Here is a 57,109-nt window from a genome sequence, read left to right on the forward strand (position 1 = left end):
CCGGCGGAGCGGCGGCAGGCCGTCGATGGCGGTCATTCCTGAGGTGCGGCAGGGGGCGCTGCCCCCCGGCCTGCGGCCGCCCCCCGGGATATTTTCAGAAAGATGAAGGGGCAGGGGGCGCCCGTCCGATCGGTCGCGGGGCGGTGGCGGGCCGCGGGGCGCAACGGCCGCGGGGCGGTGGCGGGCCGCGTCACGGGGCGGGTACGGCCGCGCGGGCGGCCGCCATGCGCGCCGCCAGCCGCAGCGCCGCGATGGTGGAGGCCGGATCGGCCCGGCCGGTCCCGGCGATGTCGAAAGCGGTGCCGTGATCGGGGGAGGTGCGCACAAAGGGAAGCCCCAGGGTGACGTTCACCCCGCCGGCGAAATCCACCGTCTTGATCGGGATCAGCGCCTGGTCGTGGTACATGGCCACGGCGGCGTCGTAGCGGGCGCGGGCCTCGGGGTGGAAGAGCGTGTCGGCGGAGGCGGGGCCGCGCAGATCCATCCCCTCGGCCCTGAGGGTGTCGATCACCGGAACGATGGTGTCGATCTCTTCCCGGCCCATGGCGCCGCCCTCGCCCGCATGGGGGTTCAGCCCGGCCACGGCGATCCGGGGGACGGGCAGGCCAAAGTCGCGGATCAGCGCCGCATGGGTGATGCGCAGGGTCCGTTCCAGCGATGCGCGGGTGAGGGCGCGCGGCACCTCTGCGAGGGGGATATGGACCGTGGCCGGCACGACGCGGAGCGTGTCGCAGGCCAGCATCATCACCACGTCCGCCCCCCCCGCCAGGGCCGAAAGATATTCCGTATGGCCGGGATAGGCAAAGTTCGCGCCGTCGATCAGGGCCTTCTTGTGGATCGGCAGCGTGCAGAGCGCCCGGGCCGCCCCGGCCCCGACCATCTCTACCGCGCGGGCGATGATCTCCACCACCAGGGGGGCGTGGGCGGGGTGCGGCGTGCCGGGCGTGGCGGGCGCGCCCATGTCCACGGCAAGGACGGGCAGTCCGGAGCGGGCCGCCGCGGCCGCCTCCCCGGGGGTCGCGATCAGCGCCACGGGCGCGTCCCGCGGCAGGTGCGCCGGATCGCCCAGGTAGAAGAACGGCACGGCGTCGCCAAGCGCGCGCCATGCCTTTGCGGCGATCTCCGGCCCGACCCCGGCAGGCTCGCCGCAGGTCAGCACGATGGGTGCCGTCATTGCCGGACGATGGTGGCGTTGGCGCGAAGCTCGGCCAGCAGGTTGTCGGCCCGGCGCCCGACGCGGCGCTGGACCAGCGCGTTGCGGACCTGGCCCAGATTGGGCGCTTCGGCATCCGCGGCCCGGTAGGACCGGCCGCAGAGCATCAGGAGCACCAGCGTCTGCCCGTCGGCGCGTGTGAGGCCGGTGGAGACCTCCCCGGGGTCCAGCCGGGCCAGTTCCAGCGCCACGTCCGACGGGATTTCCGCGACGGGACGGCTGTCGCGCCGGAGCCGGGCCGGGTCGGCCCCCTGGGCCACGGCGTAGAGATCGTCGCAGGTATCCACGCGCGCGTCGATGCGCGCGGCTTCGGCCAGGGCCTGCGGGGACCGGCCGCCGGGGATGTCATAGGCGGCGTAGTCGATGGATGTGGGCACGCCCTGGGGCACGATCTCATCGACCTGGCGGAGCTGGAAGAAGGCCAGCGCATTGGGCAGCGGGATCGGCGCGGTGACCTGTCCGGGTTCCAGGGCCAGGATCGCCTGGCCGAGCTGCGGCGGAAGGTTGGCCAGTTCCAGCCAGTCGATCCGGCCGCCGCGGGTGCGCGAGGGGGTGGCGGAATACTCCCGCGCGGCGGCGGCGAAGGCATCGAAGGAGGTGATCGAAGAAATCTGCGGCGCCAGGGACTGCGCCCGGGCGGCGCGGTCGGGGGTGTTCGCCGGAATGATCAGCTCATTGAGCAGCACCCGCAGTCGCGGCGCGGGGGGCGCGTCGGCCGCGCGCTCGACCTCGTCCTCCTCGATCCGGGTGGTGTCACCGAAGCGGGCGCGCACCACCTGGCGCCAGGCGACACCGGCGCGGACGAAATCCTCGAACGTGGTCACGTCGACGCCGCCGCGGGCGATCTGGGCCACGAACGCTTCACGGGTGAGGTTGGCGCGGCCGGCGAATTCGGTCATCCCGTCGAGCACCTCCTGGCGGGTGACCTCGATTCCCGCGCGCCGCGCTTCGGCAAGTTGCAGGCGTTCGTCGATCAGGTCGCTCAGCGCCTTGTCGCGCGTGGCGTCGGGGGCGTTGAAGAGCTGGAGCAGCTTCTGGCGCTGGTCGACCTCGAAGGCGGTGACCACGGTCTCGTCCACGGTGGCGGCCGGGGCGAACATGTTCTGCGCGGCCCCGGGCAGCGGAGCGCCCGCCGCGAGGACGGCCGCCAGCACGGCGCCGAGGGCGAGGGATCTGGGAAAGAGGGTCATCATGCGGCTCGTTGTTCGGGCGTGACTGACTGGGGGCATATCATCCCTTGCAGATCTTTCGATAGCTTTCGTCGTTCCGCCCGCTGCCGAACCCGGCAAGGGAAACCTGGACGCCCAGGGATGTGGTCGGTTCGATCAGGGCGGTCTCCGTGAAACGGCGGTTGACGCTGAACTCGACCTCTATGCATTCGGTCCGGTAGACAAGGCCCACGCCAGCCTCTGCCGCCTGGTCGCGGTTGAAGTCGTAGCGGGATTCGAAGCTGCCGATCCAGTGCCGCGAAAGGCGCAGATCACCGTCCAGGATCAGCTCATGGGTGTCGCGGGGGCGGTTCTCGCGCCGTTCGCCGTCGAGCCAGACATAGGCGCCTTCCAGCCCGAAGCGGTCGGTGCGCAGCGCCAGGCGGGTTTCCGTCTTCTTGGTGTCGAAGCCGGCGTTGAAGACCGATCGCGCGGTCAGGTCCAGCATGGCGCCAAAGCTGAGCCGCCCGGCCAGCAGCCAGTCCGACCGGTCGCCAGCAAGTCCGGTGCCGGGAAAGAACGCCTTGACCGCTTCGGTGCGCAGAATCCGGCCGAAGGTCAGTCCGATGCCGGTGCCGTCGGTGTTGTAGCCCGTGTAGCTGATACCGACATTGGCGCGCAGCCCGGTTTCGATGGCGTCGTCACCGGGAAAGCGGCTGAGCGCGTAGAGATTGCCCTCATCGAACTCGACCAGCTGGCTGTCCTCGTTCGGAACGGTATCGCCGCTCTGGCGCGTATAGGCCAGCTGGACCACCGGCTCGATCAGGTGATGGGTGCCGGCAGCCCCCGTGCGCTGGAGCGGCAGGCGCAGTTCCGTCGCCAGCGTTCCGGCCAGACGCATGGGCGTGGCGTCGAAGCGGCTGTCCTGCTCCACCGCGTAGAAAGTGCCGGCCAGGCGGGCGCGGTTCTGCCAGACCAGACCCGGCCCAAGGATGTCGCGGTTGAACCAGTCGGCGTTCAGGCCGATTTCGGCCGTGTCGCGGCCCAGCTGGTCGATGTCTGAGGCGCGGTAGATCGACGCGGCGTCGAGTCCCAGGCGCAGCTCTCCCGGGCCGATCCGGTACCGGCGTTCGAGCACCAGATCGGTGACGAGAGACGGCAGCCGGTCCTCGATCGCGACCTCGCCCTCGCGCAGGGTCGTGTAGTCGGTCAGGCTGGCGCGGAAGAGCTTGTCGCGGCTGACCTTCAGGATCCGGCCTTCCGTCCTGAGGCGGTCCTTGTCGGAATAGTCGTAATCGACCAGGTAGGCCTCGTCCGACACCGCCTCGACGTCGAATTCCAGCCGGTAGTCGCGCGGCAGCGCGAAGGCCGCGTCGCCGATCACGTACCAGCGGGTCGCATCGCGGCGGATGTCGTCGCGCGACACCGCCCCCGCCACATTGATGGCGCCGAAGGACAGCGTCTGGCGGTACCGCGTCTCCAGCGTGGTCGTCCGGTTCGACAGGTAGGGCGTCAGGGTCAGGTCGGCATTGTCCCCCGCCGTCACGAACAGCGGCACCTTGGCGCCCAGCCCCAGTTGGCTGTTCGAGCGCAGGCGCGGGATCAGCACCCCGGTGACGCGGCTGCGGGTCGGGTCGGCCAGCCGCAGGCGCGGGAAATAGGCCACCGGCACACCGAAGAGCCGGAATGTCGCGCGGTCGAAATAGAGCAGCCGTTCCTGACGGTCGTGGATCACCTTGGCCGCCCGGATTTCCCAGACCGGGGTGGGGTTTGCGGCGCATACCTCACATGAGGAGGCGACCGTGTTGGACAGCTGCACGTAGCGTTCTCCGACCCGCGCGATCTGTGTCGCGGCCAGTTGCAGCTGCCGGTCGAGCACCAGGCGCGCCGAGCGCAGGATGCCGTTGCTGAGGTCGGGGTCGAGCGCGGCGCTGTCGGCCAGCAGCACCGAGTTCTGCCCGTCGTCCAGGGTGATCGGGCCGTCGATCAGCAGCCGGTCCGCCGACCGGTCATAGACGATCCGCGAGGCGGTCAGCAGCGCGCCCTGGTAGGCGACCTGGACGTTGCCTTCGGCGATGAGGCGGTTGTCGTTGGCGATCCGCACCGAGTCCGCCAGAAGCGTGGCGGTCTGGGCCAGGGCGCCGGCGGGCGCCAGGCACAAGAGCAGCCACAGGGCCAGCGCGCGCATCAGCCGTCCTCCCAGTGGAGCAGAAGTCCCAGCGGCAGCAGGATCGCCGCGACCGGGGGGCCCCAGGCGGCCAGTCCGGGGGGGATCTGACCGCTCTCGCCCAGGATCTGCGCGAAATTGCGGATGAAGAAAAGGACGAAGCCCAGACTCAGCGCCGAAAGCACCATCGTGCCGGCCCGCGCGACGCGGGTGTGGCGCATGGTGAACACCGCGCCGGTCAGCACCATGGCCACCAGCAGGACCGGCAGAGCCAGTTCCACCTGAAGATAGACGGCGTGGCGGCGCGCGGAGAAACCCGCGGCGCGCATCTCCGCGATGAAGCCCGGCAGGGCCCAGATCGGAACCGTCGCAGGGTCTCCGAAACTGTCGAGGATCTGGCTGGCGGTCAGCGTCGACGGCAGGCGCAGGGTTTCATGGCTCTGGGCCGATTGCTCCGGGTTCGGCGCGTCGAAGCGCCATTCCTTGGCGTCGGCGATGGTCCAGCCGCCATCCTCAAGCCGGGCGCGCGCCGCCTCGATCCGGTAGGCCGGTCCGCCGGAGGGCGTGAACCCGATGAAGCTGACGCCGGTCAGGTCGGTGCCGTCCGCATTGGCCCCGTCGGCATGGATCACCGTCTGGCCCGTGGCGCCACCCTGCCGCAGCCAGACCCCCTCATCGGACAGAGCCAGGGTAGACCGGGTGCGCCCCTCCAGCCGGTCCTGCAGCATGTCGTACTGCCGGGTGGTGGCGGCCACGATCGGGTTGACCACGGTCACGGCGCCGAGGCCGATCAGCAGCGTGACCACCACCGGCCCGAAGAGCGACAGATAGGCCGACCGGCCAGAGGCGCGGCTGACCACCAGTTCCGACGTGCGCGCCAGCGACAGGAAGAGCGTCAGCGTGGTGATGATGACCAGCAGCGGCAGGATCGCATAGAGCGTTTCCGGCACCGACAGCAGGGTCATGGCGGCAAGGGCCGGAAAGGAAACGCCTTCGCCTTCGAACCGGCGGACCTGCTCGACCAGATTGATGAGCACCAGGATGCCGAAGAAGACCGACATGACGAACAGGAAGGTCGTCAGGAACCGGCGGGCGAAGTAGACGTGCAGGATCATGCCGGCGCCGCCGTGGCTTTGCGGCGCGTCGGCTGTCCGGCATAGATCAGCAGGCCCACCGCGACCGCCAGCGCCGCGAGGGTCGGCAGATAGAGCAGGGGCCAGGCTGCGGCGTTAGCACCCACCGCGTCGAGCGACAGGTTGTCGCCCAGATCGTAGACCACCAGCGCGACCAGCGCCGCGGCCACCTGCCGCCAGGCGGCAAAGCGCGAGAACCCGCCCAGCAGCATCACCGCAAATCCGAGCACCGGCGCGACGAGCGCCTGCGCGCCCTGCGTAGTGCGCTTGTGCAAGGTAAGTGCGATGGCGCCCGGGCCGGCGCCGGTCTCCGCACGCACGGCGTCGGGGGCGGTCAGCAACTCTGCCGAGCCGATCTGGTCCAGGTCACGGGGTCCGGCTTGAACAATGTCCACCAGGTCGCTGACGTCGAAGGAGAAGTCGTCGAACCTGGTGGTGCCGAGGCGTCCCTCGGCGGGGTCGTACCGCTGCGACATGCCGTCGAACATCACCAGGCGGGGGCCGTCGTCCCGGCGCAGCAGAAGCGCGCGCTCGGCGGTATAGACGGTCTCTGTGCCGGGCGCGCGCCGGTCCGCCAGAAAGACCGAGCGCAGCTCTCCCGCGGGCGTGATCTCACCGATGAACAGGGTGACGCCGTTGCCGGGGTTGAGGAACTGTCCTTCCGTCAGCAGGCCGGCGGTCACGTCCTCGGCGATCTCGGCGCTGCGCTGGTCCAGGCGGCCCGATGCCATGGGCGCCAGCACATGGGTCAGGATCATCGTCACCGCGCCCGCCATGACCCCGAACCCGGCCACCGCCCGGGCGCCGCGGAGCGGAGAGATGCCCGAGGCCTGGATCACCACCAGCTCTGAGTCGCCGCGCATCCGGTTGGTGGCGTAGACCGCCGCGGCGAAGGCCGCGATCGGCAGCACCACGCGAATCACGTTGGGCAAAGCCAGCGCCGAGAACTCCAGGAAGACGGCCGCGGAATGGCCGTTCTGGATCAGCCGGTCGAACAGGAGGAGCGCGCGGTTGATCCAGTAGACCGCCACCAGCACGAGGCTGAAGAACCCGAACAGGGTCAGAAGCTGCGACAGCAGGTATCTGTCGAATGTCCGCACGCCGGTCTTGCCCCGTTCCACGTCTGCGCCGGACCCTAGACCATGGGCGCGGTCGCGGGAACTGCCTTCTGGCCAAGCCCGCGGCACTGTCCTACCTGTGGGGCGCACATCGACAGGAGCCCCCCATGACCCGACCCGCCGCGATCCGCGTCCTTGCATCAGACCCCGCCGACCTGGCCGAGCGGGACGGGGTGATCGCCGTCTTCGTCGATCCGGAGGGCGGGCTGGACGCGCTGGCCCGGCGGGTGAACAAGCTGACCCGCGGCGGTGTGGAGAAGGCGCGCGCCTCCAAGGCCTGGGAAAAGGCCGAGCCCGGCGATGCCCTAGCCCTGTCCTATCCCGCGGGCCTCGCGGCGGATGCCGTCGCGGTGGTCAAGCTGCCGATGCGCGCGGGGCCGGTCAGCGCGCGCAAGGCGGGCGTGTCGGTGGCGCGGATCGCGTCGGACAAGCCGATGACCCTGGCGCTGGGCGCGCGCAAGCGGGCCGCAGAGGTGATCCTGGGCGCGGTGCTGCGCAGCTACGACTACGCCGACCAGCGGTCGCGCCCGGCCGGAGACGGGTCCGCGGGCGCCGGGGGCGATCCGGCCGAGGTCGTGGCCATGGTCTCCAAGCCCGAGACCGTCGACGGCGCCACCCTTTCCGCCGTGGCGGAGGGCGTGTTCTTTGCCCGCGACCTGGTGAACGATCCCGCCAACGTGCTGACCACCACCAGCTACGGCAAGCGGCTGGAGGCGCTGTCCGAACACGGGCTGGAGGTCGAGGTCCTGGAAGAGGACCGGCTGGCAGAGCTTGGCATGGGCGCGCTTTTGTCGGTGGGGCAGGGATCCGACAGCCCGTCGAAGGTCGTGGTGATGAAATGGATGGGCGGCGGCGAAGAGGCGCCCCTGGCCCTGGTCGGCAAGGGCGTCGTGTTCGACACCGGCGGAATTTCCCTCAAGCCCGCGGCGGGCATGGAGGACATGACCATGGACATGGGCGGGTCCGCCGTGGTGGCGGGGGTGATGAAGACGCTGGCGCTGCGCAAGGCAAAGGCCAACGTGGTCGGGCTGGTCGGGCTGGTCGAGAACATGCCCTCGGGCGGGGCAACGCGGCCGGGCGACGTGGTCCGTTCGATGAAGGGCGACACCATAGAGGTCATCAACACCGATGCGGAGGGCCGGCTGGTCCTGGCGGACGTGCTCTGGTACGCGCAAGAGACGTTCTCGCCCGCCGCCATCGTGGACCTTGCGACCCTGACCGGAGCGGTCATCATCGGGCTGGGTCATCACAACGCCGGCGTGCTGTCCAACGACGACGCCTTCTGCGACCGCCTGCTGGGCGCCGCCCGTGCGGAAGGAGAGGGCGCATGGCGCCTGCCGCTGGGCAAGGAATATGCCGAGCAGCTGAAATCGCGCATCGCCGACGTCAAGAACGTGGGCGGTCGGCCGGCGGGGACCATCACCGCGGCCGAGTTCCTGCACCGCTTCATCAAGGACGGTCAGGCCTGGGCGCATATCGACATCGCCGGGGTCGCGTCGACCTCCTTCGACAGCCCGCTGGCGCCCAAGGGGGCCACGGGCTGGGGCGTGCGCGCGCTCGACCGGCTCGTGCGCGACCATTACGAGGGCTGAGATTGGGCGAGGCCTATTTCTACCACCTGACCCGCCGCAGCCTGGAGGACGTGCTGCCGCCGCTTCTGGAACGCGCGCTGGGCAACGGCTGGCGGGTGCTGGTGCGCGGGCGCAACCCGCGGCGGATGGAACATCTGGACGAGCGGCTCTGGACCCACCCGGAGGACGGGTTTCTGCCCCACGGGATGGCGGGCGGCGAGGATGACGCCCTACAGCCCGTCCTGCTGGACTGCGGCACCGGCCCCGCCGACCGCCCCTGCGTGATGAGCGTGGAGGGCGCGGAGGTCACCGTCCAGGAGGTCGCGGCGGCCGAACGGGTTTGCGTTATCTTCGACGGCGCCGACCCGGCCGCGCTGGAGCGCGCCCGGGCACAGTGGCGCGACCTGACCCGCGCCGGTGCCGCTGCGCAATACTGGTCCGAGGAGAGCGGAAGCTGGCAGAAGAAGGCCGATAGCCGGGCGTGACACGCCTCGATGTGCCGCTGTCGCTCTGGCGGGGCAGGAGGTCTGTCCGATCCGGTCCATCGCCCTGTGAGCGCCGTACCCTACGACTCGCGGCAGTGCCGCCGGAACGCGGACGCGCCGCCTCTTCGGACGTCGCGGATCCGCCGCTCCCGCGTGTCAGCCGCCGCGACCGGCGCGGCTGCCAGGGGGTGCGGCCTCCCCGTGTCCCCGGATCGGGTCGCACCGGGGTGTGAAAGGCGGGACAGGCAGAGGCGGCGCTTCGGGCGCCGCTACGGCGTCAGGGTCAGCACGCCGTTCTCGATGGAGATCTTTCCGAAGCGCGACAGATAGCTCATCCCCAGCAATGAGCCGAACATGTCGCCGCCGTTGACGCTGGCGCCCACGTCGCGCTCGACCGCCGGACCGAATGCCACGCTGTCCAGCACGACGCGGGCCATGGGAACGGTGCCGTTGGCGGTATAGGCGGTCCCCAGATAGGCCAGCGTGTCCGGGTCGATCCCGACCGCGCGCGCGTCCTGCTGGCTCAGCACCATGTCGGACGCGCCGGTATCGACCACGAAGCGGACGGGCTGCCCGTTCACGTCCAGCGTGACGCGGTAATGGCCGTCGCCGCTCTGCGGAACCTGCAGGCTGCCGGTCGCGGTCATGCTCTGACGGGGCGCGACCGTGCCGCGGATCTGCGGCCACAGTCCGGCCACGGCGATGGCCCCCAGAAAGATCAGCCCCCAGAGCGCCAGTTGCCGCAGCGCCGTGCCCATGTTCTGCCGGTTCGCGGCGATGAAATATCCAAAGATCGCAAGCCCGAGGAGCGAGAGATAGAGGATCGAGGCTACGGAATCACCGGTCATGCCCTGCATATGGGGGCACCGGGGCCGCTTGCAAAGTCAGGCCAGAAGGCCGGTGTTGGCCAGCCCGTCCAGCACGAACTGCACCGACAGAGCCGCCAGCAGCATCCCCAGAAGGCGCGTCACCACAAGGATGCCGGTGGGTCCGAGCGCGCGCTCGATGACCTCCGACACCAGAAACAGCATCAGGACGATGGCGAAGATGACGGTCGTCACGCCGAAGATGCCGGCCATCGCCCAGGGCGCGCCGCTGGTCTGGTCGGTCAGCAGGATGATCGACGCGATCCCGCCCGGCCCCGACAGCAGCGGGATCGACAGCGGAAAGATCGACGGATCGTCCTCCGGTCCGCTGTCGTCGACCTCTGACTGGTCCTGCCGGCGCCGGGTGCGGCGGCCGAACAGCATCTCCAGCGCGGTCAGGAACAGCAGCAGCCCCCCGGCGATGCGGAAGGCCGGCATGGAGATCCCGATGAATCCCAGCAGCGCCTCTCCGAACAGTCCGAAGAGGAACAGGATGGCGATGGCGGTCACGCAGGCGCGGACCGCGATCGCCCGGCGCCGGCCGCGGGTCATCCCCTGGGTCAGCGCGACGAAGATCGGCGTTGTGCCGATCGGGTCGATGACCACGAAGAGGGTCACGAAGGCGGTGACGTAGAATTCCGGGGTCAACGGCGCGCGTCGCCGGCGCAGGGGCGGTGCGCGCTCACGCCTCGGCCCTCTCCAGCTTTTCCAGAGCCGACATCCACAGGGATTCGGCGCGTTCCATCGCGGTCATGACCTCGGCGTATTTGCGGTTCCAGGTCTCCAGTTCCCCCACGCGGCCGTCGTCGTAGAGCGCCGGATCGGCCAGTTTGCGCGCCAGCCTGTCGCGCATCTCGGCCAGTTTCTCGACCCGCGCCTCGGACTTGCGGACCTCGGACTTCAGGGCCAGCACCTGATCGCGCGACGGTTTCGGCGCGGCGGGGGCCACGGCGCGCGGCTTGGCGGCGCTCTCCCGGTCGTCGCCCTGCAGCAGCATCCGGCGATAGGCCTGCAGATCGTCGTCATAGGGCGTGACCCGGCCATCCTTGACCAGCCACAGCCGGTCGGCCACCAGGCTGAGCAGATGCATGTCGTGGCTGACCAGGATCACCGCGCCCGAATAGGCGGTCAGCGCCTCGACCAGCGCCTCGCGGCTCTCGATGTCCAGGTGGTTGGTCGGCTCGTCCAGGATCAGCATGTGCGGCGCGTCGATGGTGGCGATCAGCAGCGACAGCCGCGCCTTCTGGCCGCCCGACAGCCTTGCCACAAGCGTGTCGGCCTGGTCGGCGGTCAGGCCGAACCCGGCCAGGCGCGCGCGCAGCCGGGCCGGCGTCTCCGTCGGGCGGAGACGCCGGATGTGGTCGAGCGGGGTCTCATCGACATGCAACTCATCGACCTGGTGCTGCGCGAAATAGCCCACGCGCAGCTTCGACGCCTTGGTAACGCGCCCGCCCATGGGTTGAAGCCTGTCCGACAACAGCTTGGAAAGCGTGGACTTCCCCTCACCGTTGCGACCCAGAAGAGCGATCCGGTCGTCCTGGTCGATCCTGAGGGTCAGCTTGCCCAGCACCACCTTGTCGCCATAGCCGACCGACGCGCTCTCGGTGTTGACGATGGGCGGCGACAGCTCCTCCGGCTCCGGGAAGGTGAAGGCGCGCAGGGCGGCCTCCTGCGGGGTCTGGATGGTCTCCATCTTCTCGATCATCTTCAGGCGGGACTGCGCCTGCTTGGCCTTGGTCGCCTTGGCCCGGAACCGGTCGACGAAGCTTTGCAGATGCGCGCGGCGGTCGTCCTGCTTCTTGATCTGCGCCTCCTTCGCGGCCAGCCGGGCGGCGCGGGTGCGCGCGAACGTGTCGTAGCTGCCCTGATAGAGCGTCAGCTTGCGGTCTTCGAGGTGCAGGATCGACCCGACGGAGCGGTTCAGCAGCCCCCGGTCGTGGGAGATCACGATCACGGTGTGGGGATAGCGCGCAAGATAGCTTTCCAGCCAGAGCGCGCCTTCCAGGTCCAGATAGTTCGTCGGCTCGTCCAGCAGCAGGATGTCGGGCGCGGAGAAGAGCACGCCGGCCAGGGCCACGCGCATCCGCCAGCCCCCCGAGAAGGCCGAGCAGGGTTGCAGCGTCTCCCCTTGGGTGAACCCCAGACCGCGCAGGAGCTGGGTGGCGCGGGCCTCCCCGGACCAGGCGTCGATGTCCGCCAGACGGGTCTGGACCTCAGCGATGCGGGCGGGGTCGGTGGCGGTTTCGGCCTCCGCCATTAGGGCGTTGCGCTCCTGATCCGCGGACAGCACCGTGTCGAGCAGCGAGGTGTCGGAACTTGGCACCTCCTGCCGCACGCCGCCGATCCGGGCCTGTTTCGGCAGGTCGATGGCGCCGCCTTCCAACGCGATCTCTCCGCGGATCAGGCGGAAGAGCGTCGTCTTGCCGGTGCCGTTGCGCCCGACCACGCCGACCTTGTGGCCGTCGGGGATGTCGGCTGAGGCGGATTCGAACAACGGGCGGCCGGCGACCGAATAGGTGATGTCACGGATGCGGAGCATGGCGCGCACCTAGCAGAGCGCCGGGCCGGGGAAAAGCCGTGTCGGGGGGGCAGGGCGGTCGCCGCCACCCGCGGGGCTGGCGCAGACCGGCGCGGAGGGCTGGCCGGACCGCATGCGGCCGCGGGCGCCCGGCGCGACGCGGCGGTGCGGCCTGCGCGGTGGTCGCGGGAAAGGCGCAGCCCTTGCCGGGTTTTACTTGCGCGGTGCGCGTGGTAGCAGGACGCCGAATAAAGCGGTCCGCATGGGGCGGGCCGGTCAAGAATGAGGCATCCCATGGCCACCGAGCGCACCCTTTCGATCATCAAGCCCGACGCGACGCGCCGCAACCTTACCGGCAAGATCAACGCCAAGTTCGAGGACGCGGGCCTCAGGATCGTTGCGCAGAAGCGGATCCACCTGACCGAAGCCCAGGCGCGCACGTTCTACAAGGTCCATGCCGACCGGCCGTTCTACGAAGAGCTCTGCACCTTCATGGCGTCCGAACCGGTGGTCGTGCAGGTCCTGGAGGGCGACAACGCCATCGCCAAGAACCGTGAGGTCATGGGCGCGACGAATCCCGCCGATGCGGATGCGGGCACGATCCGCGCCGAATTCGCCGAAAGCGTGGGCGAGAATTCGGTCCATGGCTCCGACGCGCCCGAAACGGCGCGGGACGAGATCTCTTACTTCTTCTCGGGGCTCGAGCTCGTCGGCTGACCGGACCGCCGGGGACGCAGCACGGCCCGCATCGGCTAAGCCGGTGCGGGCTTTTTCGTGGCCATCAGCCTTTTGCGGAACGATCGACCGTACCGGCGATCGTGGGGTGGTGAGAGGCCAGCGCGCCGTCGCCGGCGGATGCGCCGGCGCGAAGCTGCGCATCGACATGGCCGCGCAGCAGGTTCACGTTGCGCATGTTGGCCTTGTAGCCCACGTCGAAGATGTCGCCGATTAGCGGCACCGCGCCGAATCCGACGTCGATGAGGATGTTGCCCACCTGTCTGGCCAGAATGCTCCGCGGCGCGCCCATCCGGTGGCTTTCCATCACGATCCAGGCCGCCGGGGCCGCCGCCGCCACGTCGCCCACGCCGGGTATCAGCCCCAGCAGCGAATCGTAGCCTATTCGGATGCCGGTTCCGGGGATGCGAAAGGCGCGGTCCATGCGCCGGGCAAGTCGGTCGAGCCGTTCGAGGCGTGCGTGGTGGGGGTGCTGATCCATGGCAGCGAAACATCCGTGTCATGGGCCGGGTTCCCGACCGAACCGGCACGGATGCCGGTCCGCGGGCCACCGGCCGAAGCGTACCGCGGGACGCGGACCCGCTGTCGGCGCGCCGGCGGGCCGCTGGCGGACCTCCGTCGTGCGGCGGATCTGTGGCGGGCCGGTGCCGCTGCGGTCCCATGGACGCCGCTCAGAGAGCCGGGATCGCGTCGCGCCATCCTTCGACAGCGCGCTGCGGGATCGTCGGACCCCTCAGATCGCGGCCCAGTCGGCAAAGCGGACCGGGGACTGCTTGACCGGACCCTGGGCGGGAGGCTGCTGTGCGGTGGGCCCGGACGGTGCGGGCTTTTTGTTGTTCTGACGTTCCATGGCGCGTCTCCTACGTGGCGTGATGTCACCATCAAGCGCAAAACGGGCGCGCTGAGGGCGTTCGGGATCACATCGTCGGGAGGTTAGCGACCGCGGCTATTCTGCCACAAGGCGCGCTCAGCAGGCATCCGGGCTAGACCCATCCAGAAGCTCTATGATTTTTCGCCGGTCGAGGGGCTTGGGGACCAGAGTCACCCCCGCCGCCCGGCAGGCATCGGCGATGTCCTGGCGCCGGCTTGCCGAAATCACACGTGCCGGGACCGCCCCGTGACGGGACCGCAGGCGGTCCAGCACTTCCGTTCCGGTCATGCCACCGCCAAGCTGGTAGTCCAGCAGCGCGCGGTCCGGGGTAATGTCGATCTCATCCAGCAGCGCCAGGGCGCCTTCTCCGGTTTCGGCGTGGATGACGTGGCTGCCCCAGCTTTCGATCATCAGCGTGAGCGCGCCGGCCATTTCCGGGTCGTTCTCGACCAGCAGGACCACCAGGTTGCGGGTCCGGGGGCGAAGATCGTCCACGGGGTGGGCGGGGGCGGGCTCGTTTCCGACCTGTCCCAGCCGCGGCGCGGAGACGGCGAAGCAGGATCCCCGGCCGCGCGTGGAGTCGAGCGACAGCGGATGACCCAGCATCGCGCAGGCGCGTTCCACGATGGTCAGCCCCAGCCCCAGCCCCTTGGAGCCGGAGGCGGACTTGCCCAGCTGCCGGAACTCCTGGAAGACGGTGCGCTGGTCCTGGGGCGCGATGCCGGGACCGGTGTCGCGCACCTCGATCCGCGTATCGGAACCGCTGCGGCGGACCCCGACCAGCACCTTGCCGGTGTCGGTGTAGCGGATCGCATTGGTCACCAGGTTCTGCAGGATCCGGCGCAGGAACACCGGGTCCGAACGCACGACGTGCGAGCTGTCCACCATCCTCAGCGTCAGCCCCTTGGCGTCGGCCAGCGGCGTCAGCTCCGAACGAAGAGAGGTCAGGATGCGGCTGAGCGGCACCTCCTGGAGGCTCATCGCGGCCTGCCCGGAGTCGAGCTTGGAGATGTCCAGAAGCGCCTCGATGATCTCTTCGACGGAGGCCAGGGCCGACACCGCCTTGGCCGCCGTCACCCGCGCGGTGTCGTCCTGGGCGCGGTCCTCCAGGTAGGAGACGAAGAGCTTGGCGGCAGACAGCGGCTGCAGCAGGTCGTGGGACGCGGCGGCGACGAAGCGGGTCTTCGACGCGTTCGCCCGGCGCGCCTGGTCCAGCGCGTCGCCCAGCTCGTTGGTGCGCTCCTCCACCCGGCGCTCCAGAGTCTCGTTCACGTCGCGCAGGGCGCGCTCTGCCTCCCGCTCCGACGTCACGTCCGAAAAAGAGATCACGAAGCCGCGGTCGGGCATCTCCTGGGCGAAGACGGACAGGGTCTGCTGGCCCTGGCGAACCTCGAACGTGATCGGGCTGCGGGGCCGGGTCCGCTCGGCCCAGGCGGTCAGATCCGCCCGCGTGAACTGGCGCGAGAACGTGATCTGGTCGTCCAGGCGGACGAGCAGCGCGTCGAAGGAAATGCCCAGGACCTGCCCGTCTACGGGACGGGCCAGCAGCTTTTCCATGCGGTGGTTCCAGCCCACCAGCCGCCGTCCGGCGTCGAAGATGCACACCCCCTGGTTCAGATGGTCGAGGGTGGCGCGCAGGATCTGCGCCTGCTGGTCCATCATCCGGTCGCGCTTGGCCCGTTCGGCCCGCATGATGTCGGAGACGTCGGTCTGCAGGATCACGGTGCCGCCGTTGGCGGTCCGGTGCTCGCCCACCTGCAGCCAGCGGTCGCGGGTCAGGCGGACGTTGAAAATCACACTGTCGTCGGCATGGCGGCTCATGCGGCCGTGGCGCCAGCTGGCGGGCGTTTCGCCCTCGGACAGGTCGAGATAGACCGAGGTGGAGACCAGGCGCACGTAGTCGCCGAACCCGAGCCCCGGCTCGATCCGCACGGCGATATCGGCCAGGTCGCGGCAGAAGCGCGAATTCGACATCACCAGCCGGTCCTCCGCGTCGAAGAGCGCAAAACCCTCCCGCACCGATTCGACCGCCTCTGCCAGGTTGGCGCGGGCCGATTCCGCCGCTGCGTTGGCGACGCCCAGCCGGGCGTTGGCCTCATGCAGAAGGTCCAGCGTGCGCTCCAGATCCAGCGTGCGCTGGCGGACCTGCGCCTCCAGCAGAGTGGCGCGCTCGAACTGGGCATAGGCCAGGCCCGGATGGTCGCCGGCCTGCTCGACCTTGCGCATCAGCACGTCCGCGATGCGGACCAGCCGGGCGTGCTGGCGTTCCAGCGGTTCCGACGGATCGACCAGCCCCGGCAGCGTCATGGGCGGCGTCCCCCCGCGGCGGGCGGATAGAGAGCCACGCCGGTCATGGTGTGGTTGATATGGATCGGGCCGATCTGCTCGCCGTAGGTGGAAAAGCCCACCACCCGGTGGCGCGCCAGAACGTCGGACACGGCGCGGCTCTGCTGTCCCTCCTCGGCCTCGATCCGGCGCAGGATGCAGTCGCAACCCAGGATGTCCGACGGGGCGGTGTGGACCGACAGGGCGGAGAGCTCCCGCTCCAGGTGTTCGGCCATGTCCTCGGACCGGGCGACGGACAGCACCATCCCCTCATCTATGGCGGAGAAAAAGACCAGATCGCCCTCAGGGGTGACGCGCTGGATGGCGCGGACGTGATGCGCGTCGCCCAGCCGCACCACGACGGGGTGCGCCGCGAAGGCGAAGGTGTCGAGCTGGTCGGGATCGCGGCCCACCACGCGGGCGTATTCGCGGGCGGCGGGGGCGGCGTTGATCTCCTTGACGGTACGGGTCTCGGGATCTGCCGCCGTGACGACCATGCGGGTTTCGGTGGGGGTGAGATGGTCCAGGCTGAACACCTGCGCGCGGCAATCCGTGGCCACCAGCGTGACCACGGCGGCGCCGTCCAGCACATCGCCGTTCACGGCCATGCGCGTCCGGCCGAAGGCCCGCCCGTCGCCGGTGGACCCGCCGAAGAGCGACATGTGCCCCAGGGCGGGGGCAAGGGCCGCGACCAGCGCATCCTCGCGCCGCGACAGCCCATCGATCAGCGCGAAGGCGAAGAGCGTGGGAAAGGCCTGCGCGCGCGCGGCCAGGTCGATGCGGGTGCGCACCATCCGGTCGGCCAGCGCGGCCCCGTCGAACGCCGCAAGGTCCGGGACGACCAGAAGCTCGGTCGCGAAATGGGCGGCGGGCAGGCCGACGGCGATGATCGCGTCCTCGGCATAGCCGTCCGGGCCGATTTCGCCCGCGGTCGAACAGGCGACCGTATGGCAGCCGGGAAAGGCGCGGGCGGCGTCCCGGGCCACCCGGTCGAAATCGGCGCGGGGGCTGACGAAGAGAAACAGCTGCGACAGGTCGGTGCCGGCGAACCGCCGGGCCAGCGCGGCCATGGAGGCGTCATGGGCCACCGCGGCGCGCAGCAGCAGGCCCGTGTCGCGGGCTGCCGTTCCGGGCCGTGTCTCGGTAATCCGCGCGATGGCCGGTGTCCTCCCCGCCGCGCAGGATGGGTCAGCCGTCGCGGGTTGGCAAGATCGACGCGAACTTGGCCTGTTGCGCCACCAGCACCGCCTGGGTGCGGGACTGCACGGCCAGCTTGCGCATGATGGCGGTGACATGCGCCTTGACCGTGGTTTCGGCGATCGACAGGTCGTAGGCGATCTGCTTGTTCAGCTTGCCGTCGCAGATCAGCTCCAGGATGCGGGCCTGCTGCGCGGTCAGCGACGACAGCCGCGTGACCGCGTTCGCCCGGTCCGACGGCTGCGGGCAGTCCACGAAGTTCTCCGGCAGGTAGGTGCGGCCCGCGAGGATCGCCTCCAGCGCGGCGCGGAACTCCGCATGGGGGCTGTGTTTGGGCACGAAACCGGAGGCCCCGGCTTCCATCGCTGCGGCGATCATCGCGTTGTCGGCCATGGAGGAGACCACGATAACGGGCGTGTCGGGGGCCTGCGTCTTAAGACGGATCAGCCCGTCCAACCCGGTGACGTCCGGCAGGTTCAGGTCCAGCACGATGACATCGCGGCGTCCGTCGCGGGACAGGATCTCAAGCCCGCCGGACAGGGTGTCGGCGGTGGCGATATCCTGGCACTGGGCGGCGTTCTTCAACGTCAGCTCCAGCGCGTCGCAGAACAGCGGGTGGTCGTCGATGACGAGCGCCGAGCGGGTCTGTGTCGCGGTGGGACTCTGGTGTGCCTGCATTGTGGCACGATAGCCCGGCGCGCGGGGCGCGTCATGGGGGAAAAAGGTCGGGTGCGGGGACGGCGCCGGGGTGCGTCCGGCGGCGCGCGGAGCCCGCATCTCGTCCTGCTGTCTGCCACCCGGGGGAAGCCGGTGCCGTTCCGGCGGCCTGCATCTTGACGGCGGCGCCGGCGCAGACCCTGCCGAAGCTGTCCGCTGCGGCCTTGGAATTCGGCACCCTGAACCGGGAGCCCGGCGCGGGCTTGTCTTCGATCCGGCCGCCTTGGACAGTCCGCGGTTTTCTGCGCTGTATCGCCGGACTCGACCGCGGGTATCCCGGCCGGATCGACGCGCCCGAGGCGGTGGCGACGATCTTTCAGGAACCCGCGCGCCCGCCGTGGCGGACGCTGGCCGATGAGATAATGGCGCTTTTCGTGCGCCTGCGCGACGAGACCGAAGCCACGACGGTATTGGTCACCCGTGCGGCGGAGGCGCAGCGCCTCGCCACCCGGGCGGTGGGTCCGGACGGCCCGCCGGCCCGGGTCATGTCCGACCGGGTGAACCGTCCGATGGCGCCCGCGCGCCGACAGGCGCCGCGGCGCGGGCGGCCATCAGCCCTTGCGGCGAACAAGGCCGCGGGCCGGGTCGTATCCCCACAGGGCGAGCGCGGCGAAGGCCAGCGTGGCCAGCAGCGTCCAGAGCAGCGCCGCCGCGTTGAGTTCCGTGTAAAGAGCGAAGCGGATCAGCTCGACCGCGTGGGAGAACGGGTTGGCCGCGCTGACATCGCGCAGGAGCGGAGAGGATTCCGCCATCTTCCAAAGGGGGTACAGGGCGGAGCTGAGAAAGAACATCGGGAAGATGACGAAGTTCATGACGCCCGCGAAATTCTCAAGCTGCTTGACGAGGGACGACAGCGCCAGCCCGAGCGCGCCCAGCATCAGCCCCGCAAGAACCAGGGCCGGCAAGACGGTGAGATAGCCCCAAGGCGGCATCTCGATCCCGAAGGCCAGGGCGATGGCGAGGAACGCGTAGACCTGCAGGACCGAAATGGCGGTCGAGGCGATCAGCTTGGACAGCAGCAGCCACCAGCGCGGCAGAGGGGCCGTGAGCAGGAGGCGCATGGATCCCATCTCGCGGTCGTAGACGAGAGAGAGCGACGACTGCATCCCGTTGAAAAGCAGGATCATGCCGCAGAGCCCCGGCACGATGTAGGTCTCATATGTGATGTAGGTCTGGTAGGGCGGCAGGATCGACAGGCCCAGCGCGGCCCGGAACCCGGCGGCGAAGACCAGCAGCCAGACCAGCGGACGGACGAGGGCGGCGAGGAAGCGTTCGCGCTGATGCAGGAACCGCAGACCTTCGCGGGCGACGATGGCCCGCAGGGCGATCAGCCAGGTCACCGGACGGATCCGGCAATCGCGCCCCCGGCGCACGGCGCGGCCTGTGCGGCGCGGTGCGCAGGTTGCCCAGGTCCGCGACCGCGGCGGGTCCGCGCGGACGCCGATCCCTCCCGTCTCATGGACCGACCCGGTCCGCAGCGTCGGGCGCGCCGGTCAGCGCCAGGAACCTGTCGGACAGGTCCACGCCTTCGGCGATCCGCGAAGCTGTGCCGTCGCGCAGGATGCGGCCCTGGTGCAGGACCAGGAGGTGGTCGTCGGGGCGAATCTCATCGGTCAGGTGGGTGGCCCAGAGCACCGTCAGCCCGTCGCGCGCCAGGTCGTGCACATGGGCCGTGATCGCGTGCCGGGAGGCCGCGTCCAGCCCCACCGTGGGCTCATCGCACAGCAGCACGGACGGCGCGTGGATCAGGGCGCGGGCCAGTTCCGTCCGCCGGCGGTGGCCGCCGTTGAGGTCGCGGACCCGCTCGCCCGCGCGCTCGGCCATGGAAAGGCGGTCGAGGCTCCGGTCGATCCTGACGCGGGCATCGCGCCCGGACAGGCCGTGGAGCGCCGCGAAATAGTGCAGGTTCTGATGCACGGTCAGATCCAGGTCCAGCGTCGGCTGCTGGAACACGATTCCCATGCGGCCCAGCGCGCGGCGCGGATGGCGCGACAGGTCGTGACCGGCGATCGTCACCGTGCCGGACGGGGTGGTGAACAGCCGGGTGAGCAACGCGAACAAGGTGGATTTGCCGGCCCCGTTCGGCCCCAGAAGAGCCGTGAACCTGCCCGGCGCACAGGCAAAGGATACCCCGTCCAGCGCCCGCCGGGCGCCATAGGAGAACGACAGATCTGCGACGGTGAGGCCTTGGGTCATGGCGCGATGAAAGGCGATTCCGGCGGCCAGCGGAAGGGCCGCGGAACGCGACCAAGGTGCCGGGTCGGGGCGCGGCGGATCCGCCGTAGGGCAAGGTTTTGCGCGGGGAAGCGGCGGCGGCACGGTCCGCGAGGTGGGGGCAGCCCCCCGGCGTGCGGCCCCACCCGAGTGCGCACCCTATCCATAGGTCTAATATCGCTTGCCGCATGGACCGCCCTAGCCTCCGGCAAAAGGGGAGAACGTCGTATGGAGCTGAGCGGACACCGTATCGTCGACGCCCCGCGCGCAGAGGTCTGGGCGGCACTCCTGAATCCGGACGTGCTGAAGGACTGCGTGCCCGGCTGCCAGGAGATGACGGGAAACCCCGAGGACGGGTTCGCCGCGACCGTGGTGCAGAAGGTCGGCCCGGTAAAGGCGACGTTCAAGGGCGTCGTGACCCTGGAAGACATGAACGAGCCGGAAAGCCTGACGCTGAACGGCGAGGGCAAGGGCGGTGCGGCCGGCTTCGCCAAGGGCGGCGCGAAATGCGTGCTGTCGGAGGAAGGCGCGGGCCAGACCCGGCTGGAATACGATGTGGAAGCCAAGGTGGGGGGCAAGCTCGCGCAGCTGGGCAGCCGCATCATCGACGGCTTCGCCAAGAAGATGGCCGACCAGTTCTTCGAGGACTTCAAGGCCCGGGTCGAGGGCGGCGGTACCTCGGCGGCGCCCGCGGCGGCGGATGCGGCATCCGCAGAGCCGGCGCAGAAGAAATCGTGGTTCGGCCGCCGGTCGGCCGAGTGATGACAGGACCCGTAGGGAGGATTTGATGAACAGGATCGAATTGAAGGTGAACGGCAAGACGGTGTCCGGCGAGGTCGAGGGGCGAACCCTGCTCGTGGACTTTCTCCGCCAGACCCTGCGACTGACCGGCACCCATGTGGGCTGCGACACCTCCCAGTGCGGCGCGTGCACGATCCACATGAACGGCATGCCGGTGAAATCCTGCTCGGTCCTCGCAGCCGAGGCCGACGGGGCGGAGGTGACCACGATCGAGGGGATGGCCAATGCCGATGGCTCTCTCAACACCATGCAGCAGGCGTTCCAGGACTTCCACGGGCTGCAATGCGGCTTCTGCACCCCCGGCATGGTGATGGCGGCCACGGCACTGCTTCGGGAAAACCCCAAGCCCAGCGAGGGCGAAATCCGCCACTACCTCGAAGGCAACATCTGCCGCTGCACCGGCTACCACAACATCGTCAAGGCGATCCAGGCGGCGTCCGGACAGGACGTGACGCCCGTCGCGGCGGAGTGAAGATTATCGTATAAGAGAACGATTTTTCTGCGAAAATCGTTCCACAGGGAGGCTACCACATGCCCAAAGACGGCGGTATCGGCGCCAGCACGAAACGGCGCGAGGACGTTCGGTTCCTGAGCGGGACGGGACAGTACACGGATGACATCAACCTGCACGGACAAGCCCACGCCTATTTCCTGCGCTCCGATGTCGCCCACGGGACGATCAACGGTATCGACACGGAGGCGGCCGAGGCGATGCCCGGCGTGCTGAAGGTCTTTACCGCCAAGGATTTCGAGGGGGTGGGCGGCGTGCCCTGCGGCTGGCAGGTCACCGACCGGTTCGGAGAGGTGATGCAGGAGCCCAAGCACCCGGTCCTGGCCGAAGGCCGGGTCCGCCACGTGGGCGATCCGATCGCCGTGGTCGTGGCCGAGACGCTGGCCCAGGCCCGCGACGCGGCCGAGGCCATCGTGCCCGACATATCCGATCTGCCGGCCGTCGTGGACCTCAAGGCGGCGCTGGAGGACGGTGCGCAGAAGGTGCACGAAGAGCTTAAATCGAACCTCTGTTACGACTGGGGCTTCGTCGAGGACAACCGCGACGCGGTGGACGAGGCGATCCGGAACGCCCATCACGTCACCACGCTGGAGCTCAGGAACAACCGGCTGATCGCCAACCCGATGGAGCCGCGCGTGGCCGTGGGCGACTACAACCGCGCCAATGATGAGCATACGCTCTACACCACCTCGCAGAATCCCCATGTGATCCGCCTGTTGATGGGTGCGTTCGTTCTGGGCATCCCCGAGCACAAGCTGCGCGTGGTGGCGCCCGATGTGGGCGGCGGTTTCGGCGCCAAGATCTATCACTACGCGGAAGAGGCGTTCTGCACCTTTGCCGCGAAGGCCCTCGGGCGTCCCGTGAAATGGACCTCATCGCGGTCGGAAGCCTTCATGTCCGACGCGCACGGCCGCGACCACGTGACCAAGATCGAACTGGCGCTGGACAAGGACAACAACTTCACGGCGCTCAGGACGGAAACCTACGCCAACATGGGCGCGTATCTGTCGACCTTCGCGCCGTCGATCCCCACCTGGCTGCACGGCACGCTCATGGCGGGCAACTACAAGACGCCGCTGATCTACGTGAACGTGAAGGCGGTGTTCACCAACACCGTGCCGGTGGACGCCTATCGCGGTGCCGGACGGCCGGAGGCCACCTATCAGCTGGAGCGCGTCGTGGACCAGGCGGCGCGGGAGCTGGGCGTCAGCCCGATCGAGCTGCGCCGCCAGAACTTCATCACGGAGTTTCCCTACGCCACCCCGGTGGCGGTCGAATACGACACCGGCGACTATCACGCGACGATGGACAAGCTGTTGGAGATGACCGACCACGCCGGGTTCGAGGCCCGTGCGGCGGAGTCCAAGAAGAACGGCAAGCTGCGCGGTTTCGGCCTGGCCCACTACATCGAGGCTTGCGGCATCGCGCCGTCGAACCTGGTGGGACAGCTGGGCGCCCGGGCGGGTCTTTACGAAAGCGCCACCGTGCGGGTGAACGCCACCGGCTCGATCAGCGTGATGACCGGCTCTCATTCACACGGGCAGGGGCATGAGACGACCTTCGCGCAGGTGATCTCGGAGATGATCGGGATCGACGCGAACCAGGTCGACATCATTCACGGCGACACGGGCCGCGGGCCCATGGGCATGGGCACCTATGGCTCCCGCTCGATCGCGGTGGGCGGGTCGGCCATGGTCCGCGCGGCGGAGAAGGTCATCAACAAGGCCAAGAAGATCGCCGCCCATCTGATGGAAGCCTCGGAGGGCGACATCGAGCTGAAGGACGGCAAGTTCTCTGTCGCCGGGACCGATAAGGAGGTCGCCTGGGGCGATGTCACACTGGCCGCCTACGTGCCCCACAACTACCCGCTGGAAGACATCGAGCCGGGCCTGGAAGAGACGGCCTTCTACGATCCGGCCAACTTCACCTATCCCTCCGGCGCCTATGGCTGCGAGGTCGAGGTCGATCCCGAGACCGGCAAGGTCGAGATCGTGGGCTTTGCCGCGGCGGACGATTTCGGCAATGTCATCAATCCGATGATCGTCGAGGGTCAGGTCCACGGCGGGCTGGCGCAGGGCATCGGACAGGCGCTGATGGAGAATTGCGCCTATGACGCGGACGGTCAGCTGATCTCGGCCAGCTACATGGACTATGCCATGCCGCGCTCTTCGGATCTGCCGATGTTCAAGGTGGACCATTCCTGCGTGACGCCCTGCACCCACAATCCTCTGGGCGTGAAGGGCTGCGGCGAGGCAGGGGCCATCGGTTCGCCGCCCGCGGTCGTCAACGCCGTGCTCGACGCGCTGAATCGCGGCGGGCACAAGGTCGCCCATATCGACATGCCGACCAGCCCGGCGCGGGTCTGGGCGGCGATGAACAAGACCCCGATGGCCGCGGAATAGGGAGAAGCGGAGATGTACGATTTCGAATTCGAGCGGCCCAGATCCATCGCCGATGCGGTGAAGGCCCTGAAGACCGAAGAGGCCATTGCCTTTTCCGGCGGGCAGACCCTGATGCCGACCATGAAGCAGCGTCTGGCGATGCCGTCCAAGGTCGTGTCGCTGACGGCGATCGAGGAGATGCGGGGGGTCCGGCAGGACGGCTCCGGCATCTGGATCGGCGGTGCGACCACCCACGCCACCGTGGCGCGGGAGACCAAAGACAGCTACCCGGCGCTGTCGTCGCTGGCTGCGCGGATCGGCGATCCGGCGGTGCGCGCGCGCGGCACCATCGGCGGATCGGTGGCCAACAACGACCCCTCCGCCTGCTATCCGGCGGGGGTTCTGGCCTCCCGTGGGGTGATCGTGACCGACCGGCGGGAGATCCCGGCGGACGATTTCTTCGAGGGCATGTTCATGACCGCCCTGGAAGAGGGAGAGATCGTCACCGCGGTCAAGGTCGAGGTTCCGGAGACGGCCCATTATGCCAAGTTCATCCAGCCGGCGTCCCGTTTCCCGCTGACGGCGGTGTTCGTGGCGAAATACGGCGATGGCGTCCGGGTCGCGGTCACCGGCGCCTCGGAAAGCGGCGTCTTCCGCTGGACAGAGGCAGAGGACGCGCTGTCGGGCGACTGGTCCGCAGATGCCGTCGACGGTCTGTCTGCACCGGACGGGTCCGACATGATCTCGGACCTGCACGGAACGGGCGACTACCGTGCGCATCTGGTCAAGGTGATGACGAAACGCGCGGTCGCGGCCTGCTGAACGGCACTGAAAGGCTCGACATCGGTCAGGTGGCGCGGTCCGGCGGAGGGGGCGCTGTCGGTGCCCGCGGATGCGTCCTGGTGGGCGGTGCCGCATTTGGGGAGCACACGGGGACCGGACGCCCGCCGGGATCGCCGGAGGCGGGTCCAACCCGAAAGGTCGGGGGGCCGCACGATGGGACGAGAATCGCGCTGTCGGTCGCGAACCTCCAGCGACCCGTAGCGCCCCGGTACGCCCCAAAGCCGGACGGCCTGACCATCGCCCTGTCGCCGGGCGGGCTCGTGGCCCCTTGGCCGGTCACCGCCTAAATACCGGCGGCCGGGCGTTTGGCGCATCGTCTGTTCAGAGGCGGCGAAGGGCGATCCGTGTGTTCACATCGGGTGAACGCTCTTCCGGGTCGCGGCGGGATCTTCGATCGGCATGGTTCTGGGCCTCGCACTGGGACATGTGCCGCGGCTGGAACCGCTGTTTCGGGCCGTGAGTCGCCGTGGCCCTGAACGTGCCCGCCCCGGTGTTGATCGTGTTCTGCTATCTCTGGGTCGGTCTTAGCGACGGGGCGTCGATCACCATCCTATCGGTAAACGGGGCGGCCATCGTCGCGGTTCACATCCGTGAGCGCGTCTCGCCGCTGGACCCGAAGCTGGACGCCATGGCGCGGGCGTTCCGCATGTCGCGGCACCGCTTTGGCGCATCGTCCTTCCGCAGCGCGGGCCCTTCGTCGCGGCCTCCACCCGCAGCGGACTGGCCATCATCTGGCGGTGGAATTTCTGCGCCGGTCCGTGATCGGGTTTCACATCTATCGCTGTCTCCCGCTTTTCGAAGTCGGTGACGTGACGGCCTGCAGCCTCTGCGCCGTGGGTGCGATGGTTGCCATCGAATATCTGCTGCTCCAAACCGGGGAGCCGCGCACGACCCGGCGGCGTACCTGTCGGCGGCTGGGCGCGCGCGAAGGGTTCGTGACTGGGCCGGGCGCCGCCGTCGGCGGGATTGTGCATTTGGATCGGCGCCCCCATGCGCGCCGTCCCCGCCGTTTCGGGCGACCGGGCGCCGGTCGTGCGGCGGGCGCGCGGCAGGGGATGACGGGGCGGGGCAGGGCGTGATGGATGGTCTGGCCGGACCGGAAACATCCGGGCGGTCAACCTTCAGACAGGAGAAGACCAGATGAAAACCACCACCACCCTGGCAACCCTCGCCGCGATGGCGACCTTCGTGCCCGCCGCGCTGATGGCGCAGGACGCCCAACTGGATGCCAACATGGACGGCGTCGTCACCTATGACGAGGCCGCGATGGCCATGCCGGACCTGACGGAGGACGCGTTCATGCAGATGGACGCCAATTCCGATGGCGTGCTCGACGCGGACGAGCTTGCCATGGCGCGCGATGGCGGCATGTTGCCCGATGGCGCGGCCGCGCCCGACGCCGGGTAGAACCCAATGCACCGGTCGGGCATGTCCCTGCCGGTGCAACCCCGGGCGTCCCGACCCGGCACCCTCCGGCGGGCGTTGCGGCGAACCCCGCCGCGCAATACGCTGCCGCAGGGGTGCGACGGCACCGGGCCGCGCGGGGGTTCCGGTCAGGGCGCCGCCCCGGATCAGCCTCGGCCGAGCGCCGCGACACCCGTGCGCGCCATTTCGGTCAGGCCCAGGGGGCGCATCAGTTCCGCGAACGCATCGATCTTCTGCGGACTGCCGGTGATCTCGAATGTGAAATTGGCAAGGGTGGAATCCACGACGCTGGCACGGAACACATCCGCCATGCGCAGCGCCTCTACCCGCTTGTCGCCTTCGCCCGCGACCTTGAAAAGTGCCAGTTCGCGTTCGACGCACGGACCTTCGACGGTCAGATCGTGGACTTCGTGAACCGGTACGATGCGGCCGAGCTGCGCCTTGATCTGCTCGATCACATGGGGCGTGCCGGTGGTGACGATGGTGATGCGCGAGGTATGGCCGGTGTGATCGATCTCGGCCACCGTCAGGCTCTCGATGTTGTAGCCGCGCCCAGAGAACAGGCCGATCACCCGTGCCAGCACGCCGGCCTCATTGTCCACAACGACCGCCAGGGTATGGCGCTCGATCGCATCGGAATTCGGGTTGCGCAGGTCATAGGCGGAATGCCGGGACGAGCCCTTCTTGATGTTCAATGCGGTCATGGCGTTTCTCCCGGTGTTCGGGGCCTTATCGCCGGTGGCGGGGGGTGGGGCAAGCCGGTTGCCGGGCGGGCCTACCAGAAGTGTTCGACCTGCACCCCGAAGGTGGCGCCGTCGGTGCCGCCATAGACGGGCGCGATGTCCTGCCTCTGGGCCACGTCGTTCCAGTCGGCATAAGTGGCGTAGAGACGGAGCGACGGTCGGTCGAAGAACTCCGGCCCGCCCGGCTTCCACAGAAGCGCGCCGGTGATCTTGGCCAGGCGCGCGGTCTCGCCGTCGTCGCGGGTCAGATCCAGCCCCGCCTCTATCGCGCCGTGGAAATCGCCCGCGATGCGCCAGATCGGCCGGGCGCCCAAGGACAGCCAGTCGCGCTCATGGCTCTGCATCTCCAGGACCGAGGTGGTCTGCATGGCGAAGTCGCCGCCGCGATTGGTCAGGTAGGATGCGATGAGACGCGTGCCGATGGCGTCCGAAGGCGCGCCTGGGTCGGAGAAGTAGCGCATCGTGCGCCCCGCCCCCCAGCCCAGCTGGCCCGAAACGGTGAGCGTGCCGTTGTTCCAATCACCGATATCGGACTCGACGTTGAGCGTGCCGCCGGTGTCCGAACGCACATCGGCATCGTCCCGCGCGAACCGAAGGTCGAGAGCGCCGCGCCAGGTCAGCGCGTCGGAAACCTCGTTCTCCAGTCGCACCTCGTACCGGCGGTAGGGGGTAACGTTGTTCAGCGCGCTGGCCATGTCGAACGTGGATTCGTCGAAGTAGCTGAGCGAGAGCTGACCGTAGCCGGTCTCGATCTGCTCGACCCCGAACCCCAGGCCGGTGCCGTTGAAGTAGAAGAAATCGTGGATGTGGACGTCCTGGCGCTTGTAAAAGCGCTGGCCGGCCCAGAACTTCGCACCGGCAAGCGGCCCGTCCTGCACGAAGTCGTCCAGCCCGATCCACGCTTCGACGGTGTAATCCTTCCAGGTGTCGTAGTCGTTGTACTCCGTGCCGATAAAGGCGGCGCGGTAGTTGATATCGACGCTTGCGCGCGGTCCGTCGGCGTCGCCGAAGGTCAGGATCAGGCCCGGTTCGACATATGTCTCGCATTCGTTGCCAAGCCGGTATTTCACCGGCGCGTCGGGAAGCTGAAAGCACCGCTGCGGCCCGCCACCCGAACGCCCGCCGACCCCGGCGCGCAGGTAGCCGAATGTCTTGAGACTGACGGTAGGGCTTTCGTAGAGAACCGGCCATTCCGCGGCGAGTGAACCGGTGGCCGCAATGCAGCCAAGAATTGCGACGAAACTGACACGGTATCGCATGAACTCACACCCCCGTTACCTGAGCGTGACGTCTCGTTCACTTTGCGTCAAGCGCGATCCGCGCTCCTTTCGCCGTTCCGCGAATGCGTCCGGGGGCGATGCCCCCGGTCCGGCCCTGTCAGACCAGCACCGCGCCCGGCGCCGTGATCTGGCCTTGCGTCTCTGCGTTGGGCAGCAGCATCTTGTTGTGGGCTTCGCCGCTCGGGATCATCGGAAAGCAGTTCTCATGCTTCTCGACCAGACAGTCGAAGATCACCGGCCCGTCGTGGTTCACCATCTCAAGGATCGCGTCGTCGAGATCGGCGGGGTCCTTGCACTGGATGCCCTTGGCGCCGAACGCCTCGGCCAGCTTGACGAAATCGGGCAGCGCCTCGGACCAGCTCTGGGAATAGCGCTCTCCGTGCAGCAACTCCTGCCACTGGCGGACCATGCCCAGACGCTCGTTGTTGAGGATGAACTGCTTTACCGGCAGATGGTACTGCACCATCGTGCCCATCTCCTGCATGTTCATCAGCCAAGACGCCTCGCCGGCGACGTTGATCACCAGCGCCTCCGGATGCGCCAGCTGCACGCCCATGGCGGCGGGCTGGCCGTAGCCCATGGTTCCCAGGCCGCCGCTGGTCATCCAGCGGTTCGGCTCATCGAACCGCAGGTACTGGGCGGCCCACATCTGATGCTGGCCGACCTCCGTGCAGATGTAGCGGTCGTGGCCGCGGGTGAGCTCTTCAAGGCGCTGCACCGCGTGCTGTGGCTTGATGACCGTGTCCGATCCGGTAAAGCCCAGGCAGTCGACCGCCCGCCATTCGTCGATCTGCGCCCACCATTTTTTGAGCGCGGCCTTGTCGGTCCCGCGTCCCTGGCTGCGCCAGATCCGAAGCAGGTCCTCCAGCACATGGGCCACGTCGCCGATGATCGGCAGGTCCACATGGATGACCTTGTTGATCGACGACGGGTCAATGTCGATATGCGCCTTCATCGAGTTCGGTGAGAAATCCTGAAGCCGCCCCGTGATGCGGTCGTCGAAGCGCGCGCCGATATTGATCATCAGATCGCAGCCGTGCATGGCCAGATTCGCCTCGTAGAGGCCGTGCATCCCCAGCATTCCCAGCCAGTTCTTGCCAGATGCCGGGTAGGCCCCCAGGCCCATCAACGTGGAGGTGATGGGAAAGCCGGTCTCTTCCACCAGTTCGCGCAGCAGATGGCTGGCCGCCTTGCCGGAGTTGATGACCCCGCCGCCGGAATAGATGACCGGCCGCTTGGCGTGGCGGATCGCATCGGCCAGCGCCTCGATCGTGGCCAGGTCGCCCTTCAGGCGGGGCTGGTAGCGCGACAGGTTGGCCCGCGCCTTCGGCGTATAGGTGCCGGCCGCGAACTGGACGTCCTTGGGGATGTCCACCAGGACCGGTCCGGGGCGGCCGGACCGCGCGACGTGGAACGCCTCGTGAATGACGCCGGAGAGCCTGTCGGTGTCCTTGACCAGCCAGTTGTGCTTGGTGCAGGGGCGGGTGATGCCCACGGTGTCGGCCTCCTGAAAACCGTCGGTGCCGATCATGAAGGTCGGAACCTGTCCCGTCAGCACGACGATGGGGATCGAATCCATCAGCGCGTCGGTCAGGCCGGTGACGGCGTTGGTGGCACCCGGTCCCGACGTCACCAGCGCCACGCCCACCTTGCCGGTGGAGCGGGCGTAGCCTTCGGCCGCGTGGACCGCGGCCTGCTCGTGGCGGACCAGGATGTGCCGGATCTCGTTCTGGAGGAAGATCTCGTCGTAGATCGGCAGCACCGCGCCGCCGGGATAGCCGAACACGACATCGACGCCCTGGTCCTTGAGGGCCTGAACAACCATCTGCGCGCCGGTGATGGGCTTGGTCATCTGTCTCGTCTCCGTCTCTGCGCGATCCGCGCAACAAAAAGCCCCCGAGGGTCAGGTCGGGGGCGCGTCGTGACATGAGCTGGCTGGATCAGCCCGCGCGCCTGTTTCGCCTCTCTACGTCAAGAAGGGTCATCGGCCGCACTCCCGCATGTCGATCTTTCCCGGATAGTGTGCGCGCGACATGGGGTCAACCGCGAAAGCGGGCCGAAAGTGTCGCACGGGCCGGGATTTCGGATCGAAAGTTGCGCCGCGGCGGGGCAACGGCAATGGCTGCGTAATTCGGAACACGGACGGCGGCGGGGTGTTTCCGAACGGCAAGGGATGATCGGAGGATCACATGGCCAGGATGCTCACACTGGGGCGACGGATCAAGGAAGAGATGGACCGCACCAAGCTGACGCTCATCGCTGCGGGTGTGGCGTTCTACGGTCTTCTGGCGCTCTTTCCCGGTATCGGGGCGCTGATGGCCATGGCGGGGCTGGTCGCCGATCCCGCCCAGGTGTCCGACACGCTGGCGGTCCTTGGGCAGGTCATGCCGGCAGCCGCGGCAGAGATCATCACCGGCCAGGCACAGCAGGTGGCGGGAAGTTCCGGCAACAGCCTTGGCGTGGTGGCGGCGGTCGGACTGCTGCTGACGCTCTATTCCGCCTCAAAGGGCATGCAGGCGCTCATCGACGGGCTGAACGTCGTCAACGATCGCGAGGACGACCGCGGCTTCATCCGTCAGACCGCGCTGAAACTGGCGCTGACCTTCGGTTTGCTGATAGGCGTGCTGCTCTGCGTCGCGGTGGCGGTGGGCGTTCCGGTCGCGCTGAGCTGGCTGCCTCTGGCGCCCGATACGGAATGGGCGGTGAACGCGGCCCGCTGGCCCGTCCTGCTGGTGATCGCGGGGATGGGAATTGCGCTGACCTATCGGGTTGGGCCGGCGGGCGAGCGTACGCCATGGGGCGCGATCCTGCCCGGCGCCGCGCTGGCCTGCGTGCTCTGGCTGGCCGGGACGGCGGCCTTCGCGGCCTATGTGCGCATGTTCGGATCCTACCAGGAGACGTTCGGCGCGCTGGGCGGGGTGGTGATCCTGCTGATGTGGCTCTGGGTGTCGGCCAGTGTCTTGCTCCTGGGCGGTCTCACGGCGCGGCTGATCCGGTCCCGCCCGGACGGGGATGAGGATGCCGGTCGCGCCGCGTGATCGGTTCCTTCATGGGTCACGGTCGTTTGTGGTCCATTTGCCATGTTTTCAGGCCGTATCGGCGAAGTTTCGTGTTTTCACCCGGTCGGCGGGCGGCTAGGTTTCGGCCACCAACAATGCGCCGCATCCGAAATGACGGCGAAACCGGGAGGATAACACATGGACCGACGCTCGTTTCTGAGGACATCCGCGCTGGGCGGTTCCGCCGCGGCCGCATCGACTCTGGCCGCACCGGCCTATGCGCAGGGCAACCGTACCTTGACGATGGTCACCACCTGGGGCCGCGGCCTTGCCGGTGTCCACGACGCGGCACAGCATGTCGCGGACTCGATCACCTCGATGACCGACGGCGCCCTGACCGTGGACGTCAAGGCCGCCGGTGAGCTCGTCGGCGCGTTCGAGGTCTTCGATGCGGTGACCTCCGGTCAGGCGGACATGTATCACGGCGCGGATTACTACTTCGTGGGTCAGCATCCGGCCTATGCGTTTTTCACCACCGTCCCCTTCGGCATGACGGCGCAGGAGACGCTGAACTGGTACTACTTCGGCGGCGGCATGGAGGCCCACGACCAGCTTGGCGAAATCTTCGGGCTGAAATCGTTTCTGGCGGGCAATACCGGCGCGCAGGCCGGCGGCTGGTTCAGGAAGGAAATCACAAGCCCGGAGGACTTCAACGGGCTGAAGTTCAGAATGCCCGGTCTGGGCGGAGAGGTTCTGGGCAAGCTGGGCGCATCGGTTCAGAACATTCCCGGCGCCGAGGTTTACCAGGCGCTGTCCTCCGGCGCTCTCGACGGGACAGAGTGGATCGGCCCTTGGGCGGACGAGAAGGCCGGGTTCCAGGAGATCACCAAGATCTATTATCCCGCCGGTTTCCATGAGCCCGGCGCGGCGCTGAGCCTGGCCACCAACCGGGAGGTCTTCGACAGCCTCACACCGTCCCAGCAGGCGATCATCAAGACGGCCGCGCTGGAAAGCCATCAGTGGAGCCTGGCGCAGTTCCTGTCGAACAACGGCGCCGCGCTCCAGCGGCTCCAGTCGGCCGGTGTCCAGATCAACGAATTCCCCGATCCGGTCTGGGATGCGTTCGGCAGGGCCTCCAAGGAAGTGCTCGACGGATACATGGACGACGACATCTTCTCGGAGATCCGCACCTCTACGAACGAGAGCATGCGTGCGTCCTCGAGCTGGATCCAGCGTTCCGAAGGCCTGTATCGCGAACAGCGCGACCGCGTCCTGGGTTGAGGCGACCGGCGCCCGTCGCGATCCGTCCCCGGCGCAGGTGCCGGGGGCGGGTTTCCCGCGGCGCGGCCGGGATCTGACCGGGATCTGCTGGAGAAAGTGTCGTGATCGACTTTATCGTCTGGGTCCTGACCAACATCGCCATGTCGTTCTGGCGGATCGCCTGGACGATCACGCACCCCGGCCAGTGGCTGGACTGGTCGAACGGTGAATCGCTCGTCCGGTTCATCTATTATGGCGGATCGGTGGAGTTCTTCTTCGCCGTATTCACCGCGGTGCTGGTGTTCACGATCTTCGGGCTGTGGAACCGCGCGCTTCTCTGGGGGGCGGTGCGCGGCCTCGAAGGGTTCGCCAATACGGTGGGCCGGATCTTTGCCTGGGCCGGCCTGCTCATGGTGCTCCAGCAGATCGTCATCATCTTCTCGCAGCGGGTCTTTGCCGCGTCGGAACTGGGCTTCGGCTTCGGAGCCACGCTCACCTTCGATCTGAGCTGGTGGTCGGAAGAGCTGAAGCTCTACAACGCGCTGATCGTCGCGCTCTGCTGCGCCTATACCTTCGTGCAGAAGGGCCATGTCCGCGTCGATCTGCTCTACGCCCCGGCCAGCTACCGCACCAAGCGGATGATCGACATGATCGGCAGCTTGATGTTCATGGTCCCGATGGCCGTGCTGATCTGGATGTACGCCTGGTTCTTCATGTGGCGCCATCTGGTGACGCCCAAGGTCTCTGCCTCCGACAAACTGGACCTGATGCTGCGCAAGGCGACGATCCTGCGCTGGAACGTGGAAACCATCGGCTTTTCGCCCAACGGGTTCAACGCGTATTTCCTGTTCAAGGTGCTGCTGGTGGTCTTCAGCGCCATGGTCTTTCTGCAGGCGATCGCCTTCTTCTACCGCTCGTTTCTGGAATGGAGCGAAGGACCGGCGTCCGAGGACCGCTACCTCGACCGCGACGTGACCGAAACCGGCGCGACCGATGCCGCCCATTGATATGAGGCCTGCCTGATGCTCTTCGGACTGGATGGGGTCGAGATCGGCCTGATCATCGTGTTCCTGTGCCTCTTCGGGGGGATCCTGTCGGGGTTCCCGGTCGCTTTCGCGATCGGCGGAGCGGCGGTCATCTCCTTCGGGATCATCGCGGCGCTCGACGCTGGGGGCATCCTGATCCACCAGGCGGTCGACACCGGTTCGGAAGGCTTTCGCGCGCTGGTCGCCGATGGCGTGCGGTCAGAGGAGATATCCAAGTTCCGCTATCCCGACCTGCCGCGGATCTCGGAATCGCTCTTTCCGGGCGGGTGGGAGCTGGCGCTGGACCGCAACATCTCTTTCATCGTGAACCGGATCAATGAGCGCGTGCTGGCCGGCCAGTCGATCGAGACGCTGCTGGCCGTCCTGATGTTCGTCCTCATGGGCATCACGCTGGAGCGCAGCCGCATCGCCAACGACCTGCTGACCACGATGGCGCGGGTGTTCGGGCCGCTTCCGGGCGGGCTGGCGGTGTCGGTGGTGATCGTGGGCGCGTTCCTGGCCGCCTCAACGGGCATCGTCGGCGCGACCGTGGTGACCATGGGACTGCTGTCCCTGCCCACGATGCTGCGCAACAACTACTCGCCGGAACTGGCCACCGGTGTCATCGCGGCCAGCGGGACACTGGGCCAGATCATTCCGCCGTCCATCGTGATCGTGCTGCTTGGCACGCTTGCCGGGGATCTCTACGCCACCGCGCAGGAGACCCGCGCGCAATCGCTGGGCTGTTCGGACGCGCTCACCTATCTGGGCGAGGCGGCGGTGGTTTCGGTGGGAACGCTTTTCCAGGCGGCATTGCTGCCCGGCATCTTTCTCGCGCTGCTCTACGGGCTCTACGCATTCGGCTATGCGGTGTTGAACCCGGCCAAGGCCCCGCCCGTCACCGGCGATGGCGCGACGGGCGAATACATCACGCGCAATGAGGCGCTGACCTGGTTTCTGGCCGTACCCGTCTCCATGGTCGCCGCGGTGGTCATCGGCTCGGCCGCCGGTCTCGTCGGCAGCCAGTCCACCGCCATCGACTCCTTTTCGCAGCAGCAGGAGGGCGCATCCCTGCGCACCAATGTGTCGCCAGATTGCCAGGAGGCGATGATCGACCTTCACGGCCAGGGCGCATGGGACCGCGCGGTGGCCGAGCAGGCGGCCATCGACGAGACAGGCGGAATGCAGCGCGCCGAGCGGCTGACGGCAGATGAGCGCGTGGTCGCGCGGGACGCCATGATCGCCGGCGCCGCTCCCATCGGCACCGGGATCGCGGTGTTCTTTCTGCTGGCGGCGCTTGTGCTGGCAGGAGCGCGCGGGATCGCGCCCTCCGACGATCCGCGCCCGCTGGCGCTGGGAGGGCTGGGCGTGGTGCTGGCGCTTCTGGCGGACATCGCGCTGCTCTCGCCGGTCACCAGCCCCGGCGTGACCTCCCTTGTCCTGGCTCTGCCGTTCCTTCTGGTGCTGTGGTCGCTGCGGGAGGCCGCGGCGCGACTGGGCCGCAACGACCTGGTGCGGGTGGTCTTTCCGCCGCTGGTGCTGATCGTCGCGGTCCTTGGCTCGATCCTGGGAGGGATCACCAACCCCACGCCGGCCGCGGCCCTTGGGGCGGGCGGCGCGATCATGCTTGCGGCCTATCGCAAGCTTGCCGACGACGGGCGTTCCCCCCGGATCATCATCCTGGCGTCGCTGGCGGTGGTGCTGATGATCCTGATCGGCGTGAACTTCGATCTGCGCGTCGGCGTGGGGCAGACCAGCTTCGAGCAATGGGTCGCCTACAGCATCGCCCAGGCCGCCTATCTCTTCGCCATCTTCGGACTGGTCTATGCCTGCGTGATCCTGTGGCTGGGCGGTGTGCTGACCCCGGTGGTGCGCGAGACGGCAAAGGTCACCAGCATGGTCTTTACCATCCTGATCGGCAGCCAGCTTCTGAACCTGGTGGTGATTTCCTTCGGCGGTGAGGAATACATCCAGACCTTCCTGCGCAGCTTCGACAATGAGATGGTCGTTTTCCTGATCGTCATGCTCGTGCTCTTCGTGCTGGGCTTCGTGCTCGACTTTCTGGAAATCATCTACATCGTGATCCCCATCGTCGGGCCCGTCATCTACGGCGGCACGATGGACCCGAAGTGGGTGACAATCATGATTGCGGTGAACCTGCAGACCTCGTTTTTGACACCGCCTTTCGGCTTTGCGCTGTTCTATCTGCGCGGCGTGGCGCCCAAAGAAGTCACGACCGGCCATATCTACCGCGGCGTGGTCCCCTTTGTGCTGATCCAGGTGGTGGGGCTGGGGATACTCTGGGCGTTCCCGTCCATCGTGACCATCGTGCCCGACCTGTTCCCGAACTGATGTGGGACTGCCACCGCGATTAAACCCGGTCCGTGGACGGGGCGAATGGGTGGCGACGGTCCCAGGACTGGGTCGGCTGGCGGTCGTACATCACTCACGCACCGACTTCAGGACTCTGACCTACCGCGACCCTTTCGAGGGCATTCAGCCCCGATCGGGTCGATTGCGCGGCTTCAAGCAAGCTCTGGTGGACAATCCCGGTCTTGTCCTCATGCAGAGAGACAAACCAAAGCGAAAAGCGACCGGTCCGCTTGATAGCGATGGATACATCGGTGTTTGGGAAATTGCCGAACCCGGCTGGGAAGAGGATGGATCCCTGTCGTTCAAGTTCATCCGCCGGTTGAAGATGAGGTTCTGATCCGCCTCAGTCGTGCCGGGACATGGAATCTGGCAGGTCCAGCCGGGCGACCTGTTCGGCAATGGGGTCGGTCGAGAGGGGGTGAACTTCTGCCTCGTGTGCGGATGGATCGCGAAGGGGTTGCCAGCGACCGCCCTTGTAGATCTCCAGCGCGCCGAAGCGGGACTTGTATCCCATCTTGGCCGATCCCGGCACCCAGTAGCCCAGGTAAACGTAGGGAAGTCCTGCCTCTCTGGCGATCTCAACATGATCTAGGATCGCGTAGGTGCCGAGAGACCGGCTTCGATCCGACGGGTCGTAGAAGGAATAGACCATCGACAGCCCGTCATCGAGCACGTCGGTCAGGCAGACCGCCATCAGATCCGCGCGCTCTGTGTCGGGATCGGGCAGGCCGTACTCGACCACACGGCTGCGGATTGGCGTTTCCTCGATCATCGCGGCGAACTCGAAGATGTCCATGTCGGCCATGCCGCCATCGGCGTGGCGGCTGTCGAGATAGGTGCGGAAGAGATCGTATTGTTCCTCCGTCGCCCAGGGCGAGTTGGCGCTGCGCCTGAGCCCGTCATTGCGCCGCAGGATCCGCCGCTGGGTTCGCGACGGCCGGAAATCCGCCACGCGGATCCGGGCCGACAGGCAGGCCGCGCAATCCGCGCAGGACGGACGATAGAGCACGTTCTGGCTGCGGCGGAATCCCTGCTTGGACAGCGAGTCATTCAGAAGTTGCGCATCCTCCCCCTGGAGCGCCGTGAACAGCTTTCGCTCCACCCGATCCGACAGGTAGGGACAGGGTTGCGGCGCGGTCACGTAGAACTGGGGCGCGATGGGAAGGGTGTGTCGCATGGGCTTCCGGGCTGGTCGATCCGGAAAACCTAGCGTGGGACAGGGGCCGCGCCAACCCCCCCGGATCGTCTCAGTCGAGCGCCGCGCGGTTGATCGCCGCCGACCCCAGAACCAGGTCCGTAAGCCCCTGGCCCCGCGCCGTCCCGATCATCAGCGCCGCGGAGATGAGTTGCAGCGGAAACATGAGCACGGACGCGGTGTAGCCGATCGTGTGCAGCCCCGCCCCGGCCAGGTCGAACCGGTCTCCGCCGGCGTCGCGCAACTCGATGGACATGAGGCGCATTCCCGGCGTGCCCGACCAGCGCGCGATGGTGGCCGTGCGGTAGGCCATGCCGACGCAGAGATAGAAGAGCGGGAACCAGAGCAGCGACGTGAACAGCGTCAGCGGCGTCAGCAGGATGGACAGTACCGTGATGGCGATGACGTCAACGACCCAGGCGAGCGCCCGCTTGACCGCCGTGTCGCGGTAGAAGTCGGCGTCGCGAAACGGGTCGGGCAGGCCGCCGTGATTGTAGGTCTCTGACATCGCTTTCTCCATGTGGTGTGGCCCCCGCCCGGCGATAAGGGGCGGGGGCCGGTCGATCGGCAAACGGCCTGTCAGGCCTCCGACGTGTCCGACCGGCGGGCGCGGTCTTCCATGAACTGGTCGAACTCGGACTTGTCGCGGGCCTCGCGCAGACGCTTCAGGAAGTCCTCGAAGGCGGCTTGCTCATCCTCCAGCCGACGGATCGTCTCTGCCCGGTAGGCGTCGAAGGCGGCGTTGCCGGAGGCGCCGCGCAGGTTGGTCCGGCGCTTGCGCGCGCATCCGCCCATGGCGAACTTGTCCTGCCAGACCATGTAGCCAAGAAAGGCCAGCCCGACCGGCCAGAACAGAATGAACCCGAGCACCATGGCGAAGATCCACGCGAAGCGGCCGCGCTGGTCGAGCCACGTTTCTGCCCGCACAAGAGGGTTCGGCCGTTGTACGGGAGTGTCTGCGAAGCTGGTCATGATCGTCTCCTGACTATGTTAATGCCTTTCACATGATCTAGGTGGGAAGGGCCGCCTGCCGGGTCAAGAGGGAATGTGAAAGGTTTTTACATTGGCGGCGTCGGACCTCCCTTTGGGGCGGTTGACGCGGCGGACGACCCGGCAGACCGTGCGGCCATGGCCTCCCTTGCCTCCAGCATCGCGCGCACGCCGCGCCCCCATGACCGGGACCGGGCAGCCGAGGCGCGCGATCTCTTCTCGGACGCGCCGTCCCGACTCCGCGACCTGCTCGCCGGGATTTCCGGGTGCAGCCCCTATCTGAAGGGGCTGGCCGAGCGGGAGGCCGACTGGCTGCGCGAGGTCTGGGACGATGCGCCCCAGGACACGTTGCACCGGATCCTGTCGGCGACAGGGGACGACACCGTGGATCTGGGCGTAGCACTTCGCAGGGCCAAGCGGCGCGTGGCCCTTCTGGTCGGGCTTTGCGATTGCGGCGGGGTATGGTCGCTCGACCAGGTGACCGGCGCCCTGACCCGTCTGGCCGACCTTTCCGTGTCCCGCGGCCTTGAGCGCGAGCTTGAGGTCGAAACCCGCCGCGGCCGCCTGCCGGATCACAGCGCCTCCGCCGCCGGGGGCATGGTGGCGCTGGCCATGGGCAAGATGGGCGCATTCGAACTCAACTATTCGTCGGACATCGACCTGATCTGCCTCTTCGACGAAGCCGCCTACGATCCCGGTGACGTGATGACGGCCCGTGCGTCGCTGGTAAAGGCCACGCGAAGGCTCTGCGCGCTGCTTGGCGACACCACCGCCGAAGGCTACGTGTTCCGCACCGACCTGCGCCTGCGGCCGGACCCGTCGGTAACCCCGGTCTGCCTGGGCATGGACGCGGCAGAGCGCTACTATGAGAGCCTGGGCCGAACCTGGGAGCGCGCCGCCCACATCAAGGCGCGGCCCTGCGCGGGCGATGTGGCCGCCGGGGAGCGATACCTCGACCGGTTGCGCCCGTTCATCTGGCGGCGGCATCTCGATTTCGCCGCCATCGACGACGCCCATGCCATGCGCCAGCGGATCCGCGACCACAAGGGGCTGGGGGGGCGTCTCACCCTCAAGGGCCACGACATGAAACTGGGGACCGGCGGCATCCGCGAGATCGAGTTCTTCACGCAGACCCGGCAGATCATCGCCGGCGGACGGGACGAATCGCTCCGGGTGCGCGGCACGGTAGAGGGGCTGGCGCGCCTCGCCGCCGCGGGCTGGGTGCCGAAGGAGACCGCGCGCCAGCTTGTCCGGGACTACCGCGACCACCGGGAGGTCGAGCACCGCTTGCAGATGATCGCCGACCGACAGACCCATACGCTTCCCGAAGACCCGGACGGGTTCGCGCGCCTGGCCGCGTTCCTCGACCGCGACCCTGCGGCGCTGAAGACGGAGCTGACCGCGCGTCTCGAGCGGGTGGCCGACCTGACGGAGGCGTTCTTCGCCCCCGCCCGGCCGCATGCGAAGGGCCCAGAGCTCACAGCGGCGCAGGCCGAGCTGGTTCAGGGCTGGCGCAGCCTGCCGGCGCTGCGGTCCGAGCGCGCTCTCGACATCTTCGACCGGATCCGTCCGGCGCTGCTGACGCGCCTCCTGGCCAGCCCGCGCCCGGAGCGGGCCCTGGCCCATTTCGACGGTTTCCTGCGCGGCCTGCCGGCGGGGGTTCAACTCTTCTCGCTCTTCGAAGCCAGCCCCGAGCTTCTGGACCTGATCGCGGATATCGCAGGAACGACGCCGGAGCTTGCAACCTACCTGTCCCGCAATGCCGCGGTGCTGGACGCGGTGCTGGGCGGACAGTTCTTCGCGGACTGGCCGGGAATGGCGGCGCTGAACACGGGTCTCAGCCGCCGGCTCGAAGCGGCGCCCGACTACGAGGCCAAGCTCGACGCCGCCCGGAACTGGACGCGGGACTGGCATTTCCGCATCGGCGTGCATCATCTGCGGGGCCTGATCGACGGTGCCGTGGCCGGGGGGCAGTATGCCGAACTGGCCGAAGCCGTCGTCGCCGCCCTGTGGCCCGTGGTCGTGACGGAGTTCTCCGCCCGTCACGGACCGCCGCCCGGCGCGGGGGCCATGGTTCTGGCGATGGGATCGCTCGGGGCAGGGCGGCTGACCGCCCGGTCGGATCTGGACCTGATCGTGATCTACGACGATGCCGGACAGGAGACCTCGACCGGGCCGCGCCCCTTGCCCGCGCGCAGCTACTTCGCGCGTCTGACCCAGGGACTTGTCACCGCGCTCTCCGCTCCGACGGCCCAGGGGCGCCTCTATGAGGTCGACATGCGCCTGCGGCCGTCGGGCAAGCAAGGCCCCGTGGCCACCGCGCTCGCGTCCTTCGACCGCTACCAGCGTCAGGATGCCTGGACCTGGGAGCATCTGGCCCTGACCCGCGCACGGGCCATTGCCGGGCCCCACGCGCTCTGTGCAGCGGTCGAAGCCGTGCGCGGCGCGGTGCTCGCCGCGGATCGCGACCCCGACAGGCTGCGCGCGGACGTCTCGGCCATGCGCGACCGTCTGGCGGGCCAGCGTTCGGGCGGCACGTGGGACCTCAAGGCCGGGCCTGGCAGGCTGACGGAGGTAGAGCTTGCCGCGAGCGCCCTGGGCCTGCTCTCCAGGTCGGACGCGCGCGCCGCCCGGGACCAGATCGCCGCCGCGGCCAGGGCCGGTCTGGTGGCGCAATCCACCGCGACGGAACTCGCCGATCTGCACGGGCGCTTTCACCGCCTGCAGGTCGCCGTCCGGCTGCTGGCGCCGCAGGGGGTCTCCCCCGACGACCTCGGCGCGTCGGGAGAGGCGATGCTCTTGCGTGAAAGCGGCGTCGGGACCATGTCGGACCTGGCCGCAGAGATCGCCGCCTGGGCCGAGCGCGGGGCCAGGGCGGTGGAAGAGGTGCTTCATGCGCAACACTGACGCGGCGGATCCCAAGGGACTCATCGCCGAAAGCTTCGAGATCGACGGCATTACACCGGCTGATTGTCGAACGATCTTTCTGGACTGGGCGCTGTCGCTGCCGGCGGATCTGTCCGCGGACCGCGCGCTGCGCCGTTTGCTGTCGCGCCATCAGGACAAGCCGCGCGACCATCCGATGCAGACCGTCCTGCGAGAGGCGCTGGCCTCCGCGCCTGTGCCGCGCCGTCGCGGCGGCTGGGCCGCCCGACACCGCGACGGCTGATCCGGGCCGCTCCTTCATCTTTCCCCAAATATCCCGGGGGAGGTCGCCGCAGGCGGCCGGGGGCGGCGCCCCCAAACCTGCGTCAGCCGCGCGGCAGCCGCGACGCCTCCCGCGCCAGGGCGGTGATCGCGTCCCAGTCGCCCGCCCGCATTTTGTCGGCCGGCGCGACCCATGACCCCCCGACGCAAAGCGTGTTCGCAAGACCCAGATAGACGCCTACGTTGGACGGGCTCACCCCGCCGGTGGGGCAGAAGCGGATCTGCGGCAGCGGCGCGCCGATGGCCTTCAAGGCGGGCGCGCCGCCACTGGCCTCGGCCGGAAAGAACTTCTGCACCGTATAGCCACGCTCCAGAAGCCGCATCGCCTCGGTCGCCGTCGCGGCACCCGGCAGCAACGGCAGGTCGGCATCCTCGGCGGCGTCCAGAAGCCGGTCCGTCGCCCCGGGGGATACGCCGAACCGCGCCCCGGCCTCTACCGCGCGGGTGATGTCGTCGGGCGTCAGCAGGGTACCCGCGCCGACCGTTCCGCCTTCGACCCGGGCCATCTCGGCGATCACCTCAAGGGCCGCGGGCGTCCGCAGCGTGACCTCCAGCGCGGGCAGGCCCCCGGCAACCAGCGCCTGCGCCAGAGGCCGGGCGTGGGCCGGGTCGTCCACCACCAGGACCGGGATCACGGGGGCAAGGCGGCAGATCGCCTCCGAGGCTTGGCTGACATCGTGCGGGGTCATGGGCATTGGTCCTTCGCGAATGGATCAGACAACGACCGCGGCGCCGTTGGAGGCCAGCCCGACATTCTGGCGGAACACCTCGAACAGTTCGCGGCCGATGCCGTGGGAATTGTCTGTCAGGTCGCGCTGGACGGCCTCGCGCGTGTCCAGATCGACGCCCTTGACGTCGATGGTGCCGGCGGTCGCGTCCACGCGGATCACGTCGCCGTCGCGGAGCTTGGCGATCGGCCCGCCGAAATGCGCCTCCGGCGACAGGTGGATCGCCGACGGCACCTTGCCGGACGCGCCCGACATCCGCCCGTCCGTCACCAGCGCGACCTTCAGCCCCCGGTCCAGCAGCACCGCCAGCGTCGGGGTCAGCGAATGCAGTTCCGGCATTCCGTTGGCCGACGGCCCCTGAAAGCGGACCACCACGACGGTATCTTCTGTGAACTCGCCGCGCTTGAAGGCGTCCTTGACGCTCTTTTGATCCTCGAAAATGCGGCAGGGCGCCTCGATCACATGAAGCTCCTCCTTGACCGCCGACACCTTCATCGCCGCCCGGCCCAGGTTGCCGTTCAGATCCGCCAGCCCGCCTGTCTTCTGGAAGGGATCCGACACCGGGCGCAGGATCTTGTCGTTGCGCGTTCCGCGGTCCGCCTCTTCCCAGACGACCTCTTCGTGCTTGAGCTTCGGCTCCCTGACGTAATCCCTTAGCCCGTCGCCCATCACCGTCAGCGTGTCGTCGTGCAAAAGGCCGGCGTCGAGCAGCTCGCCGATCATGTAGGTCAGTCCGCCTGCGGCGTGGAAATGGTTCACATCCGCCAGACCGTTCGGATAGACCTTGGCCATCAGCGGCGTGGCGGTGGAGATTTCGGCGAAATCCTCCAGTTCCAACTCGACGCCGGCCGCCCGCGCCATGGCGGGCAGGTGGATCAGCAGGTTGGTCGAACCGCCCGTGGCCATCAGGCCGACGATGCCGTTCACGAACGCCTTCTCGTCGAGCACCTGCGACGCCGGCCGGTAGTCGTTGCCAAGATTGGTGATCTGCGTCGCGCGGGTGGCCCCGGCACGGGTCAGCGCGTCCCGCAGCGGCGTGTTCGGGTTCACGAAGGAGGCGCCGGGCAGGTGCAGCCCCATGAATTCCATCAGCATCTGGTTCGTGTTGGCGGTGCCGTAGAAGGTACAGGTTCCCGGCCCGTGATAGGATGCCATCTCGGCGGCCATCAGCTCGTCCCGGCCCACTTCCCCGGCGGCAAACTTCTGGCGCACGGCGGATTTCTCGTCGTTCGGCAGCCCGCTGGTCATCGGCCCGGCGGGCAGGAACACCGCCGGAATATAGCCGAAGGTCGCGGCGGCGATGATCAGACCCGGCACGATCTTGTCGCAGACGCCCAGATAGACGGCGGCATCGAAGGTGTTGTGAGACAGAGCGACCCCGGAGGCGAGCGCGATGACATCGCGCGAGAACAGCGACAGCTCCATGCCGACCTGCCCCTGCGTGACCCCGTCGCACATGGCCGGCACGCCGCCGGCGACCTGGGCCGTCGCCCCCGCCGCGCGTGCCGCGTCCTTGATGAGCCGGGGGAACCGCTCGAACGGCTGATGGGCCGAGAGCATGTCGTTATAGGCCGTGACGATGCCGATATTGGGTTGCTGTCCGGTGGCGAGCCTGTCCTGATCCCCGCCCATGGCGGCATAGGCGTGGGCCTGGTTGCCGCAGGTCAGATGCGCCCGGCGCGGACCTTCGTCGGCCGCGCGGGCCATGCGGTCCAGATAGCTCGCCCGGCGCGCCTGCGACCGCGCGACGATCCGGTCGGTGACGCGGGCGATGGTGTCGTGCAGGGGCATGTCTTGTCTCCCTTTCAGGTCTCCGCCTCACGCCTAACATAGCCCCGCTAGCGCTACCAGACAGGGGCCGCTTTTATCTGGCGCGAAATGCGCCTATCGCGGGGCCATGACCGACACCCGACCGACGCTCCGCCTGATGCCGAAATCCAAGCCGCAGGCGATCCGCCACGGCTTTCCCTGGGTCTATGCCAATGAGGTCGTGATGGACCGGCGCACCCGCGCTTTGGCGCCCGGCACGCTGGCGGTGCTGGAGGACCCGGACCGCCGCGCCATGGGGCTGGTCACGGTGAACCCGGACTCGAAGATCGTCGGCCGCATGCTCGACCGCGACCCGGCGGCCCGGATCGACGAAAGCTGGCTCCGCGCCCGCATCGCCCGTGCGCTGTCGCATCGCGCGCGGCTCTACGACCGGCCGTTCTACCGGCTCATCCACGCAGAGGCGGACGGCTTGCCCGGCGTGGTCATCGACCGCTTCGGCGACGCCGCCGTGATCCAGCCCAATGCCGCCTGGGCCGAGCGCCATCTGAACCTGCTGGTCTCCGCGCTGATGGCCGAAACCGGGATCGACGCCGTGTTGAAAGGCGCCGGCGGCCGCGCCCGCGCGCTCGAAGGGCTGGACGACGCCGACGCGGTGCTGGCCGGCGGTGTCGAAGGCCCGGTCGATGTCGAGATGAACGGCGCGATCTACAAGGCCGACCTGACCGGGGGGCAAAAGACCGGTCTCTACTACGACCAGCGCGACAACCACGCCACGGTGGCAGGGCTGTCCCGCGGTGCGCGGGTGCTCGATGTTTTCTCCCATGTCGGCGGCTTCGCGTTGGCGGCCCTGGCGGCCGGGGCCAAAAGCGCGCTGGCCGTCGACGGCTCCGCCCCCGCCCTGTCCCTGGCGCAGGCCGGCGCGGAGGCCACGGGTGTCGCGGACCGCTTCGCCACGCGGCAGGGCGACGCTTTCGCGGCCCTCGCGGCGCTGGCCGACGAAGCCGCGCGCTTCGATGTGGTGATCTGCGACCCGCCTGCCTTCGCGCCGTCGAAATCCGCGCGCGACGCCGGGCTGCGTGCCTATGAGCGCGTCGCGCGCGCGGCCGCTCCCCTGGTCGAACCGGGTGGCTATCTTGCGCTTTGCTCCTGTTCCCATGCCGCTGACCTGGCCGCTTTCCGCGCCGCCTGCACGGCCGGGATCGGCAAGGCGGGCAGGGCGGGGCAGATCGTACACACCGGATTCGCCGCGCCGGACCATCCGCTGCTGCCGCAACTGGCCGAGTCCGGTTATCTCAAGGCGCTGGTCTACCGGCTGTGAAAGTGTTCATGGACGCCTGCGTTCTCTACCCGACGGTCCTGCGCGAGATCCTGATCGGCGTCGCCGCACGCGGTCTCTACAGCCCGGCCTGGAGTCCCCGCGTGCTGGAAGAGTGGGCCCGCGCCGCCGCGCGGCTTGGCCCAGAGGGCGACGCCGTGGCCCGGGCAGAGATCGCCGCCCTCCGCGACCGCTTCCCCGGCGCAGAGGCGCATCCCCGCGGCGCCGACCTTGCGCGCCTTCACCTGCCGGACCCCGACGACATCCACGTCCTCGCTGCCGCCATAGCCTCCGGCGCGGACGCCATCTGTACCTTCAACGCGCGCGATTTCCCCCGCCGCACCTTGGCGCATGAAGGGTTGGAGCGCGTCGATCCCGACCAGCTCCTACGCCGCCTCGGCCCCGACCCGGCAATCGGAGACACCGTCCGCAGCGTCCACGCCACCGCCGAACGCCTGTCGGGCGAGGATCTGCCGATGCGTCTGCTCCTCAAGCGCGCGCGTCTGCCGAAACTGGGCAAGACGCTCGCCTGATCCTTCATCTTTCCGCAAATATCCCGGGGGGCCTGCCGCCAGGCAGGCGGGGGCAGCGCCCCCTCAGCCCCCCCCCGCCCCCTCAGCCGCCCAGCCAGGCGCGTTCGTTGGCCTCGATCGCCGCGATCCGGTCCGCGCTGTCGGGGTGGCTCATCATCCAGGCCGGCGCTGCCGCCCCGTTCGCGCCGGTCAGCCGGTCGAGCTTGCCGAACAGGGACTTCTGCGCCCCGGCCCCGATACCGGCCTTGATGAGCAGCGCGGTCGCGTAGGCGTCGGCCTCATACTCGTCGGAGCGCGACAGGCGCGCCGCCAGAAGCGTCGCAAGCGCATTTGCGATGAGCAGGCCGACACCGGGGATGAGCCGCCCCAGCACCATGGCCAGCGCGGTCCGCAGCGCGTTCTGCCCCGAAAAGTCGATCATCCGCCGCCGCGAATGCCCCAGGGCCACGTGGCCCAGCTCGTGTGCGATGACGCTGGCGAGCTCCTCCGCGCTCACCGCGCCCGCCCGGTAGCGATCGTAGAACCCGCGCGTGATGAAGATCCGCCCGTCCGGAGCGGCCAGCCCGTTGACCGGCGCGACCTCATAGATATGCACGCGGATCCGTTCCAGATCGAGCGCCTGGGCCATCCGGTCGCACAGCGCCCGCAGACGTCCATCGGCGAGTTCGGTGGATTTCGCGTCGAGCTCCCGCGCCGTGCGCCAGGCCGAAAAGCGATACATCGCCAGCCCGTAGAGGATCGCCAGAAGGATCGGTGTGAACTTCAACATGACCGGAAGATGGGGCCGGGACAGGGCGGGCGCAATGCGGCCGCCGTTTCGGTCCGCTCACGAAAAAGGCCGCCCCCGCCCGAAGGCGGAAGCGGCGCGAACCTGGCCGGCGGCCGCCGGGCTCAGGCCATCTTCGCATCCATCGTGATGTCGGCGCCGGCCAGCACCTTGGAGACCGGGCAGCCCTCCTTGGCGGCCTGCGTCGCCTCCCTGAATTGCTCGTCGGTCGCGTCGGGGATCGAGGCGGTGACGTCGAGATGAATCTTGGTGATCGCAAACCCGCCATCCACCTCTTCCAGGCTCACCGTCGCCTTGGTGTCGATGCTGGACGCCTCCAGGTCGTGCTGGCCCAGGATCATCGACAGCGCCATGGAGTAGCAGGCCGCATGGGCCGCGCCGATCAGCTCTTCGGGGTTGGTGTTGGTCCCGCCCTCGAACCGCGACTTGAACCCGTAGTTGGCCTGGTCGAGCACGCCGGTCTGGGTGCTCACGGTGCCGGTGCCTTCTTTCAGGCTGCCTTTCCAGTTGGCGGATCCGGTTTTCTTGATCATCACTGTCTCCCTGTGGTGTGAATGGGTCGGTCCGGAAACGCCAGGGGGCCGGTCCTGTTCCGCAGCGCCGCCGTCGCTCTGCGATGCCCGGCGGCAGGTCCGGTCCCGGCCGATCCTTCATCCAGCAACCCGCGGTTCACGTCAGCAGCTTCATGCCCCGTGTCAGCCCGTCCAGCGTCATCGGAACCATCCTGTCGGCGCCGAAGATCTCCTGCACCATCTGCGTGGACTGCGTGTAGCCCCAGGCGGTCTCCTGCACCGGGTTGATCCACAGATGCGCCGGCCACTGGTCGCGCGCGCGGGCCAGCCAGACATGGCCGGCCTCCGCGTTCCAGTGCTCGTTCGCCCCGCCCGGCATGGCGATCTCATAGGGGCTCATGGCCGCGTCGCCGACGAAGATGCAGCGCCATTCGGGACCGTAGGTGCGCAGGATGTCCCAGGTCGGCACCTGCTCTGTCCAGCGTCGGCTGTTGTCGCGCCAGACACCTTCGTACAGGCAGTTGTGGAAATAGACCTGCTCGAGGTGCCGGAATTCCGACCTGGCGGCGGAAAAGAGGTCGGAGACCACTTTCACGTGATCGTCCATGGACCCGCCCACGTCCAGAAACAGCAGGACACGGACGGCGTTGCGCCGTTCGGGGCGGGTCTTGACGTCGAGATAGCCGTTCGACGCCGTCGCGCGGATGGTCGACGGCAGGTCGAGTTCCTCGTGCGCGCCGTCGCGGGCCCAGCGGCGCAGGCGCTTCAGCGCGACCTTGATGTTGCGGGTGCCGATCTCCCGGTCGTCCTCGAAATCGCGGAACTCCCGCTTGTCCCAGACCTTGATCGCGCGGCGGTGGCGAGAGCCGTCCTGCCCGATGCGCACGCCTTCGGGATTGTAGCCATAGGCCCCGAACGGAGACGTGCCCGCGGTGCCGATCCATTTCGACCCGCCCTGGTGGCGCGCCTGCTGTTCCTTCAGACGCGCGCGCAGCGTCTCCATCAGCTTGTCGAACCCGCCCATCGCCTCTATCCCGGCGCGCTCTTCCGGGCTCAGGTGCTTTTCGGCCATCTTGCGCAGCCAGTCCTCGGGCAGGTCCATGGCCTCGACCACGGCGGCATCCGGGATCGCCTCCACGCCACGGAACGCCGCCGCGAAGGCCTGATCGAACCGGTCTATATGACGCTCGTCCTTGACCAGGGCGGTGCGGGCGACGTGGTAGAACGCATCCACGTCATAGGTGACCAGTCCCGCCCGGAGCGCAGCCAGGAAGTCCAGGAATTCGCGGAGGGAGGTCGGGACGCGGTGGCGGCGAAGTTCTTCGAAGAAGGGGAGAAACATCAGGTGGCCAGGTTCTCGATGACGATGGTCGCCACCAGCCCGCCCAGGGTCCCGGCGATCGCGCAGGCCAGGGCGTACTGAACCATGTCGGCCCGCGTGCCGCCATGGCGCCTGGCCAGCCGCGCGCCGAGAACGGCGCCGATGAGCAATCCGGCAAGTACGATCATGATGCAGGCTCCGCTGGAATGGGTGCGATCGCCGCGATCTCATCGGCGCGTCGCAGCACCTCGCGGGGGTCGCCGTAGCCGTAGCGCGCCCAGCCCAGGGCGTCGGCGCGCAGACGGTCGGATTCGGTCCTGCGGCCCAGGTCCCTCAGCGCGGTCGCCTTGATCATGAGCAGCGTGGACAGGAGCGACGCGTTCTCCGCCGCGACCACGGCGGGCGTATTGGCGTCGACGATGGCCAGCGCCGATTGCGGCTGGCCGGAGGATAGCGCGAAGGCGGCCAGCTGCACGGCGATATGGGCGCCGTGGACCGACGTGGCCGGGTCGCGGGCGTAGATGCTGGCCGCTTCCAGGAACGCCGCCAGCGCCACGTCGTCATTGCCGTCCAGCGACAGCCGTGCCAGCGCAAACAGTGAGAACGCAAGGCGGTTGTCGTTCCAGCCGCCCGCGCGCGCGATCGCGACGGCGCGGCGGGCAGCGCGCTTGCGGGCGGCCGGCCGACCCCGGGGGCCGAGCGCGCGCTCGATCTCGTCGATCCAGGCCCGGCTGGTCGGCGGCCGGGGTGCGGCGCCCCGGCCCGCGCCGGCCGGGTTCAGCCGCGCCAGGATCGCGGGCAGGCGCGCGGCCACGTCCGACCGGCTCATGCCGGAGCGCAGCTCGGGCGCGTAGGTGGCGCGCAGGATCAGCATGTCGAAGCCGGTCAGCACGGTATGGAAGTTGTCGTCGTTGAACACGGAATCGGTCAGGCGGTAGAGGTCGTTGAGCGGTCCCAGCGCCTGCGCCAGTTCCTCATGCAGGCAATCCCGCACCTCCTGGGGGGGCACGTCGCCGGGGATGAAGACGGCCACGGTGTCACGCGTGCGCAGGGTGCTCCAGTCGAGCGCCCCGCTGCGCCGATTGGCCATGAAGTCGCCCCAGGAGGTCACGCGGGGCACGACGAAGCAGGCGGCCTCCGGCACGGCGCGCTGGAGCGTGGCGCGGGGAACGACCTCTACGGTGATGTTGGCGCGGTCCGCGGCCGGGGTTCTGGCGATGTCGATCCCGGCCTCGGTTCGGAAGCGGGCCAGAAGCCGCGCCAGGTCGCCCTCAAGGCTGGCGGGCGCGGGCCCCAGGACGCGCAGGGCGATCGGCCCCTCGAAGCGGGTCATGACCGGCAGCGCGCGGCCCGACTCAAGCATGAAGGTCAGATCCAGGAAATCCCGCGCGATCTCGGGGTTGGGACGTGCCGGACGGGTCACCTGCGGTCCGGCGAAGACCTTCATGGGCGGCAACGGCGCCATCTCTCCGGTCGCGCGGCGCTGCGGCGGCGCGTCGGGCGTGCCGCAGGCGGACAGCGCCAGGAGGGCAGCCGTAAGGAGGGCGAGGTTTCGCATCCGCGGCATTGAATCCTACCCGGAGCGGAATGCCAACCGGTCTTGGGGCGGCCCTGCCGAAAGTTGATCCTGATGCGACTCGAAGGTGACGCCGCAGCACCGTCCGACAGAGCCAGGGTATTCGCGGACCGCGATATTTGCGGCGACACGAAGCGGGTCGCTGCGGCTTGTCCGCGCCCGCCGGCGGTCCGCCCGCGTCACGGGGCGATGCCGCGCCCCGGCCAGGCGGCAGGTTGCACGCGCCCTCAGAGGCGGGCGTCGCCCAGCAGGCCGGCCAGCGGACCGCCGGGGACATGGCGCCAGCGGGGCTCCGGCCGGCGGCGCAGCCAGCGCAGGTCGGCCGCGCCGAGCGTTTCGGCCTCTTCGCGCACCGTATCGACCAGCCGGCGCCCTATTCCCAGGCCGCGCGAGTCCGCGCAGACATAGAGATCCTGCAGGTAGCAGACCGGTGGCGCCATCCATCCGTGGGTGTGGACGATGAAATGCACCAGGCCCACGGGGCGGCCGTCGCGCACGGCCAAGCGGCCGGCAGCGGGGTGGCCGTCCATCAGCCGCGCCCATTGGGCGGCGTAGATCTCATCGGGAAGGTCGGTCTTGCAAGACACCAGGAACGCGCGCCAGAGGCGGGTCCAGGCGGTTCGGTCGTGGGGTGTCAGGGCGCGGATCACGGGCGGCAGTCCTCTGCGGAGGGGCCGGTGGCGCCTCCTGCTGCGATGCGCCGCCTATAGGGCCCGGCCGCCGATCCGGCCAGCGGTTTGTTGCCGGGGTCGGCGGGGCCTTGCCGGCGGTCGTCGCCAGCCCCCTCGTCGTTGGGCAGCCCGGTGGGGGTCACTGCCCGGTCGGGGGCTGGCCAGGGCGTTCGACCTCTGTCCGAATCCATGGATGCAACGGTCCCTCCCAGATCTGCGGATGGATCGTGCCGGGTCCCGCTGATGCTCCCCGGCCCGCGGGGACCGGATCAAAAGGAGACGGTCGCGCAAGCGGGCGCGCGCGAGACGCGGCCGAATGATCATCTGCGACGCGGTCTCCTGCGGCAAGGCATTCGCCATACCGGTCGCTCTAGCGGGCGACCACCTTCGTACATGCGGCATGGCGCATCATTCCGTCGGCGCGGATGCCCCGGTCCGTCAGCCCCTCTGGCGGCGGGCCATGAAGGCCAGGCGCTCGAACAGATGCACGTCCTGCTCGTTCTTCAGCAGCGCGCCGTGCAGCTTCGGCAACGCGTCGGCACCGTCGCGCCTGAGGTCTTCCGGCGTCAGATCCTCTGCCAGCAGCAGCTTGAGCCAGTCGATCACCTCCGAGGTCGAGGGCTTCTTCTTCAGCCCCTGCTGGTCGCGGATCTCGTAGAACTGGGTCAGCGCGGTGGTCAGCAGCGCGTCCTTGATCCCCGGGTGGTGCACCGCGACGATCCGCTTGAGCGTCTCCATGTCGGGAAACCGGATGTAGTGGAAGAAGCAGCGGCGCAGGAAGGCGTCCGGCAGCTCCTTTTCGTTGTTCGAGGTGATGATGACGATCGGGCGCAAGCCGGCGCGGACGGTCTGGCCGGTCTCGTAGACGTGGAACTCCATCCGGTCGAGCTCTTGCAGCAGGTCGTTGGGAAACTCGATATCGGCCTTGTCGATCTCGTCGATGAGGAGCACGCAGCGGCCCTGATCGGCGGTGCGCTCGAACGCCTCCCAGAGCTTGCCGCGGCGAATGTAGTTCGCCACGTCGTGGACCCGCTCATCGCCCAGTTGGCTGTCGCGGAGCCGGCTGACGGCATCGTATTCGTAAAGCCCCTGCTGCGCGCGGGTAGTCGATTTCACGTGCCATTCGATCATCGGCAGGCCCAGCGACAGGCTCACCTGACGGGCCAGTTCGGTCTTGCCGGTTCCGGGCTCGCCCTTCACCAGAAGCGGGCGTTCCAGCGTGATCGCGGCGTTGACCGCGATCTCCAGATCGTCTGTGGCGACATAGCCGTCGGTCGAGCTGAACTGCATCTTGATCCTGTCGGGAAGGTCCGGTCGGGCGCGACCTTAGGCATGGGCCGAGACGGGCACAAGCCTTGCCAGATGGTGCGTGACAAGTCGGGGCCCATCGGATATGCGCCCGCCCAAGACCACGACAGACCGGGATACGGGACAGTTACTGGGGAGTGACAATTGATGAAGGTCGAAACCTTCCTACCGGACGATTACCGTCCCGCAGAGGACGAACCGTTCATGAACGAGCGTCAGCTCGAATACTTCCGGCGCAAGCTGACTGACTGGAGACATGAGCTTCTCGATGAGGGTCGCTCCACCATCGAGGGTCTTCAGGACGGCACCCGCAACATCCCCGACATGGCCGACCGCGCCAGCGAAGAGACCGATCGATCCATCGAACTGCGGACCCGCGACCGTCAGCGCAAGCTGGTGGCCAAGATCGATTCCGCGCTGCGCCGGATCGACAACGGCGAATACGGCTATTGCGAGGTGACGGGTGAGCCGATCTCGCTCAAGCGGCTTGATGCGCGTCCCATCGCGACCCTGAGCCTGGAGGCCCAGGAACGCCATGAGCGCCGCGAAAAGGTGCACCGGGACGACTGAGATGGCGGTGCCGGGTCGGCCGACGACGCGCGCGCGTCCGGCGGCTGGACCTCGGCGCCGGCGCAGCCCGGATCCGGCCTGAGCCGCGTGCGGATCGCAGCGGCCCGACGCTAGTCGCGGCAGGGTTTCGGGTCGGTGCGGGGGAGGGGGCAGAGCCGCGTTGCCGCCCCTGCCGATCGTCAGGCGCCGTCGAGCGCCCTGACGATGCCGCCGAAATCGGCCGCCTTGAGAGAGGCGCCGCCGACCAGCGCGCCGTCCACGTTCTCGACCGCGAAGATCTCCGACGCGTTGTCGGGCTTCACCGATCCGCCGTAGAGGATCCGGACCGACTTGGCCACGCCGGCGCCGAAGCGTCGTTCCAGCGTGCTGCGGATGTCGGAATGCACTTCCCCGATCTCATCCGTAGTGGGCACCTTGCCGGTGCCGATGGCCCAGACCGGCTCATAGGCGATGACGAGGTTATGGCCCGTGGCCTGATCGGGCAGGGACCCGGCGATCTGTCCGCGGATGATCTGCAGCGTGTTCGAGCTTTCGCGTTCGGCCAGGGTTTCACCGACGCAGACGATGGCCGTCAGCCCCGCCGCCCAGGCGGCGTCACATTTGTCGCGAACCATGCGGTCGGTCTCGGCATGGTCGGCGCGGCGTTCGGAATGGCCCAGGATGACATGGGTGGCGCCGGCATCCTTCAGCATCGCGGCGGAGACATCGCCGGTATGGGCGCCGGTCTCCTCCCAGTGGCAATCCTGTCCGCCGACGCCGAGCGCGGAGCCATCCGCGGCGCGCGCCATCCGCTCCACCAGCGTATGGGGAGGGCAGAGGAGAAGCTCCGACCGGGTGTCACCATGCGCGGCGATCAGCGCGTCGAGCTCCGACAGGGCGGCGGCGGTGCCGTTCATCTTCCAGTTCCCGGCGGCAAGGCTGCGGCGGTCGGTCATCTGTCACGTCTCCGTCTTGGGTCTTGCAAGGAGCTAGCGCGTTTGCGCGCCGGGCAAACGGGCCGGGTCGGACCCCCGCGCTGTCCGCCTCATCGACATCGCAACAGGCCCGCCGCGCCGCGATCGCGCCGTGTCCGGGGGGCCCGGGCCGCTGGCAGCCCTGTCCGCGCCGATCCCATGGGGCCATGTCGCCACGCGCCGGACACGTCGCGGGGGCGCGGCTTGACGTCGCGCCAAACCGTGAAGGGTCTCGCCGGGTGACCGCGGCGTTCGCGGTGCCGCGATGTTGACGCCGCCGCGTACCGGGCGCAGTCAGGCGCCGTATCGGGAAGGCGGGGAGAGAACGACATGCGGCTGTCGGCGCGGGGCGCGGTGGATCCGTTCATCGTGATGGACGTGATGGAAAAGGCCCGCGCGGCGGAGGCGGCGGGACGGCGGGTGATCCACATGGAGGTCGGCCAGCCGGGCACGCCCGCGCCCCTCGGCGCGCGGACCGCGGTGGCGGAGGCCATGGCGGGCGGTTCGCTGGGCTATACGGTGGCCCTGGGTCTGCCGGCGCTGCGGGCGCGGATCGCCCGGCACTATCGCGCCCGGCACGGCGTGGACCTGGACCCCGCCCGCGTGATCGTGACCTCCGGGGCGTCGGCGGGGTTCGTGCTGGCCTTCACCGCGCTTTTCGAGGCGGGAGAGCGGGTCGGCCTGGGCCTGCCCGGCTATCCCAGCTACCGCCACATCCTGTCGGCGCTGAGCCTGCGCCCGGTGGGCATCGAGACAACGCTGGAGGACCGCTTTCAGCCCCGGCCCGAGGCGCTGGGGGCCGATCTGGCAGGGCTGATCCTGGCCAGCCCAGGCAACCCGGCGGGGACCATGCTGGACCCTCCGTCCCTGTCGGCCCTGGTCGCGCGCTGCCGCGACGCCGGGATCGCGCTGATCTCGGACGAGATCTATCACGGAATCGAATACGACCGGCCCGCCGTCAGCGCGCTGGAGGTGGGCGACGATGTCTATGTGATCAACTCCTTCTCCAAGTACTTTTCCATGACCGGCTGGCGGGTCGGCTGGATGGTCGTGCCGGCGGATCACCTCCGCACCGTCGAGCGTCTGGCGCAGAACCTCTACATCTGTCCGCCCCATCCGAGTCAGATCGCCGCGCTGGCCGCCATGGACTGCCGCGATGAGCTCGACGCCAACCTGTCCGTCTATGCCGCCAATCGCCGGCTGGTCGTCGACGGCCTGGCGCGGGCGGGGTTCTCACGCTTCGCACCGCCGGACGGCGCGTTCTATGTCTATGCGGACGCGTCGCATCTGGGCGCCGACGCGCTCAGCCTTTCGGGACGGATCCTGGACGAGGCCGGCGTCGCGGTCACGCCGGGGATAGATTTCGACCCGTCGCGGGGCGGTGACATGCTGCGGTTTTCCTACGCGGGATCGACGGCCGACATTGCCGAGGGCATGGAGCGTCTGGCCGAATGGGCCGCCCGCGCAGGCTGATTTGCCTTCATAACCGGCGCGTTTGCTGCTAGTGTGGTCGCAGATCAGGGGCGCCAAGACCCCGCAAGGCAGTATATTCGAGGCAAGGGCGGATGGAGTTCCGACGACTGGTATCCGGGGCACTGCTCCTGGGTGTCCTGCTGGCGCCGTCCGAGGCGCAAACCCCAAGGAACGACACGGCCATGCCGTCGAGTGGGTTTGCCCGCGTCGAACCGGAGACCAGCCGGATCGAGGACTTTGGCTCCGATCTCCATGTGGAGTTGACGCTGACCCGGCCGGTGCCCTGGCAGGTCTATACGCTGGACGATCCGCGCCGCGTGGTGCTCGATTTCAGCGAGATTGCGCTGTTGCCCGACGCGTTCCGGCAGGTCCTGAACAGCGACATCGTCTCCGATCTGCGATTCTACCGTGTCCGAGAGGGCTGGTCGCGGCTGGTGCTGGATCTCGACCGCCCCATGCGGATCGAAACCGCGGGGCTGGCAACGGGGACAGCCCAGGGCGCCGTTCTGAAGATGCAGCTTGCCCCCACCAGCGCCGGCGATTTCGCCGCCCGATCGGGCGCGCCGCAGAACAGCCTGTTCGACCCCGAAACCCGCAGCGAGGGGAGGGTCCGCGGACCGGCGGCGCCCGCGCGGCTGGCGCTGGGGTCCGTCGACGCGGCGCCGGGCCGATGAGCCGCGCGAACCGCTGCGGCCGTCTGCCGCGCCGGCGATCACGGCACCGTCAGCGGCGGCATGTCCCGGCCGATGGCTTTTGCGTCCCGCGCCCAATCGCTGTAGAAGACCCCATCGCTAGCACAGCCATACGGGAGACGCGCCGGTGATCCGTGCCATCCTTGCCGTCTTCGGCGGACTCTTCACGACCCTGACGCTGGGCGCGCTGGCCATGGCGCTCAGCATCGGCGCGATCTTCTGGATCTATTCCAGCGACTTGCCGGACACCGAGCAGTTGGCCAGCTATACGCCGCCGACCATCAGCCGGATCTATTCCGCCGAGGGACGGATCATCGACGAATTCGCCGAGGAGCGGCGCCTGTTCACACCGGCCGCGGAGATACCCGACCTGGTCAAGCAGGCGTTCATCTCGGCCGAGGACAAGAATTTCTATACCCACCGGGGCTACGACCCGCGCGGCATGATGGCCGCCGCCCTGGACGCGGCCAAGGGTGGGGCGGTGCGCGGCGCATCGACGATCACCCAGCAGGTGATGAAGAATTTCCTTCTGGGCGGCGAACGGTCTGCGGAGCGCAAGGTGAAGGAGCTGATCCTGGCTGCGCGGATCGAGGATACGCTGTCCAAGGAGAAGATCCTGGAACTCTACCTCAATGAGATCTTCCTGGGGCAGAACTCCTTTGGCGTGACCGCCGCGGCGCAGAGTTACTTCAACAAGTCGCTGACGGAGCTGGAACCGCAGGAGGCCGCCTATCTGGCCGCCCTGCCCAAGGCGCCGTCGACCTATCACCCGGTCCGCGCGACCGAGCGGGCCATCAGTCGCCGCAACTTCGTGCTGCGGGAGATGTTCGAGAACGGATATCTCTCCGAGGAACAGTACCGCACGGCCCGTATCGCACCGCTCAGGACGGTGCAGGGCGGCGACATGGAAAGCTTTCGCGACGAGATCCCGCCCCGCGACTATTTCACCGACGAGATCCGCCGCCAGCTTAGCCGGGACTACGGAGAGGGAGAATTCTTCAGCGGCGGGCTGAACGTGCGCGCCACGATCGACCCGGAACTGCAGCAGGTGGCGGCCGCGGCGCTGCAGCAGGCGCTGGAAGAGTACGACCGCGGCATCGGCCGCTGGCGCGGCACCGGCAAGACGATCCCGGCCGACCGGCTGGGCGACTGGCAGGCCGCGCTGGGCGACGTGGATGTGGCCCGCGATATCCGTCTGGAGAACACATGGTTTCCCGCCGTGGTTCTGGAGATCGGCGACGCCTCCATGCGCGTCGGCGTCGAGGGTGAGGGCGAACAGTCTATCCCGCGCGAGGATATCGCCTGGATCAGCGGCTCCTTCGCCGATAATTTCGAGGTCGGCGACGTGGTCCATGTCCGGCGCATGACCGAAGATGCGACCGGCGCGCTGATCCGCTGGTCCCTGCGGCAGGTGCCCCAGGTGGAGGGCGCGTTCATGGCCATGGACGTGGACACCGGCCGGGTTCTGGCGATGCAGGGCGGGTTTTCATACCAGCATTCGGTGTTCAACCGCGCCACCCAGGCGACGCGACAGCCGGGATCGTCCTTCAAGCCGTTCGTCTATGCCGCGGCGCTGGACTCGGGCTTCT

Annotated in this window: 51 protein-coding genes (2 of these 51 only partly in view); 20 read left to right on the forward strand and 31 right to left on the reverse strand. The window is 68.5% G+C overall.

The features are described 5' to 3' along the window. From rsmA to lptF, 6 genes are all read right to left on the reverse strand, one after another. Positions 1–36: the start of a 16S rRNA (adenine(1518)-N(6)/adenine(1519)-N(6))-dimethyltransferase RsmA gene (rsmA, locus tag KW83_RS08200; protein WP_036177219.1), read on the reverse strand. The gene continues 813 nt to the left of window position 1, outside the view; only the first 36 of its 849 coding nucleotides appear in the window; the start codon lies at positions 34–36; its stop codon lies beyond the left edge, outside the window. Positions 37–190: 154 nt separating this feature from the next. Further along, the gene (gene pdxA, locus KW83_RS08205; protein ID WP_036177220.1) at positions 191–1,174 is read right to left on the reverse strand and encodes a 4-hydroxythreonine-4-phosphate dehydrogenase PdxA; all 984 of its coding nucleotides are present in this window, start codon (positions 1,172–1,174) and stop codon (positions 191–193) included. After that, positions 1,171–2,403 carry a peptidylprolyl isomerase gene (locus KW83_RS08210; protein WP_036177409.1) on the reverse strand — a complete coding sequence of 411 codons (1,233 nt, stop codon included), beginning with the start codon at positions 2,401–2,403 and terminating at the stop codon, positions 1,171–1,173. The genes pdxA and KW83_RS08210 overlap by 4 nt, the downstream gene beginning before the upstream one ends. A gap of 40 nt (positions 2,404–2,443) precedes the next feature. Further along, positions 2,444–4,549 carry an LPS-assembly protein LptD gene (locus tag KW83_RS08215; RefSeq protein WP_051928365.1) on the reverse strand — a complete coding sequence of 702 codons (2,106 nt, stop codon included), beginning with the start codon at positions 4,547–4,549 and terminating at the stop codon, positions 2,444–2,446. Further along, on the reverse strand, positions 4,549–5,643 hold the full coding sequence (lptG, locus tag KW83_RS08220; RefSeq protein ID WP_036177221.1) for an LPS export ABC transporter permease LptG: 1,095 nt from the start codon (positions 5,641–5,643) through the stop codon (positions 4,549–4,551). Before lptG ends, KW83_RS08215 begins: the two co-directional genes overlap by 1 nt. Beyond that, positions 5,640–6,761, reverse strand: a complete 1,122-nt coding sequence (lptF, locus tag KW83_RS08225) for an LPS export ABC transporter permease LptF (protein WP_036177414.1) — start codon at positions 6,759–6,761, stop codon at positions 5,640–5,642. Before lptF ends, lptG begins: the two co-directional genes overlap by 4 nt. 125 nt (positions 6,762–6,886) lie before the next feature. Between lptF and KW83_RS08230 the strand changes: the two genes are divergently transcribed. Beyond that, the gene (locus tag KW83_RS08230; RefSeq protein ID WP_036177222.1) at positions 6,887–8,371 is read left to right on the forward strand and encodes a leucyl aminopeptidase; all 1,485 of its coding nucleotides are present in this window, start codon (positions 6,887–6,889) and stop codon (positions 8,369–8,371) included. 2 nt (positions 8,372–8,373) lie between these two features. After that, entirely contained in the window at positions 8,374–8,835 is a 462-nt protein-coding gene (locus KW83_RS08235; RefSeq protein ID WP_036177223.1) for a DNA polymerase III subunit chi, read from the forward strand. A 269-nt stretch (positions 8,836–9,104) separates the two neighbouring features. Here the strand turns inward: KW83_RS08235 and KW83_RS08240 are convergent, their stop codons facing one another. Genes KW83_RS08240 through KW83_RS08250 form a run of 3 tightly spaced genes read right to left on the reverse strand, consistent with a single transcriptional unit; the run spans position 9,105 to position 12,240 of the window. Continuing rightward, positions 9,105–9,683, reverse strand: a complete 579-nt coding sequence (locus tag KW83_RS08240; protein ID WP_036177417.1) for a retropepsin-like aspartic protease family protein — start codon at positions 9,681–9,683, stop codon at positions 9,105–9,107. 36 nt (positions 9,684–9,719) lie between these two features. Next, on the reverse strand, positions 9,720–10,349 hold the full coding sequence (locus tag KW83_RS08245; RefSeq protein WP_036177224.1) for a MarC family protein: 630 nt from the start codon (positions 10,347–10,349) through the stop codon (positions 9,720–9,722). A 34-nt stretch (positions 10,350–10,383) separates the two neighbouring features. Next, positions 10,384–12,240: an ABC-F family ATP-binding cassette domain-containing protein gene (locus tag KW83_RS08250; protein ID WP_036177225.1), complete on the reverse strand. Its 1,857-nt coding sequence runs from the start codon at positions 12,238–12,240 to the stop codon at positions 10,384–10,386. A gap of 273 nt (positions 12,241–12,513) precedes the next feature. Between KW83_RS08250 and ndk the strand changes: the two genes are divergently transcribed. After that, positions 12,514–12,936, forward strand: coding sequence for a nucleoside-diphosphate kinase (ndk, locus tag KW83_RS08255; protein WP_036177226.1), 423 nt, complete (start codon positions 12,514–12,516; stop codon positions 12,934–12,936). Positions 12,937–13,000: 64 nt separating this feature from the next. On the opposite strand, the gene KW83_RS08260 is transcribed toward ndk, so the two are convergent. The 6 genes from KW83_RS08260 to KW83_RS08285 all read right to left on the reverse strand — a co-directional run bounded on the left by KW83_RS08260 (position 13,001) and on the right by KW83_RS08285 (position 20,260). Beyond that, entirely contained in the window at positions 13,001–13,435 is a 435-nt protein-coding gene (locus KW83_RS08260) for a DUF4112 domain-containing protein (RefSeq protein WP_036177232.1), read from the reverse strand. Between the two features lie 486 nt (positions 13,436–13,921). Next, positions 13,922–16,132 carry a hybrid sensor histidine kinase/response regulator gene (locus KW83_RS08265; RefSeq protein WP_036177234.1) on the reverse strand — a complete coding sequence of 737 codons (2,211 nt, stop codon included), beginning with the start codon at positions 16,130–16,132 and terminating at the stop codon, positions 13,922–13,924. Next, positions 16,129–17,220, reverse strand: a complete 1,092-nt coding sequence (locus KW83_RS08270) for an FIST N-terminal domain-containing protein (RefSeq protein WP_235191383.1) — start codon at positions 17,218–17,220, stop codon at positions 16,129–16,131. Before KW83_RS08270 ends, KW83_RS08265 begins: the two co-directional genes overlap by 4 nt. Before the next feature lie 118 nt (positions 17,221–17,338). Further along, positions 17,339–18,025: a response regulator gene (locus tag KW83_RS08275; RefSeq protein ID WP_036177422.1), complete on the reverse strand. Its 687-nt coding sequence runs from the start codon at positions 18,023–18,025 to the stop codon at positions 17,339–17,341. Between the two features lie 590 nt (positions 18,026–18,615). After that, positions 18,616–19,413, reverse strand: a complete 798-nt coding sequence (locus tag KW83_RS08280) for an ABC transporter permease (protein WP_036177425.1) — start codon at positions 19,411–19,413, stop codon at positions 18,616–18,618. A 106-nt stretch (positions 19,414–19,519) separates the two neighbouring features. Next, positions 19,520–20,260, reverse strand: a complete 741-nt coding sequence (locus tag KW83_RS08285) for an ABC transporter ATP-binding protein (protein WP_036177236.1) — start codon at positions 20,258–20,260, stop codon at positions 19,520–19,522. A gap of 246 nt (positions 20,261–20,506) precedes the next feature. Between KW83_RS08285 and KW83_RS08290 the strand changes: the two genes are divergently transcribed. The 5 genes from KW83_RS08290 (at position 20,507) to KW83_RS08315 (ending at position 26,221) form a co-directional block, all read left to right on the forward strand. Next, positions 20,507–21,040, forward strand: a complete 534-nt coding sequence (locus KW83_RS08290; protein ID WP_036177242.1) for a CoxG family protein — start codon at positions 20,507–20,509, stop codon at positions 21,038–21,040. Positions 21,041–21,065: 25 nt separating this feature from the next. Continuing rightward, on the forward strand, positions 21,066–21,551 hold the full coding sequence (locus KW83_RS08295; RefSeq protein WP_036177244.1) for a (2Fe-2S)-binding protein: 486 nt from the start codon (positions 21,066–21,068) through the stop codon (positions 21,549–21,551). Positions 21,552–21,610: 59 nt separating this feature from the next. After that, positions 21,611–23,992 (forward strand): xanthine dehydrogenase family protein molybdopterin-binding subunit, encoded by a 2,382-nt coding sequence (locus KW83_RS08300; protein WP_036177246.1) that lies wholly within the window; start codon positions 21,611–21,613, stop codon positions 23,990–23,992. A gap of 12 nt (positions 23,993–24,004) precedes the next feature. Continuing rightward, complete coding sequence (locus KW83_RS08305; RefSeq protein ID WP_036177248.1) at positions 24,005–24,793, forward strand: FAD binding domain-containing protein; 789 nt, start codon at positions 24,005–24,007, stop codon at positions 24,791–24,793. Positions 24,794–25,954: 1,161 nt separating this feature from the next. Then, entirely contained in the window at positions 25,955–26,221 is a 267-nt protein-coding gene (locus KW83_RS08315) for a hypothetical protein (RefSeq protein ID WP_036177252.1), read from the forward strand. A 164-nt stretch (positions 26,222–26,385) separates the two neighbouring features. Here the strand turns inward: KW83_RS08315 and ilvN are convergent, their stop codons facing one another. From ilvN to KW83_RS08330, 3 genes are all read right to left on the reverse strand, one after another. Next, positions 26,386–26,943 carry an acetolactate synthase small subunit gene (gene ilvN / locus KW83_RS08320; RefSeq protein ID WP_036177260.1) on the reverse strand — a complete coding sequence of 186 codons (558 nt, stop codon included), beginning with the start codon at positions 26,941–26,943 and terminating at the stop codon, positions 26,386–26,388. Positions 26,944–27,014: 71 nt separating this feature from the next. Continuing rightward, positions 27,015–28,241, reverse strand: a complete 1,227-nt coding sequence (locus KW83_RS08325) for a carbohydrate porin (RefSeq protein WP_036177261.1) — start codon at positions 28,239–28,241, stop codon at positions 27,015–27,017. A 118-nt stretch (positions 28,242–28,359) separates the two neighbouring features. Continuing rightward, on the reverse strand, positions 28,360–30,114 hold the full coding sequence (locus tag KW83_RS08330) for an acetolactate synthase 3 large subunit (RefSeq protein ID WP_036177264.1): 1,755 nt from the start codon (positions 30,112–30,114) through the stop codon (positions 28,360–28,362). 337 nt (positions 30,115–30,451) lie between these two features. Here KW83_RS08330 and KW83_RS08335 point away from each other — a divergent pair, with 337 nt between their 5' ends. The 4 genes from KW83_RS08335 (at position 30,452) to KW83_RS08350 (ending at position 35,898) form a co-directional block, all read left to right on the forward strand. Then, on the forward strand, positions 30,452–31,300 hold the full coding sequence (locus KW83_RS08335; RefSeq protein ID WP_051928366.1) for a YihY/virulence factor BrkB family protein: 849 nt from the start codon (positions 30,452–30,454) through the stop codon (positions 31,298–31,300). 159 nt (positions 31,301–31,459) lie between these two features. Continuing rightward, positions 31,460–32,542, forward strand: coding sequence for a TRAP transporter substrate-binding protein (locus tag KW83_RS08340; RefSeq protein WP_036177266.1), 1,083 nt, complete (start codon positions 31,460–31,462; stop codon positions 32,540–32,542). A 101-nt stretch (positions 32,543–32,643) separates the two neighbouring features. Next, positions 32,644–33,528 (forward strand): TRAP transporter small permease subunit, encoded by an 885-nt coding sequence (locus tag KW83_RS08345; RefSeq protein ID WP_051928367.1) that lies wholly within the window; start codon positions 32,644–32,646, stop codon positions 33,526–33,528. Positions 33,529–33,543: 15 nt separating this feature from the next. Continuing rightward, positions 33,544–35,898 (forward strand): TRAP transporter large permease, encoded by a 2,355-nt coding sequence (locus KW83_RS08350; RefSeq protein WP_036177268.1) that lies wholly within the window; start codon positions 33,544–33,546, stop codon positions 35,896–35,898. A 364-nt stretch (positions 35,899–36,262) separates the two neighbouring features. Here the strand turns inward: KW83_RS08350 and KW83_RS08355 are convergent, their stop codons facing one another. The 3 genes from KW83_RS08355 to KW83_RS08365 form a co-directional block, all read right to left on the reverse strand. Then, the gene (locus KW83_RS08355) at positions 36,263–37,096 is read right to left on the reverse strand and encodes an arginyltransferase (protein WP_036177270.1); all 834 of its coding nucleotides are present in this window, start codon (positions 37,094–37,096) and stop codon (positions 36,263–36,265) included. Between the two features lie 70 nt (positions 37,097–37,166). Further along, a complete protein-coding gene (locus KW83_RS08360) occupies positions 37,167–37,622 on the reverse strand; it encodes an RDD family protein (RefSeq protein WP_036177273.1) in 456 nt (151 codons plus the stop codon). Positions 37,623–37,693: 71 nt separating this feature from the next. After that, complete coding sequence (locus tag KW83_RS08365; RefSeq protein ID WP_036177275.1) at positions 37,694–38,086, reverse strand: DUF2852 domain-containing protein; 393 nt, start codon at positions 38,084–38,086, stop codon at positions 37,694–37,696. Positions 38,087–38,242: 156 nt separating this feature from the next. Here KW83_RS08365 and KW83_RS08370 point away from each other — a divergent pair, with 156 nt between their 5' ends. Together KW83_RS08370 and KW83_RS08375 are read left to right on the forward strand one after the other, a co-directional pair. Beyond that, positions 38,243–41,011 carry a [protein-PII] uridylyltransferase family protein gene (locus KW83_RS08370; RefSeq protein ID WP_036177278.1) on the forward strand — a complete coding sequence of 923 codons (2,769 nt, stop codon included), beginning with the start codon at positions 38,243–38,245 and terminating at the stop codon, positions 41,009–41,011. Continuing rightward, positions 40,998–41,273 carry a hypothetical protein gene (locus KW83_RS08375; RefSeq protein ID WP_036177280.1) on the forward strand — a complete coding sequence of 92 codons (276 nt, stop codon included), beginning with the start codon at positions 40,998–41,000 and terminating at the stop codon, positions 41,271–41,273. The genes KW83_RS08370 and KW83_RS08375 overlap by 14 nt, the downstream gene beginning before the upstream one ends. An 82-nt stretch (positions 41,274–41,355) precedes the next feature. Here the strand turns inward: KW83_RS08375 and eda are convergent, their stop codons facing one another. Next, positions 41,356–42,006, reverse strand: coding sequence for a bifunctional 4-hydroxy-2-oxoglutarate aldolase/2-dehydro-3-deoxy-phosphogluconate aldolase (gene eda, locus KW83_RS08380; protein ID WP_036177282.1), 651 nt, complete (start codon positions 42,004–42,006; stop codon positions 41,356–41,358). Positions 42,007–42,024: 18 nt separating this feature from the next. Then, positions 42,025–43,830, reverse strand: coding sequence for a phosphogluconate dehydratase (gene edd, locus KW83_RS08385; RefSeq protein ID WP_036177285.1), 1,806 nt, complete (start codon positions 43,828–43,830; stop codon positions 42,025–42,027). Positions 43,831–43,936: 106 nt separating this feature from the next. Here edd and KW83_RS08390 point away from each other — a divergent pair, with 106 nt between their 5' ends. Beyond that, positions 43,937–45,127, forward strand: coding sequence for an RSP_2647 family RNA methyltransferase (locus KW83_RS08390; protein WP_036177287.1), 1,191 nt, complete (start codon positions 43,937–43,939; stop codon positions 45,125–45,127). A gap of 8 nt (positions 45,128–45,135) precedes the next feature. Then, entirely contained in the window at positions 45,136–45,657 is a 522-nt protein-coding gene (locus tag KW83_RS08395; protein ID WP_235191384.1) for an RSP_2648 family PIN domain-containing protein, read from the forward strand. Between the two features lie 82 nt (positions 45,658–45,739). On the opposite strand, the gene KW83_RS08400 is transcribed toward KW83_RS08395, so the two are convergent. From KW83_RS08400 to KW83_RS08425, 7 genes are all read right to left on the reverse strand, one after another. After that, positions 45,740–46,426, reverse strand: coding sequence for a M48 family metallopeptidase (locus KW83_RS08400; protein WP_036177292.1), 687 nt, complete (start codon positions 46,424–46,426; stop codon positions 45,740–45,742). Positions 46,427–46,548: 122 nt separating this feature from the next. Then, positions 46,549–46,977 (reverse strand): OsmC family protein, encoded by a 429-nt coding sequence (locus KW83_RS08405; RefSeq protein WP_036177294.1) that lies wholly within the window; start codon positions 46,975–46,977, stop codon positions 46,549–46,551. Between the two features lie 136 nt (positions 46,978–47,113). Further along, positions 47,114–48,298, reverse strand: coding sequence for a vWA domain-containing protein (locus KW83_RS08410; protein WP_036177296.1), 1,185 nt, complete (start codon positions 48,296–48,298; stop codon positions 47,114–47,116). After that, positions 48,298–48,465, reverse strand: coding sequence for a hypothetical protein (locus KW83_RS21130; RefSeq protein ID WP_200879671.1), 168 nt, complete (start codon positions 48,463–48,465; stop codon positions 48,298–48,300). The genes KW83_RS08410 and KW83_RS21130 overlap by 1 nt, the downstream gene beginning before the upstream one ends. Beyond that, complete coding sequence (locus tag KW83_RS08415) at positions 48,462–49,835, reverse strand: DUF2927 domain-containing protein (RefSeq protein ID WP_036177433.1); 1,374 nt, start codon at positions 49,833–49,835, stop codon at positions 48,462–48,464. The genes KW83_RS21130 and KW83_RS08415 overlap by 4 nt, the downstream gene beginning before the upstream one ends. A 245-nt stretch (positions 49,836–50,080) precedes the next feature. After that, positions 50,081–50,503 (reverse strand): GNAT family N-acetyltransferase, encoded by a 423-nt coding sequence (locus KW83_RS08420; RefSeq protein ID WP_051928368.1) that lies wholly within the window; start codon positions 50,501–50,503, stop codon positions 50,081–50,083. 459 nt (positions 50,504–50,962) lie between these two features. Further along, positions 50,963–51,814: an AAA family ATPase gene (locus KW83_RS08425; protein WP_036177299.1), complete on the reverse strand. Its 852-nt coding sequence runs from the start codon at positions 51,812–51,814 to the stop codon at positions 50,963–50,965. 165 nt (positions 51,815–51,979) lie between these two features. Here KW83_RS08425 and dksA point away from each other — a divergent pair, with 165 nt between their 5' ends. Next, the gene (gene dksA / locus KW83_RS08430) at positions 51,980–52,402 is read left to right on the forward strand and encodes an RNA polymerase-binding protein DksA (protein WP_036177301.1); all 423 of its coding nucleotides are present in this window, start codon (positions 51,980–51,982) and stop codon (positions 52,400–52,402) included. Positions 52,403–52,581: 179 nt separating this feature from the next. Here dksA and tpiA read toward each other — a convergent pair whose 3' ends face one another. Continuing rightward, positions 52,582–53,337, reverse strand: coding sequence for a triose-phosphate isomerase (tpiA, locus tag KW83_RS08435; protein WP_036177304.1), 756 nt, complete (start codon positions 53,335–53,337; stop codon positions 52,582–52,584). Between the two features lie 348 nt (positions 53,338–53,685). On the opposite strand from tpiA, the gene KW83_RS08440 reads away from it, so the two are divergent. From KW83_RS08440 to KW83_RS08450, 3 genes are all read left to right on the forward strand, one after another. Continuing rightward, positions 53,686–54,828: a pyridoxal phosphate-dependent aminotransferase gene (locus tag KW83_RS08440; RefSeq protein ID WP_036177306.1), complete on the forward strand. Its 1,143-nt coding sequence runs from the start codon at positions 53,686–53,688 to the stop codon at positions 54,826–54,828. A gap of 92 nt (positions 54,829–54,920) precedes the next feature. Then, complete coding sequence (locus tag KW83_RS08445; RefSeq protein ID WP_081904521.1) at positions 54,921–55,502, forward strand: AMIN domain-containing protein; 582 nt, start codon at positions 54,921–54,923, stop codon at positions 55,500–55,502. 145 nt (positions 55,503–55,647) lie between these two features. Then, a protein-coding gene (locus KW83_RS08450) for a penicillin-binding protein 1A (protein WP_036177307.1) crosses the window boundary here: on the forward strand, positions 55,648–57,109 show its 5' portion. 1,040 nt of this gene lie beyond the right edge of the window; only the first 1,462 of its 2,502 coding nucleotides appear in the window; it begins with the start codon at positions 55,648–55,650; its stop codon lies off the right edge, out of view.

Origin of the sequence: Palleronia rufa (assembly GCF_000743715.1) — a bacterium.
Lineage (GTDB): Bacteria > Pseudomonadota > Alphaproteobacteria > Rhodobacterales > Rhodobacteraceae > Palleronia > Palleronia rufa.

Coding starts and splice junctions, on each gene's coding strand:
- pdxA (WP_036177220.1), bottom strand. CDS start 1,174: ATGACGGCACCCATCGTGCTGACCTGCGGCGAGCCTGCCGGGGTCGGG.
- KW83_RS08210 (WP_036177409.1), bottom strand. CDS start 2,403: ATGACCCTCTTTCCCAGATCCCTCGCCCTCGGCGCCGTGCTGGCGGCC.
- KW83_RS08215 (WP_051928365.1), bottom strand. CDS start 4,549: ATGCGCGCGCTGGCCCTGTGGCTGCTCTTGTGCCTGGCGCCCGCCGGC.
- lptG (WP_036177221.1), bottom strand. CDS start 5,643: ATGATCCTGCACGTCTACTTCGCCCGCCGGTTCCTGACGACCTTCCTG.
- KW83_RS08230 (WP_036177222.1), top strand. CDS start 6,887: ATGACCCGACCCGCCGCGATCCGCGTCCTTGCATCAGACCCCGCCGAC.
- KW83_RS08240 (WP_036177417.1), bottom strand. CDS start 9,683: ATGACCGGTGATTCCGTAGCCTCGATCCTCTATCTCTCGCTCCTCGGG.
- KW83_RS08250 (WP_036177225.1), bottom strand. CDS start 12,240: ATGCTCCGCATCCGTGACATCACCTATTCGGTCGCCGGCCGCCCGTTG.
- ndk (WP_036177226.1), top strand. CDS start 12,514: ATGGCCACCGAGCGCACCCTTTCGATCATCAAGCCCGACGCGACGCGC.
- KW83_RS08260 (WP_036177232.1), bottom strand. CDS start 13,435: ATGGATCAGCACCCCCACCACGCACGCCTCGAACGGCTCGACCGACTT.
- KW83_RS08265 (WP_036177234.1), bottom strand. CDS start 16,132: ATGACGCTGCCGGGGCTGGTCGATCCGTCGGAACCGCTGGAACGCCAG.
- KW83_RS08270 (WP_235191383.1), bottom strand. CDS start 17,220: ATGGCCGCGCTGGCCCGGCGGTTCGCCGGCACCGACCTGTCGCAGCTG.
- KW83_RS08275 (WP_036177422.1), bottom strand. CDS start 18,025: ATGCAGGCACACCAGAGTCCCACCGCGACACAGACCCGCTCGGCGCTC.
- KW83_RS08285 (WP_036177236.1), bottom strand. CDS start 20,260: ATGACCCAAGGCCTCACCGTCGCAGATCTGTCGTTCTCCTATGGCGCC.
- KW83_RS08290 (WP_036177242.1), top strand. CDS start 20,507: ATGGAGCTGAGCGGACACCGTATCGTCGACGCCCCGCGCGCAGAGGTC.
- KW83_RS08295 (WP_036177244.1), top strand. CDS start 21,066: ATGAACAGGATCGAATTGAAGGTGAACGGCAAGACGGTGTCCGGCGAG.
- KW83_RS08300 (WP_036177246.1), top strand. CDS start 21,611: ATGCCCAAAGACGGCGGTATCGGCGCCAGCACGAAACGGCGCGAGGAC.
- KW83_RS08305 (WP_036177248.1), top strand. CDS start 24,005: ATGTACGATTTCGAATTCGAGCGGCCCAGATCCATCGCCGATGCGGTG.
- KW83_RS08315 (WP_036177252.1), top strand. CDS start 25,955: ATGAAAACCACCACCACCCTGGCAACCCTCGCCGCGATGGCGACCTTC.
- ilvN (WP_036177260.1), bottom strand. CDS start 26,943: ATGACCGCATTGAACATCAAGAAGGGCTCGTCCCGGCATTCCGCCTAT.
- KW83_RS08325 (WP_036177261.1), bottom strand. CDS start 28,241: ATGCGATACCGTGTCAGTTTCGTCGCAATTCTTGGCTGCATTGCGGCC.
- KW83_RS08330 (WP_036177264.1), bottom strand. CDS start 30,114: ATGACCAAGCCCATCACCGGCGCGCAGATGGTTGTTCAGGCCCTCAAG.
- KW83_RS08335 (WP_051928366.1), top strand. CDS start 30,452: ATGGCCAGGATGCTCACACTGGGGCGACGGATCAAGGAAGAGATGGAC.
- KW83_RS08340 (WP_036177266.1), top strand. CDS start 31,460: ATGGACCGACGCTCGTTTCTGAGGACATCCGCGCTGGGCGGTTCCGCC.
- KW83_RS08350 (WP_036177268.1), top strand. CDS start 33,544: ATGCTCTTCGGACTGGATGGGGTCGAGATCGGCCTGATCATCGTGTTC.
- KW83_RS08355 (WP_036177270.1), bottom strand. CDS start 37,096: ATGCGACACACCCTTCCCATCGCGCCCCAGTTCTACGTGACCGCGCCG.
- KW83_RS08360 (WP_036177273.1), bottom strand. CDS start 37,622: ATGTCAGAGACCTACAATCACGGCGGCCTGCCCGACCCGTTTCGCGAC.
- KW83_RS08365 (WP_036177275.1), bottom strand. CDS start 38,086: ATGACCAGCTTCGCAGACACTCCCGTACAACGGCCGAACCCTCTTGTG.
- KW83_RS08370 (WP_036177278.1), top strand. CDS start 38,243: ATGGCCTCCCTTGCCTCCAGCATCGCGCGCACGCCGCGCCCCCATGAC.
- KW83_RS08375 (WP_036177280.1), top strand. CDS start 40,998: ATGCGCAACACTGACGCGGCGGATCCCAAGGGACTCATCGCCGAAAGC.
- eda (WP_036177282.1), bottom strand. CDS start 42,006: ATGCCCATGACCCCGCACGATGTCAGCCAAGCCTCGGAGGCGATCTGC.
- edd (WP_036177285.1), bottom strand. CDS start 43,830: ATGCCCCTGCACGACACCATCGCCCGCGTCACCGACCGGATCGTCGCG.
- KW83_RS08390 (WP_036177287.1), top strand. CDS start 43,937: ATGACCGACACCCGACCGACGCTCCGCCTGATGCCGAAATCCAAGCCG.
- KW83_RS08395 (WP_235191384.1), top strand. CDS start 45,136: ATGGACGCCTGCGTTCTCTACCCGACGGTCCTGCGCGAGATCCTGATC.
- KW83_RS08400 (WP_036177292.1), bottom strand. CDS start 46,426: ATGTTGAAGTTCACACCGATCCTTCTGGCGATCCTCTACGGGCTGGCG.
- KW83_RS08405 (WP_036177294.1), bottom strand. CDS start 46,977: ATGATCAAGAAAACCGGATCCGCCAACTGGAAAGGCAGCCTGAAAGAA.
- KW83_RS08410 (WP_036177296.1), bottom strand. CDS start 48,298: ATGTTTCTCCCCTTCTTCGAAGAACTTCGCCGCCACCGCGTCCCGACC.
- KW83_RS21130 (WP_200879671.1), bottom strand. CDS start 48,465: ATGATCGTACTTGCCGGATTGCTCATCGGCGCCGTTCTCGGCGCGCGG.
- KW83_RS08415 (WP_036177433.1), bottom strand. CDS start 49,835: ATGCGAAACCTCGCCCTCCTTACGGCTGCCCTCCTGGCGCTGTCCGCC.
- KW83_RS08425 (WP_036177299.1), bottom strand. CDS start 51,814: ATGCAGTTCAGCTCGACCGACGGCTATGTCGCCACAGACGATCTGGAG.
- dksA (WP_036177301.1), top strand. CDS start 51,980: ATGAAGGTCGAAACCTTCCTACCGGACGATTACCGTCCCGCAGAGGAC.
- tpiA (WP_036177304.1), bottom strand. CDS start 53,337: ATGACCGACCGCCGCAGCCTTGCCGCCGGGAACTGGAAGATGAACGGC.
- KW83_RS08440 (WP_036177306.1), top strand. CDS start 53,686: ATGCGGCTGTCGGCGCGGGGCGCGGTGGATCCGTTCATCGTGATGGAC.
- KW83_RS08445 (WP_081904521.1), top strand. CDS start 54,921: ATGGAGTTCCGACGACTGGTATCCGGGGCACTGCTCCTGGGTGTCCTG.